We start from the raw sequence: 57671 nt of genomic DNA, 5'->3' as shown, positions 1-57671 counted from the left end.
ACCGACTTAAAAACCTTGAATAGTTCCTGGCATACCTTCATTCCCGACTCGTTATGCCAGTATTGCAGTCAATTGCCAGACGATTCACCAGAGCTGGCACAAATTTCCCTGCAACAAAGTCCGAAAATCACTGCAGACAGTTACCGCTGCACTCCTTTAGGTGAGCTGAAAAAAGTGCTTGATAAAGACTATCTGGATAATCGCATGGGGCTTTTTAATAGCAAAATGTATGACCTGGTAACGCCATTTGCCGATGCCAGTGTCAACCTGCCAATGTTCTCAGGGGATGAAGGAACGGCGGGACGGACTCAAGTTTATGCAGATAGCGAGTTGACAGCCATTTTGGAAGGTTTAGAGCGACATTGCGGTCTAGAACCACGCGGCAAGCGGACTGTCATCCATGACAGTTACCGGAATCTGGAGGAACACGCCCTCAACCCGCTAAAGGTTGGAGTCCATACTGAGGAACAGTATGCATTGCCTGGATTCCCGTTTCAGAAGTTTGATCCTGACCGACCGATTGATTGGGTATGGGGTTATTCACTAATAGATGAGCGTCCGATTCTCGTCCCGGAGCTCCTTGCCTATTACAGTTTGGGCTGTGGTTCTGCAGGTTTTGTCTATGAAACGTCAAATGGATGCGCTCTGGGCGGAAGCAGGGAGGAGGCCATTTTTTACGGAATCATGGAAGTAGTGGAACGGGATTCGTTTCTTTTAAGCTGGTATGCGCAGTTGAAGCTGCCTCGTCTTGATCCGCTTACTGCTGATGACGAAGAGCTGCAATTAATGATCGAACGTATGCGGGCGGTCGCAGGGTATGATCTTTATTTGTATAATTCTACGATGGAGCACGGCATCCCAAGTGTCTGGGCAATGGCAAAAAACGGGAAGGATAAGGGATTGAATCTAATCCTTGCTGCAGGAGCCCATCTGGATCCTGTAAGAGCTGCGAAAAGCGCAATTCAGGAGCTTGCTGGCATGATGCTGAACCTTGATGAGAAATTTGAGTCAAACAAGGAGAAATTTGAACAAATGCTGCATGATGATTCTCTTGTGAGGCAAATGGATGACCACGGCATGCTGTACGGTTTACCGCAGGCAGAAGAGCGTTTCAATTTCTTGATGGATGACAACGAGCCAATGAGGAGCTTTAAAGAGGAATTCAAGTGGAAATCAACGCACGCAGATCTGACGGATGACTTAAAAGATATACTCCAAGTATTCCGAGGGCTGAATCTCGATGTAATTGTCGTGGACCAAACTGCACCAGAATTGAAAAGAAACGGACTATCCTGCGTGAAAGTTTTGATTCCTGGGATGCTCCCGATGACGTTCGGTCATCATCTAACCCGTCTGACGGGACTAGAAAGGGTACTTAACGTTCCAATGAAACTAGGGTATACAGATCAGCCATTGACCTTTGAGCAGCTCAATCGCCAACCGCATCCGTTCCCTTAAGGAGTTACTAGGAGGTAAAGAGGATGAATCTGGAAGAATTTTTGCATAATCTGCAATTTAATATTGATCGTGCCAATCAGCCTAACTGGGAAGTAGATTGGGATGATGCGCCTCTTTCAAATAAGCTTTACCGTGGTTTGCCAGTGATTCCATTATCTGCGGAAGTACCACTTAGCCTGGTTGAAAATCAAGAACCTGCAAAGCCGGATCTAGACAGAATCGGTCATTTTCTCTGGTATGTGTTTGGCGTTACCCAGGTCAGCCAGTCCGTATATCCTGACGATTCTAATGAGCATGATTCGTACCCAATGCAATCCGGCCGGCGGTTCGCTCCTTCTGGTGGCGGGCTGTATCCAAACGAACTTTATATGTATCTGAAGGTAAATGGTTTGCCTGATGGAGTGTACCATTATCAAGCAGCACACCACAGCCTGGTGTTGCTTAGAGAAGGAGACTTTGATTCCTATCTATCCCGCGCTCTCGGAAGCCGTTGTGATGTTTCATCTTGTTTTGGTGCTGTTTTCGTATCAACCAGGTTTTGGAAAAATTTCTTTAAATACAATAACTTCTCCTACCGCCTGCAAGGGCTGGACGCTGGTGTAATGATGGGGCAGTTACTGGAAACAGCAAAACGGTTTGGCTTTGCCTCCGGGGTGTACTTTCAATTTCTGGATTCGGCGATTAATCACCTGTTAGGACTAGATGACGATGAGGAGACCGTATATTCAGTAATCCCCCTATCCGTGGAAGCGACGAACTGGTCTACTGGCGGACGAGAATTAGACGGAAAGTTAACTGCAGAAGAGTTAAAACTTGAATTGGCATCAATAGCCGCTGAACACTATGAACGTTCACGAACTATTAAAGACTATCAGATGGTAACAGCCTTGAATAAAGCATCCATGCTAGAGTCCACACTTTCCTGGCAGAATATCCATAGTCGGCCGAGTATAGAATATGAAGGTCCTCAAGTAGAACTACCTCATATGGAGCCATTGTCGTATGATCTGGCTGATGCAAGCAGAAATCGATTTTCTCCGGAGATGGATTTCGTAATGGGGAAGGTAAGCCTTCAGCAGCTGGCCACTCTGCTGCAGGAGGCGGCATCATCATTCACCTATAGAAATGATTTGGATACAACGTTTATCAAAAATGAATCTCGTGTTTCAATTTATGGATGTCTTTATAATGTTGAAGGCATTCCAAATGGAGCCTACTATTACGACCATACTGAACATTCATTAAGAGAAATTCTCCAGGGAGATCATCGACTCCATTTACAAGGAGCCTTGTCACTGGATAATGTGAATTTGCTGCAGGTACCGCTTACCCTGCATGTTGCAGGAGACAAGGATTTTTATAGAAAAGAATTAGGGTACAGAGGCTATCGTATTCTGCAAATGGAAGCAGGGATGCTGGTTCAGCGGTTACTATTAGCTGCATCTGCACTTGGATTTGGAGGACACCCGCTTCTAGGGTTTGCCGCGAAAAAGAGTGATGAAATTTATAATATGAATCTAGAAAATAAAACAAGTTTAATCCAGGTTCCTATTGGACCTTTCCGGCAACGGGCATGGTTGAGAGGGAGTTTGCATAGCTGAGTAATATCTGGAATCAAAAATAGAATATCTTTTTGAAACAACCTATTGCATGATGGTCATCGAATGGAATGCACATATTAAATTAGGCCACCTGTTAAAGGTGGCCTAATTTCGTGAATAATCCTCTTCATTATTTCCATCTATTCTACTTTCCGTCATATCCAAAATTCATATGCTGATAGCGTCCTCGGATAATTTGGTAGACGCCATATAAAATGAGTCCAACTGCCACTAAAGCTAGTAAAAATTGTCCGAATGGCTGGTTTGCCAATTCTGTTAAGGCACCGCCAAGCCCTTTTGATTCATTGGGGTTGTTTGTGTAAGCTGTGCGAATGAAGAAAAATCCGACCATACTTAGAACAATCCCTCGTGAAATCAGACCTATTTTACCTGACAACCGAGCGGTTTTGCGTTCCTTATCATTCATTTCATATGTTTTGAATTTAGACATGAATTTCTCTTTTATACCATTATAAAGCTCGTAAACACCGTATCCAATAATAATGGCTCCTACTAATCCAACTAACCAGACGCCAAAGGGCTGTTCCATCAGCTTAGCCGAAATCGTTTTCTCTGAATTTTCACCACCAGCATTCCCCGTGTGACTAGCTAATTTTATTGCCCCAAAAGCTAGACTCGTATAAATGATTCCACTAATGAAATAACCTGTTCTTTTAATCAGACCTTTAGCATCGGTTCCTTCATTTTCAGGATCCTTAATCGCTTTAATAAAATTCCATATTATATAGCCGATTAAACCAATTCCGATGAACCATAAGGCAACTTCACCAAATGGCATTTCGGCGATGGATTGAAGGGCACCAGATGTCCCGGTCGTTTCGCCTCCTGGTCCGAATGCTGCCAGAGCTGCGAGGACCCCAATCATTAAGTACACGAGACCTTTGGCCATATAACCAAAACGTCCAAAACGACGCACCCACGGCTTCACTTCTCTCATTTTATCTTTTGCAACTGCTGTTGACGGGGAATTCATATCATATACACATCCTCTACGATTCTCTTAATATAAGAAGTTCCCGTTTTATCATAAAAAGAAACAAACCAGGATTTTCTAATCCAATATATAGGAAATGTGATTGAAATTCCCCAGGTCTACTACAGACGGACAGTATAGTTAAAGAAGGGATTTTAATCTTTTTGTGGAAATTAGAGGGAAAAGGGGGAGTTAGAAAATGATATATAGAAGAAAAACTTATAAAATCAATCCTGAAAAACTAAACGATTTCAATAATTTCTTTCATACTTATTTATACCCAAATCAAATTAAAAACGGTGCGAAATTAATAGGTCGATGGGTAAATGACAGTAAAGACGACATCTTAGCTATATGGGAATATAGAAGTATGGAACATTACGAAAGTATAGAAAGTCTAATTAGAAATAGTGAACTGCACAAAGAATCAAAAGAAAAAATAAAAGAATTGGGCGAACTTTACATAGAAAGCGATCAAGACTTTTTAACTTCAACTGCTCCTTATCCGGCTACATATCATCCGCCTAAACATATAATGTCTGTCAGTGGATATATAACAAATAAAGATGGCGAAGTATTACTTGTTAGAAATTTTCATCGTTCAGATACTATGGAAATGCCGGGAGGCCAAGTAGAAGAAGGTGAAACGTTAGAAGAAGCTATTCACCGAGAGATATTTGAAGAAACTGGGATTAAGGCACATTTGCTTGGGATAACAGGTATTTATCAAAACGTTACGAGCGGGGTTACTTGTATTGTCTTTAGAGGTGAGTATCAATCTGGAGATATCACACCTGCTGAAAATGAGACATCTGAAGTAGTTTTTACAAAACTAACTAGTGACAATATAAATCAATTGATCACAAGGCAGCAATTTAAAAGCAGAGCTCTCGATGCAATGGAAGCAAACTATTTACCTTATGAAGCATTTAAAGTCAGACCATACGAATTAATTAGCAGATATGAGGTAAAAAAGGAATATTGTTAACATCCCAGGGGTGCAATGATCCATGGATTTTTGTTTATATTCTTATTGAACTAACAAGTCAGATGCCAAGTTATAAAATGAATAGTTTAAGTGATAGAGCATTTCGTTGCAATGAGGAATGCTCTTTTTTATTCGAAATGGAAACAACAATAATTTAATTAAATTCAATAATAATTTATTGTAAATCGATAAAAATCATGTTAAATTCAAATTAACATTAAATAAACGAGGTGCTTTTTATGAAACGAAGTTCTACACTCTTTTTAAAAGTAGCTGTTATTTTTATTGGCATTCCGGTTCTTGCTTTGTGTATATTTTTGCTGCCTCAAATAGCGAATGAAGCGAATGAAGCAGCAGAAAGAGGTTGGGATTTGGCTTATGTGGTATATGGCATTTTAGTGGTTATGTATGTTTCGGCAATCCCTTTTTATTTCGCTTTGTATCAAGCATTTAAGCTTTTAAGCTATATTGACAAGAACCATGCTTTCTCGGAATTATCTGTAAGAGCTCTAAAGAAAATCAAAATCTGTGCCATCACAATCAGTGGCTTATATGTGGTAGGCCTACCATTCGTCTATATCCTGGCGGAGGTTGATGACGCACCGGGTCTCATACTCGTCGGAATGGTCATGATTTTTGCTCCGACGGTGATCGCTGTCTTTGCGGCTGTTCTTCAAAGACTGTTACAAGAAGCCATCGATATAAAATCAGAGAACGACTTAATAATCTGAGGTGAATAAATAACATGGCAATAATAATCAATATTGATGTGATGCTGGCTAAAAGGAAAATGAGCGTAACAGAACTTTCGGAGAGGGTTGGAATAACAATGGCTAACCTTTCTATATTGAAAAATGGAAAGGCAAAAGCGATTCGTCTATCCACATTAGAAGCGATTTGTAAGGCTTTGGACTGTCAGCCGGGAGATCTTTTAGAATATAAAAGTGATAGGAACACTCAAGAAGAATAAACAGATAAATTCTTCAAAGATATTTTGAGAAAATTCTCGTATGATGAATAATATTATTATGTTAACTTAAAAAATGGTTAAAGGGGGTAATACAATGCCTGTTTTTCCAGGAGAAGATGAATTGATTTCATTATTTGAATGCGAACCCACTTTATTAGATAACCATTCGAAAGATACGCCGTTTTATTATAATGAAGCAAAATTTAATTTCACCAACCAGGAAGAGGAGTTCGATGTAACGATTTCACCATCATACGGAGAAGTGAAAATCCAGGTGAAAGAACGAAATTCAACAAGATTGATTACGCTGCTTGATTTGAAACGCGTAGAAAAATTTGAAATTACCTCGGATAAAAAGGAGCGTTCAAGCATACTCATGACCATTATAAATGAGGAAACACAGCAAACGGTTGAAGTAGACTTCAAGCCTAATTTTAAACTGATTTTTAAAGAGCATTTAACTCGATAATTCCTAAAAAATATGCCTTTGACGCAACTATGGTTTTAACTAGGCTGACTACTTTAAAGGAGATAACCATATAATGTTTGGTATTTTTAAAAGAAAAAAGTTAATAAAAGATGATTTAAAAGGTATTGCGACATTAATGTATCGTGATGTCTCGGATGATCCCTGGGATAAGGAGAATCTGACTAAGAGGAATTTAGACTTCAGTATTGAAAGTATCCGTTATATTGATAGGTATACAACCAGATTAATGAATACTGACATGGGAAAAGGACTATTAGAGGAGCATTTTGATGTTTTCGTTTCTCGAATTGGAGCATATATAGGTGAGGTAATTAAGGAAAATACAAGACAGGACTTTGACTGGTATGAATTTGAGTCAGTAGCTACTTACACCTCTAAACTTGATGGAGTATATAAAAGTATCGAAACAGAGAGTCTGCTGTATTCAAAAGATCGAGATACTGTCATATTCCCTATGTTGCCAGTGTCACAATTCTTGCAAGGAAACTCCACATATCCCAATTTCTTAACGTTTGTAGTAGAACAGATTAAGCAAAATTCTTAGAAGAGATGTTTCTCTAGTCAGCAGTGTCACTTCTAATCTAACGAGTAGGATAGTCAATGACCATAAATTAAAACAATAAATGAATAACAGATACCCTCTACCTATCACAGAAATTGGAATCAAGTACCTATTCATTTAAAACAACACAACCGACCCTGTGCTTATAAAAGAAATGAAACCTTTTGCTCCAGTTTTCGTATTATTAGTAAATAATTGGAATGGAGGCGGGTGCTTTGATGGACTTTTTGAATTGGTATGACTGGATTACACCGACGAATCCATTTGCGGCAATTTTCTTTGGAATCATCTTTACAATCATTGTCTCTTTCACTGTTTGGGTAGACACGAAGAAAGGTCGCACTGTTGGGATTGCTGCTTTGACGGGGGTAAGCGTTACTTTGATAGGCGTGTTCATTCTTAACGCTGTTGGCTTCTATGGTTAGTAGATACATCTTGAACAAATCAGGACGGGGTAAAAGAAGAATAATTGATATGAATACAATTGCTGGTGTGTCGAATGTTGGGATCACGTTATTTAAACCTACAGGGGTGCATCATGAATTTCCTCATGTAGATTTAGGGAAGAAGCAAGTAATTGGTACAGTTTCTTACAAAGGAAAAACATATATGACTGTTATTTTGGATTTGAAAGCAAATACTGTACAAGTTGAAGGAAATGTAGATGAATTAGGAGATTTGAGCTTGGATAGAGAATCCTACATAGAAATGTTCAAACATCAGGCGAATTTCTTCATTGAAAACAATATTTCTAATCCAAAGAAGTTTTATGATGAATTAAAATGAAGCATGGGGACGGTTCTCATGCTTTTTTCGTTAGTCGAAATATTTATCAAGAGGAAGTAGCAGCAACCTTTAAATTAATTGAAAATTATGACATAATATAGCTTGAAAGCAATTCTGGCATTAAGGAGTGGTGCAGGTTGGCAAAGCAGTTTCCGATTGAACAAGTGAGAGAGAGATTTCCTGCTTTGAATCGCAGGGACAATGATCAACAGGTGATTTACTTTGACGGCCCGGGCGGTACACAGATGGCCGATTTTGCGATTGAGTCGATGTATCGTTACATACGTAATGGGATGGCTAATCTTCATGGGACCTTTAACACCAGTGTTAATACGGATGCGGTGCTGGATGAAGCCAGGGAGGCGGTAGCTGATTTACTCGGATGCCAGGCGAAAGAGGTTGCATTTGGAGCAAACATGACAACACACGCCTTTGCGATCGCCCGCAGTCTTGCCGGTTTTATTAATGAAGGTGACGAAATTGTTGTCACCGAGCTGGATCATCGTGCCAATGTCGACCCGTGGATCACCCTTGCAAGGGACCGGGGAGCAGAGGTTAAATTCATCAAGCTTAATCCAGAAACCTTTACTCTGAATTTAGAGGATCTAGAGGAGCTGATTACACCCAAAACGAAGCTGGTGGCAGTTGGAATGTCCTCCAATGTAACTGGTACAGTTACGGATATAGGTGAGGTTATCAAACGTGCCAAGGAAGTCGGGGCCTTGGTAATTGTCGATGCAGTCCACGGTGTTCCACATTTAGCGATCGATGTTGATGATTTGGGTTGTGACATTCTTCTTTGCTCTGCCTATAAGTTTTTCGGGCCGCATGTCGGAATCGCCGTAGTCAAGGAAAACTTATTTGAAAAGCTCCCTGTATATAAGCTTCAGCCTGCTCCGACTGAGATTCCTTACAAGCTTGAAACAGGGACGCAAAATCATGAAGGAATAGCAGGAGTGATCGGGGCGATCAAATTCATTGAGGAACTTGGCTATGGTGAGACAAGACGGGAACGACTGCGTTCGGCTATGCATGAAATTGAAGAATATGAAAATCAGCTTGCGGCGGATGTGGAGAGTTTTTTACGGAGCCTGCCGGAAGTTAAGTTATATCGTGCTGCTTCAGGGCAAAGAACACCAACCTTTGCTTTTACGATTGAAGGACAAAATTCCCGAAACGTAACCGAGTGGCTAGCTGAAAAATATAATATGTGTGTGGCTGATGGTGATTTCTATGCTTCCACGATGGCCGAAGTACTAGGTGTAGAAGAACAAGGTGGCTGGGTCCGCATCGGTCTTGCTCCATATAATACAATTGAAGAAATCCAGCAATTCAAACAAGGATTAGCAGCTTACATAGAACAGCATAAACAAAATGTTGTTATCTGAAATATGAGGGAGTCGGGTTTAAATATCCCGATTCTTTTTTGTTCACTCTATAGTAAAATTAGAATATATTGGTTTGTAATGGGGGTAATAATATGATAGAAACTTTCAATGTTTTATTGTTTGGCGAGGAACGAAAAATTAGAATCTACTTACCCGCTAATTATATTGAATTGGACAAAAGATATCCCGTGTTATACATGCATGATGGGCAGAATGTTTTTGGCGATGAAGAAGCCATTGGGGGAGTCTCACTTCAGCTGCACGAATATTTGGGTGAGAACAATATAGAAATCATTGTGGTGGCAATCGACCAGAACCCGGCCGGTGAGGAACGGGTGAATGAATATTGTCCAAGGAAACATGGTGCCTTCAGTGAAAGGCTTCTAGCCAATCCTGCTTCCGCTGGGGGAAAAGGGAAGGAATACATAGATTTCATCGTGAACGAATTAAAGCCTTTGGTGGATCGAAAATATCCAACGATTGAAAATCAAACTTATATGGCAGGTATTTCTCTAGGGGCGCTGGTCACAACTTATGCAGCCTGCAGTTACCCGCACATCTTTAAAAGAATCGCAGGAATGTCTTCTGCTTTTTACCGTAATCAGGAAGAGATTGAAAAGTTGCTGAAGAGCTCAGATCTAGCTCAATTGGAAAAGGTTTATTTGGATTGCGGCACTAAGGAAGCGGCTGATAATAATGAAATCAGCGAATTATTTTTGCAATCCAACAAAGCAGTCTTTGAAATAGTTAAGCAGCAAAGAGTAAAAACAGAAATCATTATTATTGATGGCGGTCATCATAATTACGATGCATTTAAAATTCGGGTCCCTGAGCTTATTTCTACTTTAGTATAAAAGCAGGAGATCCATCGTCTTTTTTATCAGAAATAGGGAAAAACAAGGTTGTATCCTGGTAAATCTTTTGTCAAGAGCAGGTTTGATTAGCGGACAGCATTACCGGGATTAGTCAATAAAGTTGATATTAATAAACTAAAGGAGGAAGGTAAAATGAACGATATTACTGTTTATTCAACCAATACTTGACCGTACTGCACAATGATGAAACAATTCCTTGAGGGTCAAGGATTAAACTACAAAGAAGTTAATGTGCAGACAGATCCGGCGGCGGCCCAGAAGCTAGTTGAAGAAACTGGGCAGATGGGAGTACCGCAGACAAACGTAAATGGTCACTGGGTCCTTGGGTTTGACCCAGAAACGCTGATGCAGTATGTAAAAAATAGGTATTCATAAAAAGGCTTAAGGCCTCTTTTGGAAGCTTGCAGACAATTTTAGTCTGCAAGCTTTTTATTAAGGGTTGTTTTCGCATTGATTGTTGCTTTTCGAATATATGTTACAAACGAAATACTAAAGAATGTCCAGCATACTACTGGACATTCTGAAAACTATTTTTTAAACTTTTCCGGAAACTGCTTCACAACTGCATCAGAGATTGTATCCGCCATCAGAATAATATGTGTAACCCCATCATCAATTGAAACAATTCGTGCGTCCCAGTCTTTTGCTAAGCTTGCAGTTAAGTCATCTGCCACCATTTTCAGATGCATATTCAGCAACTCTTTTACAGCTCCAATTTTTAAATTAGGGTTGGCAGCGCTAAGGAATGCGGATATATCATCAGCATTTCGATACCATTCTTTGTTTAGCTGATCCAGCTTGGCATTATTTCCTTCTTTAGCGGCATTTACAATATCCCCGGCAATAACGATGTGCTCCTTAAGCAGAGCCGTAAGTTTGTTTCCAGCTTCCTCTCCGTATACTGGTTTTATAGCATTGCCGAGATCCTCCTGGTTTTTCAGGAGCCTTGCAAGCACCTGCTGTTGATCTTCAGCACCAGCTGTTGTTGCACTTGTAATATAATTGCTTGTCCACAATACGTGATCAATCCAGAGTTTCCTGAATTCATTTTCGAAGCTTACTTCCGATTGGCTAATACAATGATCTTGTCTTTTCGCATGGGCACTGGCTGATCCCGCGATGATGTTTAGTGGAAATATCAACACAAATGCCAGCAACAATATTTTTTTCATAGCAACTTCTCCTTCTAGGTTTAAAAGTTTCCTCTTTTATTATTAATTCATGTTATTTTTTTATTCGCAGAGATTTTCCGGATGTCTAAATAACCTAGAACCGTCGTTTTCCTTAGTGATTTATGACTCTTTAGAAATATTTGCCAAGGTATTTGCATCCTTATAAGAAGAGCCTGTCGAGGAAAAACTAAGCAAAAAGAAAAGACGAGTTGGTGAGAATTGAATGGAGGATAAGTCACAAATCCCTTTGACCTCTGCTGAAATGGGGATTTTATGGACGCAGTATATTAATGATACGGCTTCTATTTGCATGATTAATCATTTCCTGAAAAAGGTGAAGGATGATGAAGTACGGCCGGCTATTGAATTTGCCTTGAATGGGTCTCAACAGAATATCGATTTCCTAAGAGGATTTTTCAAAAAGGAAAATTTTCCGGTTCCGATAGGATTTACTGACCAGGATGTGATTAGTGATGCGCCTAAACTTTTCTCAGATACTTTCGTTTTGATGTACTTAAGGAATATGTCAGTGTTGGGGATTACGGCGGGCGGAGCAGCTTTGGGGTTTGCAACAAGACCGGATATTGTTGATTTTTTCAAAGAGGTTAACAAAACCTCAATTTTGCTGCAGGACATGACAAGGGCCATAATGTTAAACCAGGGTACCTATATTAAGTCTCCATATGTCTCGCTCCCGGACAAAGTGGATTTCGTTGAGAAACAGAGGTTTTTAGCAGGATTTCTTGGTGAAGTACGACCTTTGACTGTCCATGAAATCACCATGCTATTTAATAATGTCCAAACAAATGCGATCGGAAAAACGTTGATCATCGGTTTTGCCCAAACAGCACAGAAGAAGGAAGTCAAACAGTATTTTTTACGAGGAAAACAAATTGCACAAAAACATATAGACTTATTCAGTGATAAATTAAAGAAAGAAGACTTGCCAGCTCCGATGCTCTGGGATACAGCACTGACTGATTCCACTGCACAGGTGTTTTCGGATAAACTGATGATGTTCCATATCGCATCTATGAATGCTGCGGGTATCGGGAATTATGGTACCTCTATGGCGGGAAGCCCGCGACGGGATCTCGGAATATTGTATGCTTCTCTGATCCCGGAAGTAGCTCTTTATGCGGAAGACGGCGCGAATATCATGATTAAGAATGCCTGGCTGGAAGAACCCCCACAAACGGATAAGCGTGATACTTTAATAAAAGGGGAATAAAGTAAGCCTACCTTGTTGGGGAGAACATTGAATTGACATAATTAAAAGCAGTGGTTTTGATACCCACTGCTTTTGTCTATTATAAATAAGTTTTTGCTGAGATTTACTCTGACAACGGTATACAACGAAATTTTAACCTTAACAAACGGGACTTTTCTGCTCTGCTATTTTATTGAAGCTTTCTCGTTTGCTGAACCAGTCAGCAATCAAATACAAGACGGTTAGCATCAAAAAAGAGTAAGTAATTGTCCAATCGGTTTGTTGGTATAAATGGAGCTGTTTCATGATTGGCATGCCGATATATGCACTGAATGCTCCGAAAAGAGGGCCTTTAACCAGTGGGTGAATTTCCGGCATATACTGAATCAGGAACATTACTGTGACTGGAACAATTGAGTATCTAAATGAATAGCTGATTGTCGGCAAAGGAATCACTTTTACCGGATAGGCCCATCTGCCTCGATCTACACCATAAGCGTCCAAAATGGATGAAATAATGATTACTATAAAAGCGGCGGATAACAATCGAGCAGTACTTTCCTTCTTACGGAAGATCGCCCATAGAATCCAGGGCACAACAAGCATGAATAATGCAACCCACCAGCTTAGCGTGTATGGAAAAGCGTGGAATGTAGCGTCTGAAATCATTTTATTGGCATCGATAATGATCTTATTCGCTTTCTCTACCTGGTCTAAGCCTTCCTGAAAAGTCATGTTCCACCCTCCTTTAAAAGAATACTATCATTTAGCTTTTGCAGGAAATTACTTTTTATTCCAAGAAGGGGAACATGCCATTTATTCTTGTAATTATCGGTCAAAACGATGTGTTGACGCTTGAGGATTGTCCGTTAGGGAGGCTCTATCGGACAAAACAATGTGTTGCTGCTTGAGGATTGTCCGTTAGGGAGGATCTATCGGACAAAACAATGTGTTGCTGCTTAAGGATTGTCCGTAAGGGAGGCTCTATCGGACAAAACAATGTGTTGACGCTTGAGGATTGTCCGTTAGGGAGGCTCTATCGGACATAACAATGTGTTGACGCTTGAGGATTGTCCGTAAGGGAGGCTCTATCGGACAAAACAATGTGTTGCTGCTTAAGGATTGTCCGTAAGGGAGGCTCTATCGGACAAAATAATGTGTTGACGCTTAAGGATTGTCCGTTAGGGAGGCTCTATCGGACAAAACAATGTGTTGACGCTTGAGGATTGTCCGTTAGGGAGGCTCTATCGGACAAGACAATGTGTTGCTGCTTAAGGATTGTCCGTTAGGGAGGCTCTATCGGACAAAACAATGTGTTGACGCTTGAGAATTGTCCAATAGGAAAGCTCTATTGGACAAAACGATGCAGTGAAGCTAGTTAAATGCCCAATGCCTATGGCTGGAACATAAATCAACAGTCTAATAACTATCTATGGTTTTTTAAATAAGAAGGGTTCAACTTCTACTCATTTTCCCATAATGGTAAAGAAGGAGTGGGAGTGTTGAATCATTATTTATCGATTGCGGTTGAACTTTCAATTGGATTTATCTTTTTATTTATCGTAACTAAATTACAAGGGAAGACGCAGTTCTCGCAAATCACGCCGTTTGATTTCGTTTCGGCAATCATCCTGGGTGAATTGTTAGGAAACGCCATCTATGATCATGAGGTGAAGCTTGGAGAAATCGCATTCGCAGTTGGTCTATGGGGAGCGCTTGTCTACTTTACAGAAATGGTCACGCAGAAATTCATTGGTTCGCGCAAGCTATTAGAAGGCGAACCGAACATCGTCGTGCGCAGAGGCCAGATCAAGTATGAGGCGTTGAAAAAAGCAAAATTGGATATTAATCAGCTCCAAAGCCTGGTCCGTCAGCAAGGATACTTCTCTCTTAGGGAAGTCGAGTTTGCGATTATTGAGACAAACGGCATGGTCAGTGTGCTTCCGAAAGCCGAGTATGACACGCCTAAAAATGGCGATATGAAAATCAAGGCAGAGGAGCCGATATTGCCGGTCAACCTGATTCTGGATGGGAAAGTCGTGAGCGAAAATCTAAAAGAGGCAGGCTTTGACGAGCAGTGGCTTAAAAGGGAGTTAGAGAAGCAGAAAATCCATCACTACGAAGACGTACTCTTTGCCGAGTGGCTGCAGGGTGAAGCAGTTTATGTCGTGAAATATGAGCGGAAGGCAAATTGAGGCCGATGGGGTTCAGCCTTTTTTATCTAGAAGGATTTTTTGATTTTAGCCATCTAAACTTTGCTTTTTTACAGGGATTTGCCGTATAAAAACAACTTTTTTAAAATTTAGGACATATGTCCTTTTTGAAATACACAATCCTGCCTTTTAATTGATTTAGACATGAAGGATGGGAGAGAACGGAATGAGAGGTTTTGTGTTTGCCTTGTTGGGGGGCGCTTTTATTACCCTTCAGGGAGTGGCTAATTCAAGGATCAGTCAGGATATCGGGACATGGCAGACGGCTACCATTACTCAATTTGCAGGGTTTTTAACGGCATTGATCATTTTGATGTTTGCGGGGAATGGAAATTGGCAACGGCTAAGGAAAGTGAATCCCCTTTATTTGATCGGTGGCACGTTTGGGGCGATTGTTGTATTTGGAAATGTCACAGCGATTCATTTTATCGGCGTTACCTTGACTGTTTCGGCGATGCTGATTTCCCAGCTTGGCATGACGGTGATGATTGATGGGAACGGCTGGTTTGGGATCAATAAGCAAAAAATGAAGCTTCCGCAGGTGATTGGGATTACAATGATGATAGCTGGAGTGATCGTCCTTGGTTTGTAATCTGAATGATCCAAGCGAACAAGGTGAAAAAGGGCAGGGAAGCTTTTATGAAAGAAATGAATGCAAAAGAACAGATGGAAATATATTTGCAGTCTCACAAGATTGAATCATTATTTAATGAGGAGATCCTCCCTTATTTATCATTATATGAGTTTGATAAAGGACAGCAGATCTGTTCACAGGGAGAAGCTGTCGAGAACTTATATATCCTGGTAAAGGGAAAAGTGAAGATTTTCACCACTTCTGAAGAGGGAAAGACATTGATTCTTTCATTTAAAACTCCTCTTGAAGTGATTGGAGATATTGAATATGTGCAGGAAATTGACACGATCAATACCGTAGAGGCCGTTTCTCCTGTGGTTATGATTGGAGTCCGGCAAAGTGTGTTACGAAGATTTTTAAAAGACCACTCACCATTCTTGCAATTTTTGCTGAGAATCATCACGAGGAAATTTTATATAAAATCGCAGTTCATGCGGCATAACATTTTGTACCCAGTAGAAACCCGGTTAGCGAGTTATCTGGTTTCGGTCGCCTATGATGAAAATGAAACATTGGTCAATGGGAATGTAAGTGTTTCGAACCTCACCGACATTGCCAATTTAATTGGAACAAGCTACAGGCACCTTAACCGAGTCATTAAGGAGTTCTGTAAAAATGGATTGGTTGAACGCAACAAGGGTTCAATCGTGATCAAAGATTTGGAAGGGCTCAAGTCCCTTGCCAAGGAAAATCTTTATGAGTAAAATTTCAACGTCTTGGAGGAAATCATATGGTTCTTGGACTAATATGTGCAATCATAGCGGGGACACTAGTCAGCCTGCAGAATATTTTTAACAGCAAGGTAAATGAACAAGCAGGCTCATGGATGACCACGACATTGGTATTGGGGCTTGGATCTCTAGCTTCTTTCATACTTGGCCTATTCTTCGAAGGCGGTCAGCTATTCGATTTGCAGCAAATGAAATGGTGGTACTGGATCAGCGGATTGTTAGGAATCGGAGTCATCACAGGGATCGTCCAGGGCATAAGATATTTGGGTCCAACCTTTGCGATCTCAATCGTACTGACTTCCCAGCTAGGTTTCGCGGTACTATTGGATTCATTAGGCTGGATGGGTTTGGAGAAAGTTCCTTTTACACTAAAACAATTGTTTGGTGTAGTGCTCATATTAGGTGGAGTGATTGTTTTTAAGTGGAGTGAAGGGCGGAAAAAAGAAGCTATTGATTTGCCGGCTAGGAACGAAAAGAAACTAGAAGTATCTTGATGAAACATGAAGAAATTTTTAAACACAGTATCGCAACTGTCGTTTTTTCGTTTCACTTATTGACAGATCATCGGCGTGATAAACGGATTATTAAAAATAAGTTAAAAGTTTAGCAAGACGGCAAAAAGGTATATAAGGATAGTAGTAAAAAACAAAGAATTTATCGGAGCCGCACTGAGAATTCTTTGAACAAAGTAGAGGGAATCGCTAAACTAATAAATAGGTCTTATACCTGTGGATTACATATGGGTGTTTGGGAAATTCTATTGTTAGCAGAACTTTACATAACATTTTAGTGTTAGAAAGGAGTGAGGTGGATGGAGTCTATTTGGCTGGAATATTTATGGGCATTGTTGATTTTAATTGGCTTAGAAGGATTGTTATCGGCAGACAATGCCCTGGTGCTGGCGATTATAGCGAAGCATTTACCTGAAGATCAGAAAAAAAGAGCGATAAATTACGGAATTATTATGGCTTTCGTCTTCCGATTTGGTGCCCTTTTTGCGATTTCGTTCATTGCGAATGTATGGCAGATCCAAGCAATAGGAGCAGCTTATCTTCTTTACCTGGGCTTAAAGCATATAATTAAAGCCCGATTCGGAAAGGAAAATGAGAATATTCACAAGGATGATGAAGAGGAAGCAGCAGGGAAAGGGTTTTGGCCAACTGTAGGAAAGATTGCTTTAGCGGATCTCGCTTTTGCTATTGATTCCATCCTCGCAGCTGTCGCGATTGCCCTTGGCTTACCCGATTCACCGCTGAGGGACTTTGGAGGCATGGATGGAGGACAATTTTTAGTTGTCGTTCTTGGAGGGATTGCCGGACTTGTTCTGATTAAATTTGCAGCTGGCTGGTTTGTACAGTTGCTGGAAAAACGCCCTGCCTTGGAGACAACAGCATACGCGATCGTTGCATGGGTCGGTGTAAAGCTTGCTGTCATCACACTTGCCCACGATGATATTGGTGTTTTAGACCATGATTTCCCACACAGTACAGGATGGACTTTGGTGTTCTATGGTGTATTGGTTGCCATTGCCCTATTCGGCTGGTTTGCACCAGGCAATAAATCATTAGAAAGAAAAAATGCGTAAAATGTTTATCCATAAAACAAAGGCGCGGTTCCATAAAGATTCTGTTGTCGAGTACAAAAACTAAATCATCACACCAAATAGCAGTCCTATTCTTAAATGAATGGGGCTGCTTTTTTTAATTAGGCTCTGTTTTGGTTCTTTGTTTATTTTTCGCGCAGGTATAGGAATTCATAGGCGGAGAAATTCCGGCTAATGTATATAGTAGGGGCTTAAGAAGCAGATATAAGCGGAGAAATTCCGATTAACTTCTATGTATACACCTAAATCTAAAGATTAGGTTAATATAACCGGAAAAACTCCCCGTATATTTAGGGAAACGTTGGTATTTCCCAATTTATACGGAATTTTTCCGTTTATTTTTCAAACAGAGTAAAATCAACATTCTATTATAACAGAGCCTATTTATATAAATTAACACCTCTTGAATGGCAGAAGTCATTGGCAGTGAAAGAAATCGTATGCTGAAAGGTTCCAATTGCAGTCCTATATTTCAAATATAGTAGTTTCTTTACTGGATATTTTTGTTAAAAAACAAAGAGGAGCGTTCTTCAACAAACGGTGCAGTATTTAAAAAGGGAAAATATTACATAATGTAGAATATTATGTATATGAAAAAAATGAGGATGTGAACGTTATTAAAGCAGTTATTTTTGACTTTGATGGTACACTTGCTGATACATTGCCAGTGTGTTTCTTGGCATTTGAAGCTGTGTTTAGAGAATTTGATAATCGAGAGGTTACAATAGAAGAAATTAAGGCAATGTTCGGTCCATCTGAGACTGGTATAATCTGTGAAAACCTTATGAATAATAATTATGATGAAGCCATTGAGTTATATTATGAGATTTATAGTAAACGACATAGAAATATCGTTCAAGATAATGAGGAAATCAATACCTTAATTAGACAGTTAAAAACAAATGGATATAAACTTGGAATAGTGACTGGCAAAGCAAGAAGAAGTCTCGAAATATCTTTAGATTGTCTGGGATTAAAGAACTTTTTTGATGTGATTGTTACTGGCGATGACGTAGAGTATCCAAAGCCTCATCCCGAGGGGATAAATAAAGTATTGAAAAATCTAAATGTGTCACCCAAAGAGGCTGTTTTCCTGGGAGACAGCGATGCTGATATTATGGCTGGAAAGCAAGCAAATGTATATACGATTGGAGTACATTGGTTGGCAAATTACCAGACAGTTGAATTTAGTGTTCAACCAGATGAAGTATATAGTAACATAAATGAATTCTTCCCATCCCTCTCAGTACCTAAGGAGAAGAGCGTTTGAAATTTGATAAACAGCCAAATAGGCGGCTCCCTTTTATTGAGGGAGGATTATTTAACAAGAGATATAAAACAATGGGAAAATAAGAAATAAAATGGAGGGGGGAAATAATTATGAAAAGCAAATTAGGTATGTTTTCAACCTTATTATTTATTTTTGGATTAATATCATACATTGCTGTTTTATTTGGAAATGATAATTTCTTATTTATTGGAGTAATTTTATAGGCATTAGGGTTTATATTAGCTGTATTCGCTGAAAAAGGTATTTATAAAAAGGTTGGTTTATTTGGTAACGGTATTATAATTTTGATTGCAATTGTTATTCCTTTTATAGTCACGACTTTCTTTTGGAATACACCTTAAGATGCTACTATTTTAGGTTGAAGAAATGTACATAATCATACAGTTGCGTTAATTAAGGAAGGATGGATGCAGCATTTCGTTGAATTCCTTATAGGAGCAGGTTTGAGGAAGACGAACTCGAAACTTTTCATAAAAAAATAACAAGTGATACAAGAGGGAGGATGCTGATGATAAAGTTCATTGATGACTTGGCAGGCTCTATTTATGATATTTTAAAATTTATAATTAGATCAATAAGTTACTTCGTGGCAGGAATGATCATTGTCGCAGTTCCACTTTATTTAGTTGTTTGGGTAACTGGTTTGTTTAGATAACTATTTTTAAGAGTGCGTTGGTCTAGAAGGATTAACGCATTTTCTATTTAGTTTTATTCTCATAATTTCCTATACAGGCAGGTTAGTGAAAAGCGCAATCTATAAGGATTTGCGCTTTTTACATGGTTTAAAACTTAGAGGAAATCTCTCATCCATTTATATTTTACCGTAGTTTATTTTTTATGAATATTTAAATAATATATAGAAATTTTGAGAGATTATGGTAATATTTATCAATGAAGAAATAGTTTTAGGGGGAAAAAAATGGAAAAGATTATCGAGGTTAAAGGACTTTCACGAGCTTATAAATTAAAAACGGGCTTGAAATATGCCTTGGATGATATTTCTTTTGATGTGAAAAAGGGTGAGGTATTTGGTTTACTTGGGCCTAATGGTGCTGGTAAAACAACTACTATAAAAATATTAACCACTTTATTGCTGCCTACTGCTGGTGAAGCAAGGGTTCTTGGCTATGATGTTGTATCTGAGAGTCATATGATTCGTAATAGAATCAATTTTGTCTACGGTGGAGAAAGAGGTGTTTATGGCAGGCTTACCGCAAAAGAGTACATGCATTATTTTTGTACGCTTTATAAAATTAAAAATAAGGATCAAGCCGCTTTGATTAAGGATTTACTCAATCTGGTTAAATTACAGGACGCGGAAAATCAAAAAATCCATACATATTCCAAGGGTATGATCCAACGATTACATATAGCTAGATGTTTGATCAATGACCCTGAGCTACTGTTCCTTGATGAACCTACAATAGGCTTGGATCCAATTGGGGCAAAACTATTAAGGGATATTGTTAGAGATTTATCAAGCAAAGGTATTACCATCATTTTAACTACTCATTATATGCAGGAAGCAGATGAGCTTTGTGATCGCATTGCCTTTATAAAAGGCGGGAAAATCAGTCTCATTGGTGATCCGGATTTCATTAAGCAGAGCTGTAATCATCTTAATCTTTACGAAGCAACGATGAGTATTTATGATATCGAAAAGCTAAAAGAAAACAACAGCTTTAATAAACTCGAAATTGAAGTAATAAAAGAGCCATATTATAGCTTGAATTTTGAAGTGAATGAAAATGATCTTGAAAAGGTATCAGCCTATCTAAGTACATTTGGGGATATTTTAAAAATAAGTAAAAGGAACATATCACTTGAGGATGCCTATATCTATCATATGAAGGATGTAGGGTGAGTTGATATGTTTCTGCTAATAAGGGAAATTAAATATTTTACTAACTTTAATAATAAGATGTATCAATTTCTGCTATTTTTCCAGCCGCTAATGATCTTATCGATTGTTTACTTTTTAAAGCAAGTAAGAGGAGATATTAATTCTGATAAATTTGTTTTAGCATCTGCACTGATCAGTATGTGGAGCTACGTATTGTATTCATCAGGATCTGCGCTAATCTCCCAGAAGTGGAATGACACACTTAAGCTTTTAATTGCAGCACCAGTATCTTTGTTTGCTGTGATTTTGACAAAAGCATTGAGTAATTCTGTTATTGCCTTGATTTCGATGATATTAAGTTTTATTTATGCTAGATTTATCTTTCAATTCAATATAGGTATAGCCAACTACGGATACTTCTTGCTTTCAATAGTCGTCCTGATCTTTTCTTTAAGTGTTGTCGGGCTTATTTTAGCAATTGTTTTTGTTGCTTCTCAAAATGTCTTTGATTTCCAAAACCTGATTCTTACCCCGATGATCTTGCTTTGTGGTGTGTTTATCCCAGTCGAACAGTTTCCGGTTGTTCTTAAACTAATTGCTTATCTAATACCAATGACCTGGGGGATTAAGTCAGTACAAGATACATTAGTGTTATCTCCGTTTATGTTTTCTTCTATGGCGGTTTCAATTGTCGTTAGCCTGATTTATTTATTTCTAGCTTACTTTATTGTTAAAAAAATTGAGGTAGTGTTGCGTAAAACCGGCAGTTTGGGGGCGATCTAATGATTTTAATCAATAAATATGGTTTTACCAACCTATCCTATAAGGCGATCTATTCTTTTCAAACCATTCGGTTATTTATCTTTTTCCGTATTGTAGACCCGTTCATGCACTATGTCTTTTTTGCGACATTAGCTAGCTCACTAGTTGGATCGGATTATTTAAAATACGTTGTGATCGGCAATATTGCATATTATACCTGCCAAACCATCATGATCAACTATATGAATATGTTCAGGATGGAACGAAGATATGGGACACTGGAATTAAATATCGCTTCACCAACTCCTACGCTGCTCATCATCTTAAGGAAGGGAATTGTTCCTCTTTTAGATGGACTATTTGTATTCATAGTAGGACTGATTATAGGGGCAATATTATTTGATATCACCATGCCATCCGGTAATTTGGATATCCTGTTATTGCTTATAATTATTACACTGTTTTCAGTTATTTGTTTCTCATTGCTTTTTGCTTCAGTGAGCCTTTTGTTTTCTAATGCTAACTTATTCCTGAATTTATCCATGGCATTTTTCCAGGTCTTTTGCGGTGTGAACTTTTCGGTCACATTATTACCTGAACCCTTAGAAATATTAGCCCGAATGCTTCCTCTTACCCATAGCATAGAAGCGCTTCGATCCATTTATAATTTAGAAAATTATGAAGTTTACCATTTATTGGGGAAAGAAATTTTAATCGGCGTTTGTTATTTAATTGTGTCAGTCTTTTTAGTTTCTGTAATGGAAAAGTTAGCAAGGAAGAATGGGGCATTATTGAAAAACATATAACCTCGGAGTCGAATATACAAAACTTGCTGCCTGGTTTGGCAGCATTTTTGTTATTCGCCAAGGATATTTTAAAGACATATCGAATACCATAACTAGCAATCGACTATGAAATCTAGTGAGGATAATAGATGATTAATATAAATGAGATAATAGATATTCTGGATAAAAATAGTTTAATAATGAGCAATGATATAGAATTCAAACCCTTAAAAAGTGGAACAACCAGCGGTGTTTTATATACTCTCTATGTTGAAAATGCGCCAGCTTATGTTATAAAAATTGACCAACTATCTATTATAAGTTCTACTAAGGACTTTCTCCTTTTTTATCAAGAAGTTCAACTGCTGCCAAAGGTAAATTATGTTGATGATCAACAAGAATTCCTCGTCTACTCTTATATTCCAGGAGAAACACACATTAATCGTGGTCCTAAGGTGAAATGGATGACACGTTTAATAAAGGAGTTATTCAATCATTATCAAAAGGTTGACCTGGATATACCATGGGGCAGAGTAAATGGGACAAAAAGAAAATCCTGGTCAGACTTTAACCAGATTAGTTTAGAGTCTGCCAAGGAGAATATAGGCGATCTTCTTACAAGTGAAGATCATAAAAGAGTGGCATCGTTGGTTAGTACCTTAAGTGAATATCATACCCATGAAGAAAAGTACTATCTTCACGGTGATACAGGAGTACATAATTTTGTATACTCTGCTAATGAATTAAAAGGGGTAATTGATCCATCACCATTAATCAGTCCAAGAATATATGATTTTACGTACGCCTTCTGCTCATCTCCTGATAGTCTGGATCTCAATACACTAATGACCTCTTTTTCGTTATGGGATGGTAAAATTTGCTTTAGCAAGGAAAGGCTATTTGGTGAAGTTATCTTCCAATTATATACACGCATTGGGGTTTGCATAAAAGTTCATCCTCACGATCTTAACGAATATATGGAGGCCTGGAGAGAATGGAGACAGTACCTGCCATCTTGATGAAAATTGTCTTACAAACCATTTGGTGGGATTACAGCATAACGTGAGAACACATAAGTTTTCTGAAACATAAATAGAAAACTCGTTGATTATATTTTGGGAGGTGTTTCTTATGAAGCCATCTATACTGATTTTTGGAACTGACCATTTCTCCGATCAAAATAACGGCGATTTGTTTATGACTGACAAAGAGGACATGTTAGCAAAAACAAGGCAAAACGAAATTAATGAACTCGTCACCTGTTTGAAAAAATACGAACCAACTAAAGTTGCCTTAGAGGTTTTACGAGAGAATGAAGAAGCATTGAATGATCAATACGTTTCTTTTGCAAAGGGAGATTATACATTAGCTGTTAATGAAGTAGATCAAATAGGGTTCAGGTTAGCAAAGGAATGCGGGCACAAGAAAATTTACGCAGTAGATTGGAATGGAAAACAAGACGATATTCCCGATTTATCAGATTTAGGTGAATGGATAGACACGGATGAGTATAAAGCTTTTACAAAGCTAGCGCAGGATATTATGTCCGAATCAAATACATACTTACAAAAACATTCGTTAAAAGAGTTTTTCATTTGGATGAATGAACCGCAAAATGTTTTTAGAGGACAGCAAATGTATATGAATCTAGCTTTAGTAGGTAGTAATAGCAACCCAGTTGGAGCAATGTGGACCGCAAAGTATTGGTATTATCGGAATATGCTAATTTACAAAAACTTAGTAAATTTAATTGATTCAAATGAAGAACGAGTTTTTGTTTTATATGGTGCTGGACATCTCCATTTACTTCTACAATTTTTAAAAGGGAGTGGACTTTTTGACGTAAAAGTTGCCAGTGATTACTTAGGTTAATTCCTGGATAGTTTGATTTAGAACAGGGTGTAAGCAGATATATAATGAAACTCCCGTTTTTAGAAGAAAAGTTGCTATTTCATCAAGTGGTCTCAACTTATTTAAAAGAAATACACAAATCTTATTGAAGCATCGAAACAGAGTAATTAAATAAATAAATCGAATCAAAGGATGCAAGAAGTTTTTAAGGTTAATGGATTTATAGAAAGTGGATTTATAGAAAATTTAGATGAAGGTGACCCCGAGATTATTTATTTTAGGCCAGTAGTGATCAGGGGAGATAATTAGAAATTAATAAAATGGTTAGTCATATCAATCGCAATAATGATTGCAGCATTGAAGAACTAAAGAATATAAATAACTTTTATATTGAATAAGTAAGGCAATGAGCTTATTAAAGAGGTGGTATTTATGCTTTTTCATTATCATTTTTGGACCCCTTATGTAGAAGAAACTGAAAGATTTTATGTGAATAATGGTTTTCGCATATTTCAACGTATTGGAAAATACGAAGGAGATTTTCAGAGTTTTGATCCTCCTTTAAAGTGGGATGATTTCCGAGAGAAAAATATTCTTTTTCGTATTATTGAAGCAAGAAAAGGAACCATAAATATAACTTTTGGATACGGAAAGAGGATTCAATTCGACCATATAGGCTTTTTGGTATCAGAAAATGAAAAAGGTACTATCTGTGAAAATGCAATTAAATTGAAATGGCCAGTTGATAGTGGTGAACGAAGAACTTTTATTACAACACCCTATCATTTTAGAATAGAACTTCAAACAAACAAAGACATAGTAGATTCAATAACTGACAACATAAAAATACAAGAATTAAGAATAGAAACAAAGATAAGAGGGTTAGAAAATGACCTTCAATTTTTATTTGGACAACCTGTTGACACAATTAAATCAATAATTGGTGACACAGTTACAATCAGGGAAGCTTTTATAAAGAATTTCTCATCCAAACAGCTAGAGGATCCTAACGGTGTAAAAATTTCGACTTGAACTTTTGACTGTCAATCAAAGACAGTCAGGAGCAGGTTTGCTTAAAGAAATATATTGATTTTGGTGAAATTCAGAAATTAACAGGGGGATTTATTGATGGGAATACCAAGGATGGTCGATGAAGTCTTAAAGGATTATATTAACCTATTTAATGAACATTTACCTGGAACGATTGAAGGGTTATATATACACGGTTCAATCGCCCTGAATGCCTACGTTGATGATTCAAGTGACATTGACTTTATCTCTCTGACCAATCGTCGTTTAACAGAGGAAGATTCAGAAGCTTTATCTTATATACATACAACAATAGCGAACAAATACAAAAAGCCTGAATTGGACGGAGTATATGTTCTTCACGAGGATATAGGAAAACTCTACCATAGCGGAGATAATAACTATAAATATCCGTACTATAACAATGGTGAACTATTGTTCGGTGATTACTTCAACTTTAACCCTATAACTTGGTGGGTGTTAAGAAGAAAAGGAATTAAAATAATAGGAACAGAGCTGGAGGAATTTCAATTTGAAATTCAGCCACAAGAGTTGACTTCTTATGTAATTGAAAATATGAATACTTACTGGACAAATAGGATTAAGATGGCTGAAACTTCAATTGATCATTTAGTAAAGCTGCCGTCCGACAAAATAGATTTTGAAATAGAATGGACCGTTCTCGGATTACTACGTCAGTTCTATACCATAAAGGAAAAAGATATTGTCTCCAAGTTGGACGCTGGTGAATATGGACTAATGCAATTTCCAGTGGAATGGCACACTATTATAAAGGAAGCTATGAATATACGTAAAGGTGTAAAGGCAGATATTTTCAGCTCAGAGATGGAGCGAGTGGATAGTACTTTAAGATTCTCGAAATTTCTTATAAATCATTGTAATAATATCGTAGAGATAAATATATCCTAACGGATATACTTTGCTGCTGTTATTTTTATATTCGCTGCACACCTGCCATTTTGGTTAGCTGAAAGAGTCTTTACTGACCACTGCTAGTACAAAGGAGGATGGATTATGGTCAAGTCCGAAAGACCAAGAAGAATACTTTTAGATTTAGCAGTTACTTTAGATGGATTTATCGAGGGTCATAAAGGGGAAGTAGACTGGTGTATAATGGATCCCGATATGGACTTCAAGAGTTATTAACCTTCCCTTTATTGGTAATCCGACTCGATTCCTATTGTTATTGCTTTTTTTGATTTTTAAAGAAAAAAGTAGTTGACACTGAAAATAAATTTATGATATTATTAAAAATTTGATAAAAAATAGTATGTATGTTAAGGTTAAGAAGGTTACCATATATGGAGGTGGATTATTTGTTTCAAATTGGCGATAACATTGTTTATGCTATGCACGGAGTAGGTATAATTAAAGCCATAGAAGAAAAGGAAATTTCAGGGGAAAAACAACAGTATTATGTCATAAAAATGTTAATCGGTAATATGCAAGTCATGATTCCTACGGGTAAAATGTTGAGTTCAAGTATTCGCCCTGTTACTGACATAATTGCATTAAAACACATTATAAACATTTTTCAGCATGGAGAATCAGATAGATTACTGCCGTGGAAACAAAGGTATAAACTGAACGCGGACAAAATAAAAACGGGTAAAATACAAGAATGTACTGAAGTTGTACGTGATTTAATGCGTATGAAGAATGAAAAAGCACTTAATACAAGCGAAAAAAAAATGTTAGATAACGCACATAAATTTTTGATTAGTGAACTGGGATTAATTAAAGGGATTACTGAAAAGCAAATAAAAAGTTTCTGTTAAGGTAAATTAAAATAATGTATCACATCTCCAAAAAATATCCTGAATATTTTGGGAATATGTTTATTATTAAAAATAAATCTTTTCAAATTCATTCCATTTCTTCCAACTCACCTTTAGAGCATTAACCTCTTTTGTTATTTCTACAATTTAATCCATAATTATTATTTACATTTCCAATCTTATACCAACGTTTGAAGTTCATCAAATAACTCGATAAAATAGTCACTTGATTTTTGCAAGCCTGATTCACACTGGCACGGACAAGGAGCCGTAAGGATGAAAGAGAGGTAGGGCTTTCATTGTTTTAGGTATAATATTTATTTAAAGATAGAGGGGAGATTCATTGTTTTTTTCTTCTAGAAATAATGATTTGTTTATCCTCTTTACGTAAAAGAGAAAAACGATACAAAAATGGTTTCCATGACCAGGAAACCATTTTTTTATTTTATTTACATAACGTCTTTGCCACCAAAAAAGCACGTTATAGAGTGTTTGTGTCACCTAAGTTATAGATATAGGATATTTATTTCATATTATTGGTTGGGAGCGGAAGGGTCATCGTATTTTTGTGGAAAAAAATAGGGTAATAAGCTCATTTACAATTAAACCCAATTTACTTATGCTTTAATTGAGGTGGTAAAGGTGATTTGGTTGATAATTGGAGCACCGTTAATTGTTTTGATCATTGTTGCTTTGATATTGGAAAAGAAAAAAGAGGCTGTTCCCCCAGAGCCAGGCCACAACCACGGTATTGAATCTGATACAATGAAATATCATTATTATACCACTCCTCATAGTGGAGGAAGTGAAGGTAATCCCCCTCAAGGATAAGATAAACACTCATTCACGGTAATTGCTTGATGTATTTTTTACTCCCAATTAGTGAATTCGGAAATAAGGTTAGTGTTATACCATAGAAAAAATATTATGGGGGTTATCGAATTGAGAAAGTATTTAGTAGGTTTATTTGCTTTATTTTTAATTTTTAGTTTAGCTGCTTGTTCATCTGAAAGTTCGAAAACCACAAAAGCAGAGGTTAAGAATGAGGAGAAGAGTTCCGAGGACAAAGCAAAGGTAGAAGCAAAAGCCAAAGCGAAGGCAGAAGCAGAAGCCAAAGCGAAGGCAGAAGCAGAAGCCAAAGCGAAGGCAGAAGCGGAAGCCAAAGCGAAGGCGGAAGCGGAAGCCAAAGCGAAGGCAGAAGCAGAGGCTAAAGCAAAGGCAGAAGCAGAGGCTAAAGCAAAGGCAGAAGCAGAGGCTAAAGCAAAGGCAGAAGCAGAAGCTAAAGCGAAGGCAGAAGCAGAAGCAGAAGCTAAAGCAGCTGCAGCTGCAGCTTCAAGTGGGGGATCTGAGAACTTTGCAAATTGCACTGAACTGAGAAAGAAATATCCAAATGGCGTTCCTTCTGATCATCCAGCCTATCAATCTAAAATGGATAGAGATAAAGATAATTTTGCTTGTGAAAGATAGTGTATTATCAATTAGTAGACCTTTCTAAGGTAGGACTATCATACTCCCTTCTCAATTTGAGATGGGATTTATTTTTTGTATTTCCTTATCAATTCTTAAACTCAATGACAAATTGATATATCCGAATGATGATTTGAGTCGTAAGTGTTAGAAAACTAAAAAGAATAAATCAGGATTTTTGTAATATAATTATAGTTGATATTGGAATTTACTATTACTATTATCAATAGGTTGATAACGTTAATCTATGTTAACATTCCGAGATTTTTATATGAACATTATGAAACTATTATAGGAGAGTCCTAAAATGAAAAAGAAAGTGAACTATTTAATCTTACTTTTAACCACCATTTTTATGGTTGGTTGTACTAACCTAGAAGATGCATCCAGTACAGATGGAGAAACAGATCCACAAGAAGTAACCACAGTTAATACAAACGAAAATAGTGATAAAGAAGAAACTATCACTTCAGTTGTTGAGGAACCAGTAGTAGAGGAAAAACCAACCCAACCAAATGATGAACTGTTCTCAGGATACAAACTTATTGAAGTTGATGGTGGTGATTTGTCTAGATATCGTGAACCTAACATCGTCGTTGACATTGGTTATGGGGACCGTGAATATTGGGCATTTACTAATGAATACGGGCAACTAGTTCGTGTCATTGCTGACGAAATCATTCTACAAGATGACAGTAACGAACCTGTATTATCTTCTGGCAGATACTACTCTGATGAGGCAAAGGTTCCTGGTGTCGAAAGTGACGTTTTAGATGAAGGACATATCATTGCTGACTCTCTCGGAGGGGTATCGAATGCTTATAATATTACGCCACAAGATATTACACTCAACCGACATGGTGATCAAGCTTATATGGAAAACGTGATCCGCAGCGCTGGTGGAGCCACTAATTTTGAAGCAATTATCACATATCCGAATACGGAAACGCAGATTCCTTCAAGTTATCAGTATACCTATACTTTAATGGGTAACGAGATCATTGATACATTTGACAATGTGAACCCTGATGAAGTAAACGCATCACTGGGTATAACAGGCAGTGAGCCTTCGGATTCAACTGGTTCAAACACAAACGGTGATATTTCTAGTGTTGATACGAACGGTAATGGACAGGTGACGATTAAAGAAGCAAAAGCAGCAGGTTTCAGTATGCCAATAACAAGTGATCATTGGTTATACCCATATATGGACGATCGTGATAACGACGGTTTGGTTGGTGAGTAAAGCACTGGAACTATTAGGTAAAATAAATGAACAACAGAACATTTTCCTCGTTGGACGATTTATAACAATTTGCGAATGAGTGTCTGTACAGGAACAACTGAAGTTAATGGTCATATCATCTAAATTTGTATAATGATCCTTCACTAACGGGTGCAAGAATACAGAAGCAATGCATAATTTGCATTGCTTCTTCACTTTGTTAGAATTATCTCTGTTATAAGGTGAAAGTCTTCTATACGTTTATCAGCTTCATAGGATTTCCACGCAGTTGATAATAACCAACATATCTCTTGCCCCCTTCAGTTATCGTTAAAGCCTGCCCTTCAGACATGGGGTCATCATGGTAGGCGGTAGTACGCGCTTTCACCGTTATTTCGTCAGATTCATATTTGTAAACTCCTGCCGAGAGCCTTGTGCATCACTCCCGCCAAGAATGACACTTTATTACTGTAAAATTACAGTTCTTTAACAAATCGCAGGAAAAGACAGAAATTCCAAGCCGATGGAGAATGTTATAGGTATAGAGAAAAATAGGGGGCAATATCAGAATCTAATTTGGGGGACTATATATGCTAGAATTTGAAACCAATATCGATCAATTTGCCACTATAAAAGTAATCGGGGTTGGCGGTGGCGGAAATAATGCCGTGAACAGGATGATTGAGGACGGCGTGCAGGGCGTAGAGTTCATTTCCGTTAATACAGATGCGCAAGCTCTCAACATGTCAAAAGCCGAGGTAACGATGCAAATCGGCGGTTCGCTGACCAGGGGCTTGGGGGCGGGTGCCAATCCTGAAATCGGCAGAAAGGCTGTCGAGGAAAGCAGGAAGCAGATCAGGGATGCCCTGGAAGGTGCGGACATGGTGTTCGTAACGGCCGGAATGGGCGGCGGAACTGGGACAGGAGCTGCACCGGAGATTGCCCATATCGCACGCGAACTTGGCGCACTTACAATTGGAGTGGTGACTCGTCCGTTCACTTTTGAAGGCCGCAAGCGGGCACAAAATGCGGCAGCCGGAATTGAAGAGATGAAGAAGGCCGTTAATACCTTAATTATCATTCCAAACGAACGATTGCTGGCAATCGTCGACAAGAAAACGCCAATGATTGAAGCCTTCCGTGAGGCGGACAATGTGCTCAGGCAGGGTGTCCAGGGAATTTCCGACTTGATCGCCGTGCCAGGCTTGATTAACCTGGACTTTGCTGACGTGAAAACGATCATGTCCAACAAAGGGACGGCGCTTATGGGCATCGGAGTCGCTTCAGGCGAGGATCGCGCTGCCGAAGCTGCCAAAAAGGCCATCTCCTCACCGTTGCTTGAAACAAGCATCAATGGTGCGAAAGGAGTGCTGATGAACATCACAGGCGGCTTGAACCTAAGTTTGTATGAAGTCCAGGAAGCGGCCGATATTGTGGCGGCTGCTACAGATGATCAGCTTAACATGATTTTTGGATCGGTCATCAATGAAAACCTGAAAAATGAAATCATGGTGACCGTGATTGCGACCGGCTTCGATCATGATGAGGAGGAAGCTCCGCCAACGAACATCTCGCGCCGTCCTGGAGACATGATTGCCAATTCCCGTGAGCAATACCAGTCTCAATCGAGACCGCGAGATCGTGTTGCCCATGCAGAATCCGATAATTACGGCCTAGCCCAAAACTACAGCCAGTCGGGCCAATCCGGCAATTACAGCAAGCCGCCTGCCTACGAAGAGCCCGCGAATTACGAGCGGGGTACCCAGCAGCCAGACGACTCGCTTGATATTCCATCGTTCTTGCGGAAGCGAATCAGAAGGCGATAAACCAACGAACAAAAGGCCAAATCATTTGCGATTTGGCCTTTTAAAATAGATAAAAACAAACGTTAATTCCGCCATTTTAATGGTAGATTGGGTGTGGAGCAGAGGAAAAGATGGAGATTACATCAAAGTCTAATGCCATATTTGATTCAACCCCTATTGAACAAACGAAGCAGGTTGAAGAATAAAGTGCTAATTCATTAAGCAGTTAATGAATTAAAACAAAGGAGAATTTTATGTACAATGTATTATATTTATATCCAGTCTTGAAACAGAAAAAGGATCGTTTTATAGAAATTAATAAAAAGGCATCTATTATTTACAAGGAATATGGTGCGATTGAAGATGATACTTACCAAAGCACTTTTATTGATGCTATGTATGGTTATAAAGGGATGGAGTCATCGGTTGAACTGCAAGAAAATGAAACTTTGATGTGCTCAGTTTCTTCGTTCACTAATAAACATCATCACAAAATCGTTATGGAGAAAGTCGACTCTGATCATCGAATTCAAGAATTATATACTGAGATGATTAAAGTTATTGATATGAGTCGTGTAGTTCGAGGTGAATTTGAAAAAGTTTAATTAGAAAATAGATGCTTTTCTTACTTCATTTACGAGGGCTTTGATCCAAGAAGGGATTGATGCCCCTTTTGAACTTGTTTAACTAAAGGTGCAGGGAGTTGAAGAAGGTATTTGTAATCGAAAATTGAATAATTAGTTACATATACAAAAATGTAAAATTATTAGATTTGAGTTAATCAATATAATGGAGGAATTAAATTGAGCGAACTTAAACTAATTAAGACCTACAAAAACGAGCTTCAAGATTACTCTTTGGAACAGCTAAGATATAAATCTGAAGAAGCGGTTTGGTCTATTGGGCAAATGTATGACCATTTAATCCTTGTTGCCCATGAGTATCTAGATAATATGGAAACATGTTCCACCTTAAATGATGAACAGACCCTTGGTAAAACGAAGTTTGGTCAGCATTTATATAAGATTGGAGGGTTTCCACCAATTAAAATTAAATTACCGGATGAACTAAATACTCCACCTAATAATTCAGATGGCAAGGACGATCTTATCACCAGAATGGATCAAGTAATTCTAAGGTTATGTCAATGGGAATCGAAAGTGGATAATATAAACCCAAATTATAAAGTCGAGCATGGAGGGTTTGGATGGCTGAATGGAAGGGAATGGTATGACTTGGTTGGCATGCATTTTCGTCATCACTTGCGTCAAAAAGATGAGTTAGAACAAAGGCTTGTTAAGTTGACGGGTATGTAAGTTGAGGATAGTTATTTTGGCTAGCCTATTTTTTTATTCAAGTAACGGGTCCTTTAGATGAAAAAGAGAGAAGAATAAAAAAATGCTCAAACCTTATAAGGTTTGAGCATTTTTTGTGATAATCTTTTTTACAACATGCTTGGAAATTTGGTGCTAATTCAATAGTTAATTCCCCTGTTAAATGTCATTTTATAGTTCAAAACAGAACCTGCTACCTTGTGGAGTTGTGCCTTTTTTCAATCTTACAAATCAATACCATACAGCTTCAGTTCTTCCGTGTCATTTGGAAGAGTCACATACCCTGCAAGCAGCATTCCTAGCTTCTCTAGCAGTTTTGAGGAAGAAGCATTATCTTTTGTGGTGATAGCAACGATTCGGTTCATACCCAATTTCCTGGCATATTCCATCGTTCCTTTCGCAGCCTCATACGCATATCCCTTTGATTGATGCGCTTCAAGGAAGGCAAAGCCAATATCCACATCCTCAAGCCCATCCCGTTTGATCAATCCGCATAAACCAATCGGTAATCTAGTTTCTTTGATTTCAGCTACAAAAAGCCCGAACCCCAGCCGCTCGTACATTCTCCTCGGGCCGGACAGGATATAATTCTCTGCATCCTCAAGCGACCGAACTCCCTTATCACCAATATACTTAAGCCAACCCGGTTCATTCAGCAATCGTAAAATAAAGTCCTGATCACTAACATCCAGCCAGCGGACAGTCAAACGCTCCGTTTCAAAAACCTGCACAGTCCATACCTCTTTTCGACGATTATTGGTTGGGGACACCTGCTTATTATTATAGGGAAAAACCTTGCGTTCCGTAAAAAATTTGAATAAAACGGGATCGGTTTATTACATTAAAGTGGTTTTTATAAATTTTTAAGGATATTCAAGTTACACCTTTAAACTTGTCCTCAGAGCTTTGTAAAACACACTGTAAATATCAAATTTCCAGGACTTGAATGAAATAATTAAAGTCTTTTCAGCAGGCAATACACCTGTAAATAGCGAAAATAAGCAGGTGTATTAGCCTTGGAAAAAATTAAATGTATTAAAATGGATAGCAACCGCTTTCGGTAGTTATGGTAAACTATTAATGTTATTGGGTACATATCATATCGGTTGGAGGACTTACTTTGGCTTATCAATTATCAAATCGTTTTAAAATGTTTACGTTGAATTCTAATCCTAAATTAGCAGCAGAAATGGCATCACTTTTAGGATGCGAGTTAGGGAAAAGCTCTGTAACTCGATTTAGTGATGGTGAAATTCAAATTAATATAGAAGAAAGTGTTCGCGGAAGTGATGTTTATTTGGTTCAGTCGACTTCACAGCCCGGCAATGAACATATTATGGAGCTTCTCATCATGATCGATGCATTGAAAAGAGCTTCAGCAAAAACAATTAATGTCGTAATTCCTTACTACGGATATGCAAGACAAGACCGAAAAGCACGTTCCAGGGAACCGATTACTGCAAAACTAGTAGCAAACCTTCTAGTAACCGCTGGAGCGAACAGAGTTCTTACAATTGACCTTCACGCTCCGCAAATACAAGGTTTTTTCGACATACCAGTTGACCAATTAGTAGGTGTTCCGATCCTTTCTCAATACTTCGAGAATAAAGGGTTAGAGGATATCGTGGTTGTTGCCCCAGATAATGGCGGGGTAGTAAGAGCAAGAAAATTGGCGAGCCGTTTACATGCACCTATCGCATTAATCGATAAACGCCGTCCTCAGCCGAATGTGGTAGAAGTTATGAATATCGTCGGTAACATTGAAGGGAAAAATGCTATTCTGATTGATGATATGATCGATACCGCCGGCACAATAACTTTAGCAGCTAATGCATTAATGGAAAAAGGTGCAAAAGCTGTGTATGCATGCTGCACTCACCCTGTACTTTCCGGAGCAGCCATCAGTAGAATAGAAGGATCAGCAATCAAAGAATTGGTCGTGACTAATTCAATTGAGCTGCCAGAAGAGAAAATGATAAATAAAATTACAACATTATCAATTGCACCATTGCTTGTGGATGCAATTGATCGTATTCATAATGAAAAAGCAGTAAGTCCTCTTTTTGAATAAATATAATCTTCAAGCCAACTACATTAAATGGTAGTTGGCTTGTTTTTTATTTGAACAATGAAAAAAAATCTAGGAAAAATATTCGGCTTCGCTATGGAGAGCCGGTAATCAAATCGTGGCTTAACCTAATTCGTAAATAAAAAAGGCTAAAGCAGCTAATTGCTGGTTCGGCCCTTCTCATATCACCATGGAAATTCAATTTTCTCAGCCAGCTCTGGAAAATCAATAAACGGGTTGCGGTTTCCCTGGATGTAGTAAATGGCCTGATTGCGGTGCTTTTCGTAAAGCGTAGGCGGGAATTCCTCATTCCACCGGACCAGCAGCGGGATATTCACCTTCATTTTGAATTCATTTTTCACCATCTTAGGATATCTCAGGAAAAAATAAAGCATTGCCCGTGCTGAGGCGCCTTTGCCGTGCTCAGGTTCGAACTGGAAGCTCGTGCTGACACCGCAATTATTTTGGATTGGTTCATCTTCCGATTCCGGATTATAAAAATCAAAGTCGACAAATGGATAGTTCGAACGAGAGATATTGCAATCTGGGTCGCAGACGAACAGATGATGCAGGTCACCCTTCATCGGCTCGGCACCATCGAACCACGATTGAGGGACAATATGCTCTGTGTTCATTTTGAAATGGTCCTCAAATACCTTCAATTCTTTTATTGAATCAAAACCATTCACCTGAATCGTTCTGGACCGTCGCCTAAATTCATCATACTTCTTCCTCAGTGTATCGTTATCCTCGATAATCAACGATTCCGGATCCTTTTTTTCACTCGAGTAAATACTCTTCGCCGAACCATCCGGATACAGATCGACCCAGGTGTATAAATATAGATCCTTGCTTAAGAAGTAGGGGAGTTGATTTTTATGGGTTCGGAAAACAAGGGTTTGGAATTTATAAAAGAGGGCCAGGCCGGTTAAATCAAAATCCTGAGCACTGCGATAATATTCCTTTATATCCGACTCATCCTGCTGCGGATCATAATAAAGCTGCTGATTATTTTTGATTTTCCGCCGGTTTTCCCGCAGAATTGTAAGAAGCTTCTTGAGATCAAGCCTTTCATACTTGTGATTCCAGCGGTCATTTTCCTGATGCTGTTTTTTAAATTTAGACATAACGTTCTCCTCATTCATGTCTTTATTATATTCATTTTACCCTCAGAATGGTTGTCCTTCAAACAAGAGAATGGAATTTGAACCTTAATTTTGATGTTCAGCGACTAAAATATTATTATTGTATTAATAGTAATGAAACATGATATAATCTATTAACGGAATTTTTCGACATAAAATTTAATAGGGGCTGAAACAGTGAATCCGATTGAGAGATTTTCACTATATTTATCTAACAACGCTGAAGCAATCAGCAAAGAGATCGTTGATTATAATGTAAAGAAGCTTGAAATAGAACTGCCTGCAGAAATTATCGAACAGTCAGTTAAGACGAACATAGGATTTTTGACATTCCTCGGTGAGACATTAAATCTGTCGAACGAGGACGTTGCAGAAAAGTTTATCGAGTGGCACAGGCAGCAAACAGCCAATCAAAAAAATTATCAATTCAATTTTGAAGAAATCTCTAAAATTTTAAAACCATATGCACAAACCCGACTTCAATTAATCGAAATGCTTACCAAAGTCACGATGAGGGAAGGTCTGTCAACAGAAGAAGTAGTCTATGTAAATAATCGAATCAGTTACTTGCTAGATCTAAGCATCACAGAATCGATGATAGACCGCGAGAGATTAGCAAACGAAAAGAATAAAATAAATCAAAAAATCATTACCGAGCTTTCATCCCCGGTTGTCCCGCTTCAAAACGGAATGGCCATTCTCCCGCTAATCGGAGAATTCGACTTCGATCGAAGCGACCATATTATGAACCATGTGATCCCGAAAATCAGTGAACTGAAAATCAAGCATCTGATCATCGATTTCTCAGGAATCGCAACAATCGATGCAGAAGTCGCCTCAAGGATTTTTAACGTAAATAAAGTTCTTCGGTTGATTGGTATTAAAACGATGTTAACAGGCATTCGACCTGATTTAGCCATCAATGTAATCAATGCAGGAATTGACTTCTCTAAATTAAATACGTATGGTACGGTGCAGCAAGCAATCCTTAGCAATCCGCAGTAATCAGTGAAAATAGTAAATTTCAATAGTATTAAAACAACATCATCGGCAGTTGCACAACTGCCGTATTTTTTATTCGCAATTTTGGAAATGGGAGTGTCCTTTTAAGTTTAAAAAAACTTCAAAATCCAATCCGGAGTTCAATGTTGTTGATCATGAGAACATAAGGATAAAAAGAGCTGCTCCGAGCATTCATTTTATTTTTCATTGACTGAGATATCGTAGAAAGAGGTGCTTAATGAGTATGAATAAATCGGCTATTGAAACGATGAAAAATCGTCAATCGATCAGAGCGTATGATACAAAAAAGCTTTCTGAATCTGATTACCAAAGGATCATAGAATACATAACAGCTGAAGAAAATTTGATCGGACCTTTTGGCAATAAAGGCAGAATTGAGCTTGTTCAGGTTACGAACAATATATCAGAAAAAGGAATCAAGCTTGGAACTTATGGATTTATTAAAAATCCCCAGGTTTATCTCGTCGGACTGTGTGAAAACAAGAAATACTCATTGCTGGAATTCGCTTATACATTTCATAAGCTGGTGATTTATTTGACAGAGCTTAGGCTTGGAACATGCTGGATGGGCGGCACCTTCAGCCGGAATTCCTTTGAAAGGGAACTTCAGCTTGCAGAAGGAGAATTTATTCCATGTATCACGCCATCGGGCTATCCTCAACAAAAGCAAAGGGTATTTGATAAAGCACTAAGGTATGTCGTGAAAGCCGATAATAAAAAACCTTGGGATCAGTTATTTTATGACGGAAGTTTTGCAAAACCGCTTGAAAAGGCGAATGCCGCACAATTAGAGATTCCCATCGAGATGGTGAGGCTCGGACCTTCTGCATCAAATAAACAGCCATGGAGATTAGTGTTGTCAGAAGATCGGCAAAAGTGCCATTTCTATATTGAACATACCCCGAATTATAGTAAAAGCCTAGGATATGATATGCAAATACTCGATATTGGCATCGCGATGGCTCAGTTTGAGTTAGCGTGCGCTGAACTGGATATCAAGGGCAGATGGAAAATCGCAGACCCTGGCCTGGAGCTCCCAAACAGTTTGACAGAGTATATGGTTAGCTGGACTCAGGATTAATATGTGAAAATATGTGGTCCTCATGATGCCCTCCGTTCAGTGAAAATAAAGAATGAATATGCAATTGCATAGAAAACTTTAAATTACAACTTAAATAAGAGTGGAAGTCACAGGTTAAATCAGGCAATAAAAATATGCAAAAAAGCTCAGGTTTTTTATAGTAAGTAGTTCCGTTTCTGTGGAGAAACATACGAAATAGCATACTAATTAGCAGACCAAATCGCATATGATTTGGTCTATTACTTTTTCTTCATATATCAATGTTTATTAGATAATAGCATTTTAATTACACTAATAAATCGCAACCCAAATAACACGTTGACAACAGCCATTGTCAATGTGTTATTTACAAGGTTATTTATGGTGCTATTTTACTATCTTGATTTTTATAAAACAAAAAGATAATTGTAATTTTATGTTAATATAGATCCTAGTGAGTATGGATGTACTAAAGGGGATAATATGAAAAAAATAATACTAATTGGTTCAGGTGGGTCAGGAAAATCTACATTAGCAAGAAAATTAGGTGATAAATTAGAAATAGATGTATATCATCTCGATGCGTTATTTTGGAAACCTAATTGGGAGGGTGTCCCTAAAGATGAACAAAGAAAAGTCCAGAATGATTTAGTGAAAAAAGAAGAATGGATTATTGATGGGAACTATGGGGGAACGATGGATATAAGACTAAACGCAGCAGATACTGTTATTTTTCTAGATATTCATAGAACCATATGTATATATCGTGCATTTAAAAGAATGTTACAGTATCGAAATAAAACAAGACCGGATATGGCAGAAGGTTGCGAAGAAAGATTTGATTTAGATTTCTTCAAATGGATATGGAACTACCCTAAAACGAAGAGACCAGAAATCCTAAATAGACTTAAACAATTATCTACTGATAAGAAAATCATTGTATTAAAATCACCAAAAGAAGTACAACAGTTCATAGAAGAAATTCATTAAAAAGGGCTTGGATTAAATTATCCAAGCCTTTTAGCGTGTTAATTTTATAGTTATTTCACCAGATATTTAGGACAAGAATTACAATGTAATTTGGTATATTTTTTTTACATTTTCTCCACAGTATCCGAACTACTTATTTTTATAGCTCTGAGCTTTTATTTTGTAAGATGCTTTTTTAATTTTTGGGAATAGGTTAAAAAATCCATCCGTTAGAAACCATACCTAAATTGATAATAAAATGAAAGACTATGGCTGGGTATATGCTTTTAGTCTTGATAACTACAAATGAGTAGAAAAGTCCCCCTAAAGAAAACAGTAAGCTCATTATCACAGGAATTCCTATCGATAGATGCAATAGACCGAATCCAATGCTGGTAATGAGAACGGCATATAGGGTAGAAACACTTCTTTTTAAACTTGATAACATTAACCCTCTCCAAAGCAACTCTTCCAGTAAAGCGTTTATGATGGAGAATAAAATACCGTATATTACGATTGATTTTATATAGCTAAGATCTTCAATGAACATCAAAGGGATAAAGATTGTAGTAGAGCCCATCAGTCCGAAAAATAAAAAATATGGTAACTTAATCGTATGAAATGGCAGCACTATCCGTTTCTGCCAATCTGGTAATTCTGCAAAAAAAATTACTTTTTGCTTGGATAACAAAAGTGAAAGCAGTAGTCCACCAATTATAAACAGGAGTGAACTTCTGTTTATTATGATTTTCATCATATTAGGTATGTCCCTATCATTAAAATAATCGGTTACGACTTGAAATAAAAATGTTCCTAATAAAAAGAACATAAACAACGAAACCGTCGAACGATATTTAGGAATTAAAGCGTAGATGAAAAGTAAGAATACGATTGGTAATAATCCCCAAACAAACAGCCTGTATGATAATAAAATCATACCTGAAAAAAATAGACTTGCTAAAACTATTAGTAATCCATTTTTTCTTAAGTGTTGTATACAAAGCCCTCCTTTGAAAAAGTGCTGCTCCCATCTATTCTCATGTTAAATTCTTTTATGGCCATTGCCATTAAAGGAATTTTTTTCTATTAATATACTAACATAAATTGATCGCCTCCAAGATGACGAAATGACAATTGTTATGTCTTCCTATTAGTATTTATGTCTCATGAACTTGGATATTTATGCTAAAATCAGTGAAGGGTATCTTGGTTATCTTGTGTTTTTAAGACAACTGACTGAGGGGGATGAGTTACATGTTAGATAAAATATTTGAATTGGATTTTGCTTACCTTGCTACCTTTACTACTCGTCATGACAGGGCGTGGGGTTTTCTATTTTTAAATGAAAGTCAGCCAGTCTATTATGATGCAAATCATGCTCATATTAGCAAACCAGTTGCTGATCCGGAACAAGTTGTTGCTGAAGTAATTTCCTTTTATCAGGCAAAGAACATAATTCCGAGATTCTACGTATACAGCCCAGATGAACAACCTGCTCTGCTAAGTGAATTTAAATCAAAAGGGTTTGGATATGAGGAATTGCCAAGTCCTGTACAATTATGGGATCAAAAAGTGATGAACCTGGAAAGAAATGATGCTATTTCAATCGAAGAAGTTACAGAAGCAAACTATCAAGAAGCTTTAGAAATCGAATGCAGCATCAAAGAGATTGGCGGCCGTGAAGTTCGAGAAAAAGCTTTGAAGGAAGAGTTTGAACATCCTGCATATCAACACTTTTTGTTAAGGTACAATGGGGTCGCCTGTTGCACTGCCTGTATTTTTTCTCACGGCAGACAAGCGCGAATGGAGAGTGTAGCTACATTAGAGGAATACCGAGGAAAAGGATTAATTGGCTATATCATTCAACATATTCAACAACAGGTATACAAACAGGGCTTTGAAAACCTATGGGTTTTTCCTATTAATGAAAGAGTTGAAAAGGTCTATATCCGCTATGGATTTGAAACGGTCATGACACTGACGACAGGACATGCCTTTTTAGGCGGAAAAAGTATTACCGAAATTCAAAACAGTTGAACCTAATCATTTCCTCAGTGAAGGGATGAGAGGGATTGGTTCGTTGTTATAAGAAGGAAATGCTTGGTGAATAAAGGAGGTTTGAGGGTTAAGCTTGCACCCTCTGCTTCTTTTTTTCGTCGGATGAATTTAAAAGAATTATTTCCTTAATTGTTAATCCAGGAGTGTTTTGTAAATCTCTATGATTATTGGATTATGTTAGTTTGTTGACGTAATAAAAAAACACTGCCCTTTTTAAATGGAGTCAGTGCGGCTTTTTTTCATTCTTATTTCCTCAAAATCTTCTCTAACGCTTTTCCCTTTGCCAACTCATCTATCAGCTTATCCAAGTAGCGAATTTCCCTCATAGTTGGTTCTTCAATGTCTTCCACTCGGACACCGCAAACCACACCCTTGATTAAAGCCCTTGAAGGATTCAGTTGGGGAGCTTCTGCAAAAAAGGTCTCAAAGTCTGTCTGTTTTTCCAGTAGTGCTTCTAACTGTTCCTGGCTATACCCTGTCAGCCAAGTGATGATTTCATCCACTTCTGCTTTCGTTCGTCCTTTTCTTTCCGCCTTCTTCACATAATGAGGATAGACACTTGCGAAACTCATTGTGTAGATTTTATGTTTGCCCAAGGTACATACTCCCTTTAAATGGTTTTCTTCATTATATTATGAAAAATAGGACGCTACAAACGTGAATTTAGTTTGAAAATCAAAGGGAATTGGCTCAAAGGGAAGAATATTAAAAGCATATGACTTTGTAAATCCGAAAAAAGGGGTGTGGCTGATGGCTGAGACAGGGCTTTCCAATAAGGGAAGAAGATATCGCAAATCCTTTTCTGGAGATATCACTTTTTTACGGATCATCCGCTTTGTATTCGCTCTCTCTCTATCCATATTAATGGTGTACATCTATTATCTCCATATTAAAGGTAATCTTCAAAAAACAATTCTAGAGATCTGGACTAACCATCAGAAGGTAATGATCTCCCTTTCGATTTTCATAGTTTATTCAGCGCTTATTTTTCAAATGGGTGTTTGGAGAGGGCGAAGAAGGTAGGATAAATAATATTATGATTGACTGGAAGCAGGGGTGAAAAGATCCTTTGCTTCTTTTTTGTGTCGGATAGGGTAGATGAATCTTGATTCTCTACAGGGTGCTACAATGCTCTGCTCCATTCTCTTTGAATCTATCAGGTTTATCAGACACCACCATGCTTTTGTCCTATTCGTTCCAGTGCCTTATTTACCTCTTTGGAAAAAATAACTAGGATTATAGATTCAAAATTAAGAAAATTCTGTTTAATGTTTGCTATTACTCTTCTTTTTCCCCTACCATAATATTGAAATCAAATGAACAGGAGGGCTTTATATGAAATACTTCTTACGTACCGGGCTGTTTGCTTTGCTCAGTGTTCTGTTAATGGCCGGCACAATGCCTGCAGCAGGATTGGCTAAAAAACCGCAATTCAGCTACGACCAGTACAGCCAGGTGGATGTGGGCAAGGATGGAATGGTTGCGACGGCCCATCCACTTGCATCAGAGATTGGTGCTGAGGTTCTTCGCAAGGGCGGAAACGCGATTGATGCTTCCGTTGCCATCCAGTTTGCGCTTAACGTAGTAGAGCCGATGATGTCGGGGATCGGCGGCGGTGGTTTCATGATGGTTTATGACGGAAATACAAAGGAAACCACAATCGTGAACAGCCGTGAGCGTGCTCCTGAGGGCGCGACGCCAGACATGTTCCTGGATGAAAACGGTAACCCGATTCCTTTTTCAGAACGTTCAACCGGAGGTAAGGCAGTAGGAGTGCCGGGAACGTTAAAAGGGCTCGAGACAGCACTTGAAATGTGGGGGACACGTCCACTGCAGCAGCTGATCGGTCCATCTATTAAGCTAGCGGACAAGGGTTTCCCAATTGATTCAGTCCTGGCAGACGCGATTGCCGATAATCAGGACAAGTTATCAAGATCAGCAGCTGGTGAGGTTTTTGTGCCAGACGGGAAGCCGCTTCAAGAGGGAGATGTCCTGGTACAGGACGACCTGGCTAAAACCTTCAAGCTGATCCGTGCAAACGGAGCTGATGCACTTTATAAAGGAGAAATAGCAGATGCTGTTGCAGATGTGGTCCAGAATTTCGGGGGATCGATGACTCCTGATGATCTGGCAAAGTATGATGTAACAGTAGATGAGCCGATTTGGGGAGACTATCAAGGCTACGAAATTGCCAGCATGCCTCCACCAAGCTCAGGCGGTGTCTTCCTGCTGCAAATGCTGAAAATACTGGACGGTTTCAACCTGTCCCAATATGATGTCGACTCTGTAGAAAAACTTCATCTTCTTGCAGAAGCCATGCATCTTGCCTATGCTGACCGCGCGGCATACGCTGGAGATCCTGAATTTGTCAATGTTCCTGTGGATGGATTGCTCCACCCTGATTACATCAAGGAGCGCCAGAAGCTGATCAGCATGGATACTGTCAATCAGACTCCAACAGCAGGTGACCCTTGGAAATACGAAAATGCTGAGGCGAACTTTACACCAACAAGCCAGCCAGATGACAAGAAATATGGAGAAACAACTCACTTTACTGTGGCGGACAAATGGGGAAATGTTGTCTCATACACAACAACAATCGAACAGGTGTTTGGAACTGGCATCATGGTGCCTGGTTATGGCTTCATGCTGAACAATGAATTGACTGACTTTGACGCAGTACCTGGCGGAGCCAATGAAGTTCAGCCAAACAAACGCCCGTTGAGCAGCATGACACCGACGATCGTTTTTGAAAACGGCGAACCAGTCTTGACGGTTGGCTCACCGGGTGGCCCGACGATCATTACCTCCGTGCTGCAAACCATCATCCATGCCATCGAGTATGATATGGAGCTCAAGGAAGCAGTTGAGGAGCCAAGAATATACACCAACAATCTTAATTCCTATCGGTATGAAGATGGCATCAGCGCGGATACGCTAAACGAACTGAATGCCATGGGACATAAATTTGGATCTAGCCCGACGATTATCGGCAATGTCCAAAGCATCCTAATCGACCTTGAAAACGGTACTTTTAAGGGAGTCGCCGACTCAAGCAGAAATGGCGCAGCTATTGGAGTAAATCTAAAAGGTAACCGAAAATAGAGAATAAGAAAGGAGCGGGAAACTTCCGCTCCTTTTTCATTTCAGTTATTAAAGTCATAAGTGGTATACTAATGTTCTACTATAATAGAAGAAACGGTTCAGACAGACCGTTTGTCATATAGAGCAAAGGAGTCAACAGTATGGCCAATGTACATATATTTACGAAGAGAGAGGAAATTGCAAACGCGATTATCCACGGAATCGGGGGATTATTAAGCATCGCAGCCCTCGTCGTTCTGATCGTTTTCGCTTCCCTATACGGAACAGCCTGGCATGTCGTGAGTTTCACCTTGTTTGGTGTTACCATGGTACTGCTATACACATCTTCAACCCTCGTCCACAGCTTCCCACCCGGCAAAGCAAAGGACTTTTTTGAAATCATGGACCACTCATCCATCTATTTCTTCATTGCCGGCACCTATACACCATTCCTATTTATCGCCGTAAAAGGAACATTAGGATGGACTCTATTCGGAATCGTCTGGGGCCTTTCCATCGCAGGAACTATATTCAAATCCCTGTTCGTCAAACGCTTCCTGAATACATCCACAGTGTTATATGTCATAATGGGCTGGCTGATAGTCTTCGCCTGGGGACCACTGACGCAGAATGTATCCTCACAAGGACTGATTTTCCTGGTGATTGGGGGAGTCTTGTACACAGTTGGAGCGATTTTTTATGTATGGAGAGGGTTCCATTACCATCATGCTATTTGGCATTTGTTTGTATTGGCAGGATCGATTATGCACTTTTTTGCGGTTTTAACATTGTTGCCTTGATTTTATATTTTTTAGCTTAATAAAACGGAAAACGGCAGTTACTATATACTGTCGTTTTTTTGTTTGTCTTTATAAAATTGTGCGTGAAACAATTGCTGTTATCAATACGAGCTCCAAATTATTAATAGTTATCTAAAGGTTTTAAAGTAGAGTCATTCTTTTAATGCAAGAAGAAATGTATTTTGGATATAGAAGTTATATTGGTTTCGCTCAAAATAAAACAGAAAAAGACTATAGTGACTATATTACATTAGGTAATGAGGAAACGGACGAGTATCATAGACTCTTTAATAGCCTGGGGGATCTAGTGAACAATGTTAATAGTAGCTTAGGGTACGTCCCCATATCCACAAACCCTTTTGAAAATTGTAGTTGACTTCTCGAACTGTAAATATTAATATTACAGTACGGTGTAGTCAGCATATAATATAGGGCAAGTTTTATATTTTTTAACTAAAATGTAATTTTTTTTATTACAGTTTCGGATTAAAAACCTTCTGAGGAGTTGTTGATCATGGTTACTTTGTATAGTACACCAAGCTGTACTTCTTGCCGAAAAGCAAGGGCGTGGCTTGAAGAGCATCAAATTGAATATGTTGAAAGAAATATAATATCTGAGCCACTTACAGCGGAGGAGATCAAATCGATTCTTCGTCTTACAGAAGATGGTACGGAGGAAATTATATCAACGAACTCTAAAACCTATCAGCAATTAAATGTGGATATCGATTCACTCCCGCTCAAAGAATTATATGAATTGATCATTGAAAACCCGCTAATGCTGCGTCGTCCAATCATCGTGGATCATAAAAGGCTGCAGGTTGGGTATAACGATGAAGAAATTCGCCGTTTTCTGCCACGCAGGCTTCGGACTTATCCTGTCATCGAGTGGGAAAACAAAGCGAACTTATCTTAAAAACAGAAAGGAGGAGGGAAAAGATGAGAGAGGTATTCCTAACCGTTCATTATAAAGGTAAAAATTATCAAACCAATGTGATTATAAAAAGCGAAATGTCATGGGACCAAATCAAACGTCTGGCTGAAGAGCAAGTAGAGAAACAGTGGCGGACATAGTGCCGTTAAGCAATTGAATGGAAACGAAAGGTTTGACAAGCCAATCTGTAACATATAGTATTACAGTAGAAAAAGGGATAAAAAATATCCTCATGTTGGGAGCCAGGTTATGAACAGTGACTTTACACTCGCCATTCACAGTTTAACTTATCTTGCACTGCAGCCGGACCGAATGTCTACTAGCGAAGCAATTTCAGAGAGTGCAGGTGTCCACCCGGTCCGAATTCGCAAAGTGTTGAGTTTATTAAAAAAACATGGATTCATAAAATCAAAAGAAGGTACTGGTGGGGGATTTATTTTTGCAATTGATCTCAGTGAAGTCAACCTTTGGGATATCTATAAATTAACCTCTGAAGGAGCATTGCAGCCAAAGTGTCCAGAATCAAATGAGCAATGTGTCGTAGGGGCGAATATGCAAAGGGTCCTATTTGCCATTTTCCTGGGGGCTGAAGACCATTTAGGGGAATATTTAAAGGACTATTCCTTAAAAGAGATTATCGATCTAATCAATAAAGAAGAATAACTAAAAGAGTCCGGTTTTCTTCATGATTTAAATGTAATAAATAAAGTTACAGTTTAGAGGTTATTTAATAAAGAGGTGAATAGTATGTCCAATAATAATGCAATCATAAAGGTCGGCGACTGGATTAAGGCAATATCACACGATGGGGAACTAATCATCGGTTATGTTGAATCCTTTGATCTATCCGAAGAAATAACAAAGATAACCGTCACTTCAAGCGATCATGACGAATTGGTAGGCAAAACCATTCCGATCTTGAACAATATGGTTAAAAAACTGCCTAATTCGAATGTGAAAAATAAGGAACAAATTTATCATCTAATCGATCTTGCACTTGCTACGGGAGATGAAGACTGGTTCTTGGAGCTGTCTTCCAAACTGAATGCCATCAGAGAGCTTGTTAAGAGCGTAAAGTAAAATCTTTCAGATACAAGAGCAGCCAAAGTCCATCTCATTTGAATCGGCTTTTGAATGGATGTACATGGATTTTAGTAGTTGAAATGGATGAAGTAAATAAAAATTCAGGTGCCTTGATCCGAAATGGACTAAGGCACTTTTATATTATCGAAGCAAAGGGTATGTCCCTGCGCTTCCATTGATTCATTTTCATGAAAGGTGGGTAATTTAAGATCGACGTCTATTTTGTTTTGGCTATGTTAAAAAGGTTGCTTTCTAGCTCCTTTTGAATGTAGCGGAGGGCACTTGAGCTTGGTCACCCCTCGGAAAACGAGAGCCAAGATATGGAAATCAACAGTCTAATTTAACAGACTCTTTATTTTAAGGGAGAGATGATTTTGAAGGTCTATACGATTGGACATTACAACCATTCAAAAGAACAATTTTTAACGTTGTTGGGAGAAGCTGAAATTAGCTTTGTGGCGGATGTCCGGGCATTTCCTGCAAGTCGGAATAATTCACATTTTAAAAAAGAAAACATGGCCCAGTGGTTGAAGGAAGCGGGAATTCATTATCGCCATTTTCCTGGTCTTGGCGGGAGAAGGAAAATGTCGGGACAGATAGGCGAGCAGTTGAATGAAGGATGGAACAACCGCTCGTTTCATAACTATGCGGATTATACACTGACGGAAGATTTCCAGTATGCTTTGGAACAGCTCAAGGAACAGGCTAAAGAAAGCAATCTCGTCTATATGTGTTCAGAACATCATCCGGCAAGATGCCACCGTCTTCTCATCAGCAACTGGCTGCAGGCAAATGGATGGGATGTGCTCCATCTCATACCCGATTCCAAGGGGAATCCTGGGATTGTCCCTCATGAATTGGGGAAGTGGGGCGCCATGCCAATCATCGAAGAAGATGGGACCGTCGTGTACCCGAAACTTTGAAAATGGGAAAATCGTTGAACTGCACAAATAGAGGTAAAGCAAAGTATTGAAGTTATGCTTGATAAAAATTAGCTAGAAAAAACCATTAAACTTATTTGAATTCTAATAGTAAATACTCTTACATGTAAGGAAGAAAATAAAGTCCTACCAGTTTTATTTGTATGGTAATTCTTTTTGTAATTCATATAAGTAAAATATTTATTTATTGTTAATATCATTTCGTTGCATTTTTCTCATTTTCTGAGTGGTAAGAAGAAATATCCACTTTATTCACCACACTAAATGGATTACCTGGCATGAGAATTCGATTTCTTTAATTTGTAAAAAGTAAAATAGTACGAGCGGCAGTTCATAGACTGGCGCTTTTTTTGTATGGATTTTAAAAAGTTGGATAGGAAACAAATGGTCATTATCGTGCGTGGTCAATCTTTTTCCAGAGGTATCTAATGGTCATAAAAAGGAGTATGACCCTTGGAAGAGAAATTGACCATTCTGATTGGCGAACCATTGAGAAAACTACGTAAGCAAAAACTACAATCACAAGAAGATCTAGCAGACTACAGCAAATTAAACCGAAAATACATAAGCAATTTAGAAAGAAATTTACAAAGCCCAACATTAGAAACAATCATCAAATTAGCCATTGCATTAGACATTAAGCCTTCTGAATTCATAAAGGAAATAGAAAAATATGAAGCAAACGCACAATATTTGTTAGAAGCTTCAAAAGAAGTAGAGGAGATTAAAGCGGTATATAGTCAGAACAAAAATAATTCAAAAAACGACTAACCCAAATGGAGGATCCTATGAATACTACTGACTATATTGATCGAAGGGTATCCCGGTTTATCAATGAGTACAATGATGAGATTGAAATGGAGATCATTAAGTATCAGGATCATTATAAAGTAGTTGTGACGATTTGCCAGGAGGAACCGCCGTTTAAGGATTTTATTGGGATTGGTACTGATCGGCGGAGTGGGAGAAGGGCGGCTAGGAAGGCATTAAAAGATATATATTTGAAGGCATATTGTGAAGGAAATAATTATTAATCAGTATTCTAATGTATATAAACTCTACGCACTGTGAAGCTGTTGTGAAGATTAAACTACCATACATATTAGAGCCTTATCCTTAAAGGGATAAGGCTCTTTTAGCAGAAAGAATTTCACTAGTTGAATTGATATTTCGATTATCGAATGATACGAAAGAAACGGCTCTATGTCTCCTTTGCCCATAATTATTGGTTTTTATGAAAACTTGAAGACATAAAAGGAGAATATTTATGGATATAATTTCAAGTTGTTAACTGAATTTATTAAGTTTCTATGTTAGAATGAGTAAGTAGTTATTCTGGAGAGAGCTCTCCAGAAATAAAGGGGAGAATAAAATTGGGTTTTGGACAGCATCAAAGTTTTTATCTAAGAACATATTGGTTAAGAAAAGCTATACAGCAATTAGATAATAATAGATTTTTTTATGAGAAAAACGCATCAGAATTAATTGGGTTAGGAACCAATATGGTGAAATCGTTAAAACATTGGATTGAAGCAACAGATATCTGTGAAACTAACAAACGGAATAGTGATAATAAAGTAATTCATACTATTTCACCTTTTGGACAAATTTTTAATGAATATGATCCTTATATAGAGTTGAATGATACTGTAAGTATCATTCACTACCACATTGTGGATAATGATGAGCCTTCAACAACTTGGTATTGGTTTTTTAATGAATATGAAAAAAAATCTTTTGGTAAAGAAGAAGCACTGAACGACCTTATAACATGGATAAATAAGAATTACAATTCGAAAAATTCAACTGATACATTAGAACGGGACCTTGATTGTTTAGTTAGGCAGTATTATACAAAAAACAAATCAGATGATCCCGAAGAAGTTATTCAAAGTCCTCTTACTGTATTGAATCTAATAGAAGAAGTGGACGGAAGAATATTTAAGAAAAATCCTAAATTTGATGATATTGGTTTAACAGCATTAATGTACGTACTATTGAAATATGGACAATCAGAAATTTCGATTGATGAAATTGAAACTAATAAAAATCTATGGGGGAAGGTATTTAATTTACAAAGAAGTGAGATTGTTAGGGCAATTGAACAACTTGTAAATACTTCCAAGTATCCGCTAGTATTTGACAGAACGAATAGATTGGACTTAGTTAGAGTTACTCTTGTAGATCCTATTGCATTTTTAAAAGAAGAGTATATTAGAAAAGAAAGGGCATTAAGATGATAATTACAAAGAATAAGTTCAAATCAAGTGTTAATATAAAGCTCGATTTAGGTAATGAATGGATAGCAGAGAGATATATTCCAACTCCTACTCATTCAGAGAGTCTAACAGGCTTGTTAGAGGGGTTTCTAGATAAAGGAAACAAGTCACATATATTAATTGGTTCATATGGTTCAGGAAAGTCTATGGTTGGCACATTAATAGCAAATGTAGTATCAAAAAATATTGAACAGGATACCTTCATTGAACTAATAAGTAAATTTGATAAAGTAACTATTAAAGAGGAAACTGTTGGGCTTTTATTAAATCAAGTAAGGAAATTAGATAAAACATATATACCAGTAGTGATAAATGGAAATCAAGGGAACTTTCGTGAAGCAATAATTTCTTCAATACACAAGTCAATTAGTAAGTATGGATATGATTTCTCCATACCTTCTTATGTTGATGAAATTAAAAATAAAATCTTATTATGGGAAAATCAATTTCATGACACTTTTGTTCTGTTTGAGAATTATTTAAATAAAAATAATTGGACTATAGAAAGTTTTATTCAAGATATAAATGAATATGAAGCTGAGACAATTGATTGGTTTAAAAAGATATATCCATCACTAACAGCAGGTGCGGAGTTAAGCCATTCTTATAATCTTGACATAACTGAGCATTTAACAAATGTCTTAGATGAACTCGATAAAAAGAACTTAGGAATATATTTAGTATATGATGAATTTGGAAGGTTTCTTCAAAGTTTAGATAAATATGAAACAGTTGAAGCCATGCAAGACATTCAAGAGATAGCTGAAGTAGCTGACCATCATCGAAGTGCAAACTTTCATATTCTATTAATAACTCATAGAAATTTAAATCAGTATTTCCTTAGTTATGGGGAAGATTTGCAAAATGAATTTAAAAGAATCCAGGGACGCTTTAAGATCTATCATACTCAAAGTGATCCTGCTACGTTTATTAGACTTGCTAGTCAAGTTACATCGGGTTATAGGAATAATTTAAGTCAAGAATATAAGTTTGAAAATGAAATAATAAAATATGATTTATTTCCAGAATTAAACGGAAGAGAGATGAAGACAATTGTTGTCGAAAATTCCTTTCCTTTACATCCAGTTACACTATTTACCCTTCCGCGTTTAGCTAATGCTGTAGCTCAAAATGAAAGGACTTTATTTACTTTCTTAGAGAGTAATGAAAAGGGTGGACTGGCAAATTACTTTCACACAGAAAAAACATGGTATTTTGTAAGTAGTTTATTTGATTATTTTGAACCAGCATTTCAAGAATTTATGAGTGATTCCTTAATTGGGAAATCATACCTAAAATATTTGAGGGTGAAAAAAAGAGTAGAGGATTCAGCTTCTTCACATAGTGAATTACAGATACTAAAGCTCTTCACACTGTGGGATATTGCAAATATAGGTAGTAAAAGAAAACTAACAAAGGATTTTATATCGTTTGCACTTAATTGGAAGTTAATTAAGGTCAATGAAATAATTGAAATACTTGAGAATAAAAAGCTTCTAAGGTACAGATTATTCGATGATAATTGGGAAGTATTTGAAGGCAGTTCTATTGATTTAAATGTGAAAATAAAAGATAAAAATCTCTTAGGTATTAATAAACTTGATAGTATAAGCATTATTAATAAGGTCTTAGATACAAAATATGCTTATCCCAAAAGATATAATGATGAAAAAAATATGATTAGGTTTGCAGCAATAAAGCCTATATTTGCAAATGATCTATCTGAATCAGAATTACAACATATTAATAAAGATTCTAAATCAGACTTTAAAATTTTGTATGTTATACCTGAGAAGGATGCAGATATTGAAAAAATAAGAAGTCTCATTGTTAAACTTAGCAAAGGTCATTCGAGAATAATATACGCTTTACCGAAGAAGCCTTTCAATAATTTTAAAGAGGAAATTTTAGAATTATCGTCAGTTGAGAAACTATTAGAGGATAAATATTTATTGAATGAAGATCCAATTGTTGAAGAAGAGTTGCTAAAGATTAGAGAAAATAAAATTCTTAAATTAAGGCAGCATCTTGCGCCAATATTACAATACAAAGGGTCTTTCTGGATTCACGAAGGAACTAACATCAGTGTCAAAAGTAAAATAGCTCTAAGTGAACAGTTATCGCTGATTGCATCTAAGTATTATGGATTTACTCCAATAATAAATAATGAGTCCTTTAATAGAAGGAATATTTCAAAACAACAATTAAATGGCGCTAAAGAAGTCATAGACGCTATTATTAGTGGTGAGAGTGATTATAAATTTAATGGGCCTGCAAAGTTAATATATGCATCTATTATTAAAAATAATAGTATTAATGCTCAAAATGAAAGTGAAGAAATAACATTATTACGTCAAAAATTAATGAAAGAGATAAAATCTGAAAGTGGGAATTTTTTATCTTTAATAAAAATCTTTAAAGGACAAGATTTTGGTATTAGAGAACCGATTATTCCTGTATTATTGACTGCTATCTTGAAAAATGAATGGAAATATATAATGTTTTACCATAAGGACGGTTCATTTATTAATGATGTAAATGGTGACATTTTATATGACAGAATGTTAGATAAACCAGAGAATTATACTTTTAGTCATCAAAAATTAGATAATAAGTATAAAAGTATAATAGACGTAATTGATGTATGTTTTGAGTCCTATAGAGCGGAGTTAGATTCCTCTTATCATCCTAGTGTCCGATTAAACAGAATGCTATTAAGATGGCTTAACAGCCTGCCAAAGATAGCTCAAAAAACAAACAAACTATCAACCAAAGCTGTGCTTTTTAAAAAACTTATTACTAAGGGCGAGTTTGAACCAGATACTGCATTAAAGGAACTATTAAACTTAAACCTAAATGTAGAAATGGTAAACAAAATTAAGCAAGAGTGTGAAGAGTACTCACAAAATCACAAAAAACAAATAGAAAAGACAGTCTTTGAATTAACAAATACTAATTCCTTTGAAGAGTTATTTGATTACATCCTAAATCAAAATGAGTTATTAAAAGTTGATAATAAGTTATTTAACTTGATCTTATCAACAGATAAAAATAACTGGATAAATAAATTGTCAAGCGAATTGGTGGGTGTAAGCAGAGACGATTGGTCTGATGCGACAAGTGAAGTATTCTTTAAAACAGTCAAATCACTCTTGGAAATAAATATTGAAAGCCTAAAAGATGAATATCATGAAGTTAAAGTTAATTCAAAGACCCTAGCAATTCCAAAAAGAGAACTATCTCCTAAGGGTAATATTATTTATTCTAATGTAAAAACAGATCTTGAGTTAATGGCAAGAAAACTGCCAAAAGAAGAAATTACTGCTTTATTATATAAGTTATTGGTAGATTACTATGAAGAAAACAAATAAAAAGGATGATTGGAATGTATGGTAGAGAACCGATGTATATTGCCATGTTTAGCGGTGGTGCTGCAAGTGCATATGTAGCGTATTTAATGGTACAAAAACACGGTGAAGAAAAATCGCAATTATTTTTTACTGATACACTTTGGGAACATAAAGACAATAAACGTTTCATGGTAGAAGTAGCTGAAAAAATCGGAATAGATATTAAGACTGTTAGAGATGGGAGAACACCAGAGGAGGTCTTTGAAGAAACACGTTTTCTTGGGAACTCAAGACTTGCAAAATGCTCATCGGATTTAAAAGTGCACCAAACAATGATTTATCTAGAAGACCTACGTGATAATGGATTTGAACCAATACTTTACTTTGGAATTGGTAAACACGAGAAACGCAGACGTGAAGGGATCGAGGCATTATATAATCATTTCCTACTTCCTCGTGATGGAGAGGAGCAACCAGTAAAGACAGTATTCCCACTTTACGAAAGTAATATATCAGATGATGAAATAAAGAAAATAATTACAAAAGATTGGGATATTAAACTTCCAGAAATGTATCATTTGGGATTCTCACACGCAAATTGTGGTGGACGATGTGTTAGAGGTGGGTTTAATCATTATAAACATTTATATGAAACTTGGCCTAGTGTTTATATTGAACAAGAAGAAATGGAAAATAGATTAAGAGAGCAATTAGGTGATGTTACGATTCTGAAAAGAAGTGGAAAACCATTTACCTTACATGAATATAGAAAAGAGTTGGACAAAGACTCTGATATTGCTAAAAAGTTAGTTGAAGAAAATGATGTACCTTGTGTATGTCATTATGCATAAATGAGCGATAGAATTTTATAATATTACTAAATAAATCAGTTCTAGAAGGCATGCAGGATCAATACCTGCATGCCTTTTAATTTGTTAGAGGGAATTGATATTAAATTGTATAAATTAACCGTTTATAGGTTCAGAGTATGGGGTTCCTTAATTTATTCATTCTGTTTTATCGTAAAAATAACTGCACACGCGGCACTCGGTGATGGCGGTTTAATAATTGTGGACTACGGCAAGAGATGTACCGTATTTATAAAATGGATTTTCAAAGACAAAGCAAATTAAATTGTATAAAGTTTAAGGAAGACAGTAGTTTGAGGAAGGGTATTAATTTTTTTTTGGAAATAGATATGAAATTTTGGTGTTTTTATATGTTAAAATATGGTTAAGATAAATTAGTAGAAAAATTGGGTAAAGGGGGAGGTATTATGGTGATAAGGAATGCTGATTGGGTAAACTTTCTTAGGCAATATGGACCGATTCCAAGAAATGATAATATGTACGATGAAGCAATCCAACGTTCAATAGAAAAGAAAGGTATAGAGCCAATTAAAGTTGAACCTGAGTACCTATCTGGCTTAATAGACAATTTTAAAACAGGATATCCTAGATCAGTAATTTTAACAGGAACTGCTGGTGATGGTAAAACATTTTATTGTCGTGAGGTATGGTTGGCTCTTGGTGGATCCAAAGAAGATTGGGATAATAATGAAACTATTAAGGTGCTTCCACTTAAAAATCACTCTTTATACGTTATTAAGGACTTAAGTGAACTCTCAGATGACAATAGATACATAATTTATGACATGGCTGAATCCATTAAACAGGATAATGGTAAGGTATTTTTAGTTGCTGCAAATGATGGTCAGTTAATAGAAAAATGGAAAACAGCCGAATTTAACTATATTGTCTCAGAGGTTGCAGGTTTCATTGAAGACCTGTTGGTTAGTGAACAACAGTACAAGGAAGGGTATAATTTACAACTTATTAACCTTAGTAGAACAAATTCAGCTAAAATATTTCCTAAAATTGTAGAGTCTGTAGTCAATCATCCAGGTTGGGATGAGTGTCAAAACTGTTCATTTAAAGAGAATGAATCAATATATAATAGATGTCCAATATGGGAGAATAAGAAGCGCTTAGAAGGTGCTCAGGACGAAAAGATTCTCCAAGAGAGGCTAATTGATTTACTAGAGTTATGTGAGTTAAATGAGGTTCATATTCCTATAAGGCAGCTATTATTATTAATTTCAAATATGTTATTAGGGCATCCAGAAGCTAGAGATAAGTTAATGAGTTGTAGCCAAATACCAAAAATATTAGAGGATAAATCTTCTTCAAGCGCCAGCATATATAGAAATATATTTGGTGAAAACCTGAGTAAGCGGCGTAGAGAAACAACAGATATCTTTTCAACTTTAAATAGGTTTGGAATTGGAACTGAGAGTAATAACTTCATAGATAATATCCTTATATTCGGAGAAGATGATCCTGAATTAAAAGACATATTTAATAAGTATATGACATCTGATGAATTTTATGGTGCTGATGAGACCTATAAAGGTGACCAAAAAGCTTATCTTGAGGGTGAAGTAAGTAAAGATGAAAGTGATCGCTTTTTAAACAGATTAAGGTCTCAAAGACAAAGATTATTCTTTACTGTGGATACTAACGATATAATAGAAATTCAAGTTTGGGACTTAACTTCATTTAAGTATGCCGGAGAATTTTTAGAAAGTGTATATAGACGCTTAGAGAATGAAAAACGGGTACAACCGAAAATATTAGGTAGACTTGTAAAAGGTATAAATAGGATATCTACTGGCTTGCTTACTAAAGATAGTGATGTAGTTTATCTTTCAACATCCGGTAGCCACTCTCAATCAAAGATAAGTAGGGTGTATGAAACGGAGATATCAGTTCGGCCAAATAGAGGAGAGAGTGTAAATATTCTTCTTGAAAATGGAAAACCTGTTTTAAATGTCAATATGTCTTTAAGTGATGAAATTGGACCTGTGAGTTTAAAGTTACACCTAGTAAGATACGAATTTATCTCAAGAGTTGCTGAAGGAGAACTACCTGGAAGTTTCTCGCGGGAGTGTTATGAGGACTTACTTGCATTCAAAAGTAGGTTATTAAATCAATTAGAGTATCGTAGAAAAATAGAAGGAGCGTATGAAACAGATCCAGATAGGTTAGTTTTAGAATTACTTCGTATAAATAACGAGGGAATGCTTTATAGACGTACGGTGGAGGTGGATTTTGAATGATGGAAAGATTGCCACGACCCAAACGGATTGATTCAAGTATGTGGGTAGACGAAGCAATATGGGGACATAGATTTTACGATGAACAATCACCTTGGTTGTGTATTATGGAATTTTTAAATGTGCTTCAGTCTGAATATCAAGATGGAAGGGCATTCAAAGAAGGTGCCTTTAACACATTACGTTATACTGCATATCCCCGAATGTATTTAAGAAATATTCTATTTAATAACCCACAAATGGAACTTATTGAGAGGAATTTCCAAAATGATAATAATTCACAATGGAATGCCTGGATTGATGAAATGAATAAAAATAGTGGCGGAATGAATGTAGTAGATTTTTCTTACTTGAAGAAAAGGTTTACAAGTTATCAAGATTTTGTAGAAATAATTAATTTCCTCCGTTCGACTACAATAGAGGGTGAAAATAATAAGAGATGGAGTTCTCAATTTATTTTCCCATATGGTCCCGATTGTTTATATGAAGACCTAAGGGTTACGGGAAATAGTATAAGTAATGATAGGAGATTCTTTGGTAGAACAGGAGAACTACTTTATTTAATGCTATCTAGGAGTAACAAAAAAGACGATATACTTAAATATCTCACTAATAAAGTTCTTGATGGAAAGTCACCTTTTAATCGTCTTGTTGCACAACTTCAACCAGAAGGTGAACAATATGATGGAGATAAAAGGGAAGGTGGATATTTGCCGTACTCTAATCTGCCTGAATACGATTCACTATCTGAGGATTGGATAAATTTATTTAATTGTAATATGCCCAATTATGATGTCTTTCCACACTTAGTTAATATAACTGGTTTACATATGATAATTTATTTATTAAACCGTTCTAAAGAAGTATTAAACGATGTAAACAAAACAACATTTATT

Annotated in this window: 61 protein-coding genes and 1 pseudogene (2 of these 62 cut by a window edge); 55 read left to right on the top strand and 7 right to left on the bottom strand. The window is 37.3% G+C overall.

Translation table 11 applies throughout. The features are described 5' to 3' along the window. Positions 1 to 1458: the 3' portion of a TOMM precursor leader peptide-binding protein gene (locus tag M3204_RS15760; protein WP_251483494.1), read on the top strand. 489 nt of this gene lie to the left of the window's left edge; the window shows 1458 of its 1947 coding nt (coding positions 490–1947); its start codon lies beyond the left edge, outside the window; it ends in the stop codon at positions 1456 to 1458. A gap of 23 nt (positions 1459 to 1481) precedes the next feature. Then, positions 1482 to 3059: a SagB family peptide dehydrogenase gene (locus M3204_RS15755; protein WP_251483481.1), complete on the top strand. Its 1578-nt coding sequence runs from the start codon at positions 1482 to 1484 to the stop codon at positions 3057 to 3059. 145 nt (positions 3060 to 3204) lie between these two features. Here the strand turns inward: M3204_RS15755 and M3204_RS15750 are convergent, their stop codons facing one another. After that, positions 3205 to 4053: a DUF1206 domain-containing protein gene (locus M3204_RS15750; RefSeq protein ID WP_251483469.1), complete on the bottom strand. Its 849-nt coding sequence runs from the start codon at positions 4051 to 4053 to the stop codon at positions 3205 to 3207. Positions 4054 to 4252: 199 nt separating this feature from the next. On the opposite strand from M3204_RS15750, the gene M3204_RS15745 reads away from it, so the two are divergent. The 10 genes from M3204_RS15745 to M3204_RS15700 all read left to right on the top strand — a co-directional run bounded on the left by M3204_RS15745 (position 4253) and on the right by M3204_RS15700 (position 10487). Then, the gene (locus M3204_RS15745; protein WP_251483465.1) at positions 4253 to 5041 is read left to right on the top strand and encodes an NUDIX domain-containing protein; all 789 of its coding nucleotides are present in this window, start codon (positions 4253 to 4255) and stop codon (positions 5039 to 5041) included. Between the two features lie 239 nt (positions 5042 to 5280). After that, positions 5281 to 5772, top strand: a complete 492-nt coding sequence (locus M3204_RS15740; protein WP_251483462.1) for a DUF2975 domain-containing protein — start codon at positions 5281 to 5283, stop codon at positions 5770 to 5772. 14 nt (positions 5773 to 5786) lie between these two features. Further along, positions 5787 to 6011: a helix-turn-helix domain-containing protein gene (locus M3204_RS15735; protein WP_251483459.1), complete on the top strand. Its 225-nt coding sequence runs from the start codon at positions 5787 to 5789 to the stop codon at positions 6009 to 6011. Positions 6012 to 6105: 94 nt separating this feature from the next. Then, the gene (locus tag M3204_RS15730; RefSeq protein WP_251483445.1) at positions 6106 to 6480 is read left to right on the top strand and encodes a hypothetical protein; all 375 of its coding nucleotides are present in this window, start codon (positions 6106 to 6108) and stop codon (positions 6478 to 6480) included. A 73-nt stretch (positions 6481 to 6553) separates the two neighbouring features. Then, positions 6554 to 7045 carry a hypothetical protein gene (locus tag M3204_RS15725; RefSeq protein ID WP_251483442.1) on the top strand — a complete coding sequence of 164 codons (492 nt, stop codon included), beginning with the start codon at positions 6554 to 6556 and terminating at the stop codon, positions 7043 to 7045. A 236-nt stretch (positions 7046 to 7281) separates the two neighbouring features. Then, a complete protein-coding gene (locus M3204_RS15720; RefSeq protein ID WP_251483437.1) occupies positions 7282 to 7488 on the top strand; it encodes a hypothetical protein in 207 nt (68 codons plus the stop codon). Positions 7489 to 7537: 49 nt separating this feature from the next. After that, positions 7538 to 7849, top strand: a complete 312-nt coding sequence (locus M3204_RS15715) for a hypothetical protein (RefSeq protein ID WP_251483432.1) — start codon at positions 7538 to 7540, stop codon at positions 7847 to 7849. A 137-nt stretch (positions 7850 to 7986) separates the two neighbouring features. Next, entirely contained in the window at positions 7987 to 9237 is a 1251-nt protein-coding gene (locus M3204_RS15710; protein ID WP_251483429.1) for a cysteine desulfurase-like protein, read from the top strand. Positions 9238 to 9329: 92 nt separating this feature from the next. Continuing rightward, positions 9330 to 10091: an alpha/beta hydrolase gene (locus tag M3204_RS15705; protein ID WP_251483426.1), complete on the top strand. Its 762-nt coding sequence runs from the start codon at positions 9330 to 9332 to the stop codon at positions 10089 to 10091. 153 nt (positions 10092 to 10244) lie between these two features. Further along, positions 10245 to 10487 carry a glutaredoxin family protein gene (locus M3204_RS15700; RefSeq protein WP_251483417.1) on the top strand — a complete coding sequence of 81 codons (243 nt, stop codon included), beginning with the start codon at positions 10245 to 10247 and terminating at the stop codon, positions 10485 to 10487. A gap of 152 nt (positions 10488 to 10639) precedes the next feature. Here the strand turns inward: M3204_RS15700 and M3204_RS15695 are convergent, their stop codons facing one another. After that, positions 10640 to 11284: a glycosyltransferase gene (locus M3204_RS15695; protein WP_251483414.1), complete on the bottom strand. Its 645-nt coding sequence runs from the start codon at positions 11282 to 11284 to the stop codon at positions 10640 to 10642. Between the two features lie 223 nt (positions 11285 to 11507). Here M3204_RS15695 and M3204_RS15690 point away from each other — a divergent pair, with 223 nt between their 5' ends. After that, positions 11508 to 12515: a DUF3231 family protein gene (locus M3204_RS15690; RefSeq protein WP_251483412.1), complete on the top strand. Its 1008-nt coding sequence runs from the start codon at positions 11508 to 11510 to the stop codon at positions 12513 to 12515. Between the two features lie 138 nt (positions 12516 to 12653). Here the strand turns inward: M3204_RS15690 and M3204_RS15685 are convergent, their stop codons facing one another. After that, positions 12654 to 13229: a CBO0543 family protein gene (locus tag M3204_RS15685; RefSeq protein WP_251483410.1), complete on the bottom strand. Its 576-nt coding sequence runs from the start codon at positions 13227 to 13229 to the stop codon at positions 12654 to 12656. A gap of 767 nt (positions 13230 to 13996) precedes the next feature. On the opposite strand from M3204_RS15685, the gene M3204_RS15680 reads away from it, so the two are divergent. From M3204_RS15680 to M3204_RS15570, 22 genes and pseudogenes are all read left to right on the top strand, one after another. Then, entirely contained in the window at positions 13997 to 14689 is a 693-nt protein-coding gene (locus tag M3204_RS15680; RefSeq protein WP_251483407.1) for a DUF421 domain-containing protein, read from the top strand. A gap of 184 nt (positions 14690 to 14873) precedes the next feature. Further along, complete coding sequence (locus tag M3204_RS15675; RefSeq protein ID WP_251483405.1) at positions 14874 to 15299, top strand: DMT family transporter; 426 nt, start codon at positions 14874 to 14876, stop codon at positions 15297 to 15299. Positions 15300 to 15346: 47 nt separating this feature from the next. After that, a complete protein-coding gene (locus M3204_RS15670; protein ID WP_251483402.1) occupies positions 15347 to 16045 on the top strand; it encodes a Crp/Fnr family transcriptional regulator in 699 nt (232 codons plus the stop codon). A gap of 26 nt (positions 16046 to 16071) precedes the next feature. Beyond that, positions 16072 to 16566: a DMT family transporter gene (locus M3204_RS15665; RefSeq protein ID WP_251483399.1), complete on the top strand. Its 495-nt coding sequence runs from the start codon at positions 16072 to 16074 to the stop codon at positions 16564 to 16566. Positions 16567 to 16883: 317 nt separating this feature from the next. After that, entirely contained in the window at positions 16884 to 17657 is a 774-nt protein-coding gene (locus M3204_RS15660; protein ID WP_251483397.1) for a TerC family protein, read from the top strand. A gap of 634 nt (positions 17658 to 18291) precedes the next feature. After that, positions 18292 to 18945: an HAD family hydrolase gene (locus tag M3204_RS15655; RefSeq protein WP_251483571.1), complete on the top strand. Its 654-nt coding sequence runs from the start codon at positions 18292 to 18294 to the stop codon at positions 18943 to 18945. Positions 18946 to 19474: 529 nt separating this feature from the next. Continuing rightward, the gene (locus tag M3204_RS15650; protein ID WP_251483394.1) at positions 19475 to 19621 is read left to right on the top strand and encodes a hypothetical protein; all 147 of its coding nucleotides are present in this window, start codon (positions 19475 to 19477) and stop codon (positions 19619 to 19621) included. Positions 19622 to 19885: 264 nt separating this feature from the next. Further along, the gene (locus M3204_RS15645; protein WP_251483392.1) at positions 19886 to 20830 is read left to right on the top strand and encodes an ABC transporter ATP-binding protein; all 945 of its coding nucleotides are present in this window, start codon (positions 19886 to 19888) and stop codon (positions 20828 to 20830) included. 6 nt (positions 20831 to 20836) lie between these two features. After that, positions 20837 to 21592 (top strand): ABC transporter permease, encoded by a 756-nt coding sequence (locus M3204_RS15640; protein ID WP_251483389.1) that lies wholly within the window; start codon positions 20837 to 20839, stop codon positions 21590 to 21592. Further along, a complete protein-coding gene (locus tag M3204_RS15635) occupies positions 21592 to 22377 on the top strand; it encodes an ABC transporter permease (protein WP_251483386.1) in 786 nt (261 codons plus the stop codon). The genes M3204_RS15640 and M3204_RS15635 overlap by 1 nt, the downstream gene beginning before the upstream one ends. 128 nt (positions 22378 to 22505) lie before the next feature. Beyond that, entirely contained in the window at positions 22506 to 23375 is an 870-nt protein-coding gene (locus M3204_RS15630; protein WP_251483383.1) for a hypothetical protein, read from the top strand. Between the two features lie 112 nt (positions 23376 to 23487). Continuing rightward, positions 23488 to 24228 (top strand): DUF5694 domain-containing protein, encoded by a 741-nt coding sequence (locus tag M3204_RS15625; protein WP_251483379.1) that lies wholly within the window; start codon positions 23488 to 23490, stop codon positions 24226 to 24228. A gap of 411 nt (positions 24229 to 24639) precedes the next feature. Further along, complete coding sequence (locus tag M3204_RS15620) at positions 24640 to 25239, top strand: hypothetical protein (protein WP_251483376.1); 600 nt, start codon at positions 24640 to 24642, stop codon at positions 25237 to 25239. A 96-nt stretch (positions 25240 to 25335) separates the two neighbouring features. Next, the gene (locus tag M3204_RS15615) at positions 25336 to 26166 is read left to right on the top strand and encodes an aminoglycoside adenylyltransferase domain-containing protein (protein ID WP_251483374.1); all 831 of its coding nucleotides are present in this window, start codon (positions 25336 to 25338) and stop codon (positions 26164 to 26166) included. 105 nt (positions 26167 to 26271) lie between these two features. Further along, positions 26272 to 26400 (top strand): annotated as a pseudogene (locus M3204_RS15610) (dihydrofolate reductase family protein); the annotation flags it as partial. Between the two features lie 158 nt (positions 26401 to 26558). Beyond that, on the top strand, positions 26559 to 27035 hold the full coding sequence (locus M3204_RS15605; protein ID WP_251483371.1) for a CarD family transcriptional regulator: 477 nt from the start codon (positions 26559 to 26561) through the stop codon (positions 27033 to 27035). Positions 27036 to 27677: 642 nt separating this feature from the next. Beyond that, the gene (locus M3204_RS15600) at positions 27678 to 27866 is read left to right on the top strand and encodes a hypothetical protein (protein WP_251483369.1); all 189 of its coding nucleotides are present in this window, start codon (positions 27678 to 27680) and stop codon (positions 27864 to 27866) included. 96 nt (positions 27867 to 27962) lie between these two features. Next, positions 27963 to 28502, top strand: coding sequence for a cell envelope integrity protein TolA (gene tolA / locus M3204_RS15595; protein ID WP_285856987.1), 540 nt, complete (start codon positions 27963 to 27965; stop codon positions 28500 to 28502). Positions 28503 to 28809: 307 nt separating this feature from the next. After that, positions 28810 to 29748, top strand: coding sequence for a DNA/RNA non-specific endonuclease (locus M3204_RS15585; RefSeq protein WP_251483366.1), 939 nt, complete (start codon positions 28810 to 28812; stop codon positions 29746 to 29748). 569 nt (positions 29749 to 30317) lie between these two features. Then, entirely contained in the window at positions 30318 to 31553 is a 1236-nt protein-coding gene (gene ftsZ, locus M3204_RS15580) for a cell division protein FtsZ (protein WP_251483364.1), read from the top strand. A 233-nt stretch (positions 31554 to 31786) separates the two neighbouring features. Further along, complete coding sequence (locus tag M3204_RS15575) at positions 31787 to 32137, top strand: DUF1428 family protein (protein WP_251483362.1); 351 nt, start codon at positions 31787 to 31789, stop codon at positions 32135 to 32137. A 198-nt stretch (positions 32138 to 32335) separates the two neighbouring features. Further along, positions 32336 to 32848, top strand: coding sequence for a DinB family protein (locus M3204_RS15570; protein ID WP_251483360.1), 513 nt, complete (start codon positions 32336 to 32338; stop codon positions 32846 to 32848). A 242-nt stretch (positions 32849 to 33090) separates the two neighbouring features. Here the strand turns inward: M3204_RS15570 and M3204_RS15565 are convergent, their stop codons facing one another. Next, positions 33091 to 33597 carry a GNAT family N-acetyltransferase gene (locus tag M3204_RS15565; RefSeq protein WP_251483359.1) on the bottom strand — a complete coding sequence of 169 codons (507 nt, stop codon included), beginning with the start codon at positions 33595 to 33597 and terminating at the stop codon, positions 33091 to 33093. 389 nt (positions 33598 to 33986) lie between these two features. Here M3204_RS15565 and M3204_RS15560 point away from each other — a divergent pair, with 389 nt between their 5' ends. Next, a complete protein-coding gene (locus tag M3204_RS15560; RefSeq protein WP_285856988.1) occupies positions 33987 to 34937 on the top strand; it encodes a ribose-phosphate diphosphokinase in 951 nt (316 codons plus the stop codon). 182 nt (positions 34938 to 35119) lie between these two features. Here the strand turns inward: M3204_RS15560 and M3204_RS15555 are convergent, their stop codons facing one another. Beyond that, positions 35120 to 36061: an endonuclease I family protein gene (locus M3204_RS15555; RefSeq protein WP_251483358.1), complete on the bottom strand. Its 942-nt coding sequence runs from the start codon at positions 36059 to 36061 to the stop codon at positions 35120 to 35122. Positions 36062 to 36256: 195 nt separating this feature from the next. Here M3204_RS15555 and M3204_RS23890 point away from each other — a divergent pair, with 195 nt between their 5' ends. From M3204_RS23890 to M3204_RS15540, 3 genes are all read left to right on the top strand, one after another. Beyond that, positions 36257 to 37084 (top strand): STAS domain-containing protein, encoded by an 828-nt coding sequence (locus M3204_RS23890; RefSeq protein WP_251483357.1) that lies wholly within the window; start codon positions 36257 to 36259, stop codon positions 37082 to 37084. Between the two features lie 235 nt (positions 37085 to 37319). Then, entirely contained in the window at positions 37320 to 38183 is an 864-nt protein-coding gene (locus tag M3204_RS15545; RefSeq protein ID WP_251483356.1) for a nitroreductase family protein, read from the top strand. A gap of 462 nt (positions 38184 to 38645) precedes the next feature. Then, positions 38646 to 39152: a DNA topology modulation protein gene (locus tag M3204_RS15540; protein ID WP_251483355.1), complete on the top strand. Its 507-nt coding sequence runs from the start codon at positions 38646 to 38648 to the stop codon at positions 39150 to 39152. Positions 39153 to 39345: 193 nt separating this feature from the next. Here the strand turns inward: M3204_RS15540 and M3204_RS15535 are convergent, their stop codons facing one another. Beyond that, the gene (locus M3204_RS15535; protein WP_251483354.1) at positions 39346 to 39888 is read right to left on the bottom strand and encodes a CPBP family intramembrane glutamic endopeptidase; all 543 of its coding nucleotides are present in this window, start codon (positions 39886 to 39888) and stop codon (positions 39346 to 39348) included. A gap of 497 nt (positions 39889 to 40385) precedes the next feature. On the opposite strand from M3204_RS15535, the gene M3204_RS15530 reads away from it, so the two are divergent. After that, positions 40386 to 41168 (top strand): GNAT family N-acetyltransferase, encoded by a 783-nt coding sequence (locus tag M3204_RS15530; RefSeq protein ID WP_251483353.1) that lies wholly within the window; start codon positions 40386 to 40388, stop codon positions 41166 to 41168. A 266-nt stretch (positions 41169 to 41434) separates the two neighbouring features. Here the strand turns inward: M3204_RS15530 and M3204_RS15525 are convergent, their stop codons facing one another. Continuing rightward, positions 41435 to 41785, bottom strand: a complete 351-nt coding sequence (locus tag M3204_RS15525) for a DUF2200 domain-containing protein (protein ID WP_251483352.1) — start codon at positions 41783 to 41785, stop codon at positions 41435 to 41437. 154 nt (positions 41786 to 41939) lie between these two features. Between M3204_RS15525 and M3204_RS15520 the strand changes: the two genes are divergently transcribed. The 15 genes from M3204_RS15520 to M3204_RS15450 form a co-directional block, all read left to right on the top strand. Next, positions 41940 to 42212 (top strand): hypothetical protein, encoded by a 273-nt coding sequence (locus tag M3204_RS15520; RefSeq protein ID WP_251483351.1) that lies wholly within the window; start codon positions 41940 to 41942, stop codon positions 42210 to 42212. 312 nt (positions 42213 to 42524) lie between these two features. Next, a complete protein-coding gene (gene ggt, locus M3204_RS15515; protein WP_251483349.1) occupies positions 42525 to 44294 on the top strand; it encodes a gamma-glutamyltransferase in 1770 nt (589 codons plus the stop codon). 140 nt (positions 44295 to 44434) lie between these two features. Next, the gene (trhA, locus tag M3204_RS15510) at positions 44435 to 45073 is read left to right on the top strand and encodes a PAQR family membrane homeostasis protein TrhA (RefSeq protein ID WP_251483348.1); all 639 of its coding nucleotides are present in this window, start codon (positions 44435 to 44437) and stop codon (positions 45071 to 45073) included. 514 nt (positions 45074 to 45587) lie between these two features. Continuing rightward, positions 45588 to 45989: a transcriptional regulator SpxA gene (gene spxA, locus M3204_RS15505; RefSeq protein ID WP_251483347.1), complete on the top strand. Its 402-nt coding sequence runs from the start codon at positions 45588 to 45590 to the stop codon at positions 45987 to 45989. Positions 45990 to 46012: 23 nt separating this feature from the next. Further along, on the top strand, positions 46013 to 46147 hold the full coding sequence (locus tag M3204_RS15500; RefSeq protein ID WP_251483346.1) for a BA3454 family stress response protein: 135 nt from the start codon (positions 46013 to 46015) through the stop codon (positions 46145 to 46147). 109 nt (positions 46148 to 46256) lie between these two features. Then, a complete protein-coding gene (locus M3204_RS15495) occupies positions 46257 to 46670 on the top strand; it encodes an RrF2 family transcriptional regulator (protein WP_251483345.1) in 414 nt (137 codons plus the stop codon). Between the two features lie 84 nt (positions 46671 to 46754). Beyond that, the gene (locus M3204_RS15490) at positions 46755 to 47087 is read left to right on the top strand and encodes an IDEAL domain-containing protein (RefSeq protein ID WP_251483344.1); all 333 of its coding nucleotides are present in this window, start codon (positions 46755 to 46757) and stop codon (positions 47085 to 47087) included. Between the two features lie 371 nt (positions 47088 to 47458). Further along, complete coding sequence (locus M3204_RS15485) at positions 47459 to 48013, top strand: DUF488 domain-containing protein (protein WP_353056047.1); 555 nt, start codon at positions 47459 to 47461, stop codon at positions 48011 to 48013. Between the two features lie 471 nt (positions 48014 to 48484). Beyond that, positions 48485 to 48802: a helix-turn-helix domain-containing protein gene (locus tag M3204_RS15480; protein ID WP_251483342.1), complete on the top strand. Its 318-nt coding sequence runs from the start codon at positions 48485 to 48487 to the stop codon at positions 48800 to 48802. A gap of 17 nt (positions 48803 to 48819) precedes the next feature. Next, on the top strand, positions 48820 to 49065 hold the full coding sequence (locus tag M3204_RS15475; RefSeq protein WP_251483341.1) for a hypothetical protein: 246 nt from the start codon (positions 48820 to 48822) through the stop codon (positions 49063 to 49065). Between the two features lie 339 nt (positions 49066 to 49404). After that, positions 49405 to 50271: a DUF4007 family protein gene (locus M3204_RS15470; RefSeq protein ID WP_251483340.1), complete on the top strand. Its 867-nt coding sequence runs from the start codon at positions 49405 to 49407 to the stop codon at positions 50269 to 50271. Beyond that, on the top strand, positions 50268 to 53681 hold the full coding sequence (locus M3204_RS15465; protein ID WP_251483339.1) for a hypothetical protein: 3414 nt from the start codon (positions 50268 to 50270) through the stop codon (positions 53679 to 53681). Before M3204_RS15470 ends, M3204_RS15465 begins: the two co-directional genes overlap by 4 nt. A gap of 14 nt (positions 53682 to 53695) precedes the next feature. Beyond that, positions 53696 to 54511, top strand: a complete 816-nt coding sequence (locus M3204_RS15460; RefSeq protein ID WP_251483338.1) for a phosphoadenosine phosphosulfate reductase family protein — start codon at positions 53696 to 53698, stop codon at positions 54509 to 54511. Between the two features lie 425 nt (positions 54512 to 54936). Continuing rightward, positions 54937 to 56778 carry a hypothetical protein gene (locus tag M3204_RS15455; RefSeq protein WP_251483337.1) on the top strand — a complete coding sequence of 614 codons (1842 nt, stop codon included), beginning with the start codon at positions 54937 to 54939 and terminating at the stop codon, positions 56776 to 56778. Further along, positions 56775 to 57671, top strand: partial view of a hypothetical protein gene (locus M3204_RS15450; protein WP_251483336.1) — the 5' portion only. The gene runs 639 nt beyond the window's last position; the window shows 897 of its 1536 coding nt (coding positions 1–897); the start codon lies at positions 56775 to 56777; its stop codon lies off the right edge, out of view. Before M3204_RS15455 ends, M3204_RS15450 begins: the two co-directional genes overlap by 4 nt.

This window comes from Mesobacillus subterraneus (genome assembly GCF_023715485.1).
In the GTDB taxonomy this organism is placed as follows: Bacteria; Bacillota; Bacilli; order Bacillales; family Cytobacillaceae; genus Mesobacillus; species Mesobacillus subterraneus_B.
Note: the sequence above shows the minus strand (reverse complement) of the source record. Positions and strands in the feature narration are given on the sequence as shown.

Excerpts from the sequence above, each read along its gene's own strand:
- M3204_RS15690 (WP_251483412.1), top strand. The coding sequence starts at position 11,508 with ATGGAGGATAAGTCACAAATCCCTTTGACCTCTGCTGAAATGGGGATT.
- M3204_RS15485 (WP_353056047.1), top strand. The coding sequence starts at position 47,459 with ATGATTTTGAAGGTCTATACGATTGGACATTACAACCATTCAAAAGAA.
- M3204_RS15620 (WP_251483376.1), top strand. The coding sequence starts at position 24,640 with ATGCTTTTTCATTATCATTTTTGGACCCCTTATGTAGAAGAAACTGAA.
- M3204_RS15630 (WP_251483383.1), top strand. The coding sequence starts at position 22,506 with ATGATTAATATAAATGAGATAATAGATATTCTGGATAAAAATAGTTTA.
- M3204_RS15465 (WP_251483339.1), top strand. The coding sequence starts at position 50,268 with ATGATAATTACAAAGAATAAGTTCAAATCAAGTGTTAATATAAAGCTC.
- M3204_RS15475 (WP_251483341.1), top strand. The coding sequence starts at position 48,820 with ATGAATACTACTGACTATATTGATCGAAGGGTATCCCGGTTTATCAAT.
- M3204_RS15645 (WP_251483392.1), top strand. The coding sequence starts at position 19,886 with ATGGAAAAGATTATCGAGGTTAAAGGACTTTCACGAGCTTATAAATTA.
- M3204_RS15670 (WP_251483402.1), top strand. The coding sequence starts at position 15,347 with ATGAAAGAAATGAATGCAAAAGAACAGATGGAAATATATTTGCAGTCT.
- ftsZ (WP_251483364.1), top strand. The coding sequence starts at position 30,318 with ATGCTAGAATTTGAAACCAATATCGATCAATTTGCCACTATAAAAGTA.
- M3204_RS15660 (WP_251483397.1), top strand. The coding sequence starts at position 16,884 with ATGGAGTCTATTTGGCTGGAATATTTATGGGCATTGTTGATTTTAATT.
- M3204_RS15740 (WP_251483462.1), top strand. The coding sequence starts at position 5,281 with ATGAAACGAAGTTCTACACTCTTTTTAAAAGTAGCTGTTATTTTTATT.
- M3204_RS15495 (WP_251483345.1), top strand. The coding sequence starts at position 46,257 with ATGAACAGTGACTTTACACTCGCCATTCACAGTTTAACTTATCTTGCA.
- M3204_RS15535 (WP_251483354.1), bottom strand. The coding sequence starts at position 39,888 with ATGATGAAAATCATAATAAACAGAAGTTCACTCCTGTTTATAATTGGT.
- M3204_RS15730 (WP_251483445.1), top strand. The coding sequence starts at position 6,106 with ATGCCTGTTTTTCCAGGAGAAGATGAATTGATTTCATTATTTGAATGC.
- M3204_RS15705 (WP_251483426.1), top strand. The coding sequence starts at position 9,330 with ATGATAGAAACTTTCAATGTTTTATTGTTTGGCGAGGAACGAAAAATT.
- M3204_RS15575 (WP_251483362.1), top strand. The coding sequence starts at position 31,787 with ATGTACAATGTATTATATTTATATCCAGTCTTGAAACAGAAAAAGGAT.
- tolA (WP_285856987.1), top strand. The coding sequence starts at position 27,963 with ATGGGGGTTATCGAATTGAGAAAGTATTTAGTAGGTTTATTTGCTTTA.
- M3204_RS15530 (WP_251483353.1), top strand. The coding sequence starts at position 40,386 with ATGTTAGATAAAATATTTGAATTGGATTTTGCTTACCTTGCTACCTTT.
- M3204_RS15500 (WP_251483346.1), top strand. The coding sequence starts at position 46,013 with ATGAGAGAGGTATTCCTAACCGTTCATTATAAAGGTAAAAATTATCAA.
- M3204_RS15615 (WP_251483374.1), top strand. The coding sequence starts at position 25,336 with ATGGGAATACCAAGGATGGTCGATGAAGTCTTAAAGGATTATATTAAC.
- M3204_RS15460 (WP_251483338.1), top strand. The coding sequence starts at position 53,696 with ATGTATGGTAGAGAACCGATGTATATTGCCATGTTTAGCGGTGGTGCT.
- M3204_RS15540 (WP_251483355.1), top strand. The coding sequence starts at position 38,646 with ATGAAAAAAATAATACTAATTGGTTCAGGTGGGTCAGGAAAATCTACA.
- M3204_RS15625 (WP_251483379.1), top strand. The coding sequence starts at position 23,488 with ATGAAGCCATCTATACTGATTTTTGGAACTGACCATTTCTCCGATCAA.
- M3204_RS15675 (WP_251483405.1), top strand. The coding sequence starts at position 14,874 with ATGAGAGGTTTTGTGTTTGCCTTGTTGGGGGGCGCTTTTATTACCCTT.
- M3204_RS15725 (WP_251483442.1), top strand. The coding sequence starts at position 6,554 with ATGTTTGGTATTTTTAAAAGAAAAAAGTTAATAAAAGATGATTTAAAA.
- M3204_RS15635 (WP_251483386.1), top strand. The coding sequence starts at position 21,592 with ATGATTTTAATCAATAAATATGGTTTTACCAACCTATCCTATAAGGCG.
- M3204_RS15650 (WP_251483394.1), top strand. The coding sequence starts at position 19,475 with ATGATAAAGTTCATTGATGACTTGGCAGGCTCTATTTATGATATTTTA.
- M3204_RS15665 (WP_251483399.1), top strand. The coding sequence starts at position 16,072 with ATGGTTCTTGGACTAATATGTGCAATCATAGCGGGGACACTAGTCAGC.
- spxA (WP_251483347.1), top strand. The coding sequence starts at position 45,588 with ATGGTTACTTTGTATAGTACACCAAGCTGTACTTCTTGCCGAAAAGCA.
- M3204_RS15585 (WP_251483366.1), top strand. The coding sequence starts at position 28,810 with ATGAAAAAGAAAGTGAACTATTTAATCTTACTTTTAACCACCATTTTT.
- M3204_RS15735 (WP_251483459.1), top strand. The coding sequence starts at position 5,787 with ATGGCAATAATAATCAATATTGATGTGATGCTGGCTAAAAGGAAAATG.
- M3204_RS15695 (WP_251483414.1), bottom strand. The coding sequence starts at position 11,284 with ATGAAAAAAATATTGTTGCTGGCATTTGTGTTGATATTTCCACTAAAC.
- M3204_RS15640 (WP_251483389.1), top strand. The coding sequence starts at position 20,837 with ATGTTTCTGCTAATAAGGGAAATTAAATATTTTACTAACTTTAATAAT.
- M3204_RS15755 (WP_251483481.1), top strand. The coding sequence starts at position 1,482 with ATGAATCTGGAAGAATTTTTGCATAATCTGCAATTTAATATTGATCGT.
- M3204_RS15520 (WP_251483351.1), top strand. The coding sequence starts at position 41,940 with ATGGCTGAGACAGGGCTTTCCAATAAGGGAAGAAGATATCGCAAATCC.
- M3204_RS15455 (WP_251483337.1), top strand. The coding sequence starts at position 54,937 with ATGGTGATAAGGAATGCTGATTGGGTAAACTTTCTTAGGCAATATGGA.
- ggt (WP_251483349.1), top strand. The coding sequence starts at position 42,525 with ATGAAATACTTCTTACGTACCGGGCTGTTTGCTTTGCTCAGTGTTCTG.
- M3204_RS15605 (WP_251483371.1), top strand. The coding sequence starts at position 26,559 with ATGGAGGTGGATTATTTGTTTCAAATTGGCGATAACATTGTTTATGCT.
- M3204_RS15720 (WP_251483437.1), top strand. The coding sequence starts at position 7,282 with ATGGACTTTTTGAATTGGTATGACTGGATTACACCGACGAATCCATTT.
- trhA (WP_251483348.1), top strand. The coding sequence starts at position 44,435 with ATGGCCAATGTACATATATTTACGAAGAGAGAGGAAATTGCAAACGCG.
- M3204_RS15745 (WP_251483465.1), top strand. The coding sequence starts at position 4,253 with ATGATATATAGAAGAAAAACTTATAAAATCAATCCTGAAAAACTAAAC.
- M3204_RS15750 (WP_251483469.1), bottom strand. The coding sequence starts at position 4,053 with ATGAATTCCCCGTCAACAGCAGTTGCAAAAGATAAAATGAGAGAAGTG.
- M3204_RS15490 (WP_251483344.1), top strand. The coding sequence starts at position 46,755 with ATGTCCAATAATAATGCAATCATAAAGGTCGGCGACTGGATTAAGGCA.
- M3204_RS15545 (WP_251483356.1), top strand. The coding sequence starts at position 37,320 with ATGAGTATGAATAAATCGGCTATTGAAACGATGAAAAATCGTCAATCG.
- M3204_RS15555 (WP_251483358.1), bottom strand. The coding sequence starts at position 36,061 with ATGTCTAAATTTAAAAAACAGCATCAGGAAAATGACCGCTGGAATCAC.
- M3204_RS15715 (WP_251483432.1), top strand. The coding sequence starts at position 7,538 with ATGAATACAATTGCTGGTGTGTCGAATGTTGGGATCACGTTATTTAAA.
- M3204_RS15685 (WP_251483410.1), bottom strand. The coding sequence starts at position 13,229 with ATGACTTTTCAGGAAGGCTTAGACCAGGTAGAGAAAGCGAATAAGATC.